The 57671-nt window shown below is 70.4% G+C and carries 50 protein-coding genes (2 of these 50 running past the window's edge); 21 read left to right on the top strand and 29 right to left on the bottom strand.

Going from position 1 to position 57671, the window contains the following annotated elements; all coding sequences use genetic code 11:
* The 4 genes in view from tal to pgl are tightly spaced (at most 1 nt apart) and all read left to right on the top strand, a layout consistent with a single transcriptional unit that may run on beyond the window.
* A protein-coding gene (gene tal / locus AB0L75_RS12510; RefSeq protein WP_365179347.1) for a transaldolase crosses the window boundary here: on the top strand, positions 1-125 show its end. It extends 994 nt beyond the left edge of the window; 125 of the gene's 1119 nt are visible here — the last part of the coding sequence; the start codon falls outside the window, past its left edge; the stop codon is at positions 123-125.
* Position 126: 1 nt separating this feature from the next.
* Positions 127-1665 carry a glucose-6-phosphate dehydrogenase gene (gene zwf, locus AB0L75_RS12505; protein ID WP_365179344.1) on the top strand — a complete coding sequence of 513 codons (1539 nt, stop codon included), beginning with the start codon at positions 127-129 and terminating at the stop codon, positions 1663-1665.
* Entirely contained in the window at positions 1662-2720 is a 1059-nt protein-coding gene (opcA, locus tag AB0L75_RS12500) for a glucose-6-phosphate dehydrogenase assembly protein OpcA (RefSeq protein ID WP_365179341.1), read from the top strand. Before zwf ends, opcA begins: the two co-directional genes overlap by 4 nt.
* Positions 2717-3499 carry a 6-phosphogluconolactonase gene (gene pgl, locus AB0L75_RS12495; protein ID WP_365179338.1) on the top strand — a complete coding sequence of 261 codons (783 nt, stop codon included), beginning with the start codon at positions 2717-2719 and terminating at the stop codon, positions 3497-3499. The genes opcA and pgl overlap by 4 nt, the downstream gene beginning before the upstream one ends.
* 55 nt (positions 3500-3554) lie before the next feature.
* On the opposite strand, the gene AB0L75_RS12490 is transcribed toward pgl, so the two are convergent.
* From AB0L75_RS12490 to AB0L75_RS12470, 5 genes are all read right to left on the bottom strand, one after another.
* Positions 3555-4394, bottom strand: coding sequence for a carbohydrate ABC transporter permease (locus AB0L75_RS12490; protein ID WP_365179335.1), 840 nt, complete (start codon positions 4392-4394; stop codon positions 3555-3557).
* Between the two features lie 10 nt (positions 4395-4404).
* Entirely contained in the window at positions 4405-5760 is a 1356-nt protein-coding gene (locus AB0L75_RS12485; protein WP_365179332.1) for an ABC transporter permease subunit, read from the bottom strand.
* 8 nt (positions 5761-5768) lie between these two features.
* A complete protein-coding gene (locus AB0L75_RS12480) occupies positions 5769-7094 on the bottom strand; it encodes an ABC transporter substrate-binding protein (RefSeq protein ID WP_365179329.1) in 1326 nt (441 codons plus the stop codon).
* A 39-nt stretch (positions 7095-7133) separates the two neighbouring features.
* Positions 7134-8744, bottom strand: a complete 1611-nt coding sequence (locus AB0L75_RS12475; protein ID WP_365179327.1) for a glycoside hydrolase family 13 protein — start codon at positions 8742-8744, stop codon at positions 7134-7136.
* A gap of 135 nt (positions 8745-8879) precedes the next feature.
* Complete coding sequence (locus tag AB0L75_RS12470; RefSeq protein ID WP_365179324.1) at positions 8880-10151, bottom strand: ABC transporter substrate-binding protein; 1272 nt, start codon at positions 10149-10151, stop codon at positions 8880-8882.
* Between the two features lie 115 nt (positions 10152-10266).
* Here AB0L75_RS12470 and AB0L75_RS12465 point away from each other — a divergent pair, with 115 nt between their 5' ends.
* Genes AB0L75_RS12465 through AB0L75_RS12455 form a run of 3 tightly spaced genes read left to right on the top strand, consistent with a single transcriptional unit; the run spans position 10267 to position 13804 of the window.
* Positions 10267-10773: a PadR family transcriptional regulator gene (locus AB0L75_RS12465; protein ID WP_365179321.1), complete on the top strand. Its 507-nt coding sequence runs from the start codon at positions 10267-10269 to the stop codon at positions 10771-10773.
* Positions 10770-11519 (top strand): ABC transporter ATP-binding protein, encoded by a 750-nt coding sequence (locus tag AB0L75_RS12460; RefSeq protein ID WP_365179318.1) that lies wholly within the window; start codon positions 10770-10772, stop codon positions 11517-11519. The genes AB0L75_RS12465 and AB0L75_RS12460 overlap by 4 nt, the downstream gene beginning before the upstream one ends.
* 2 nt (positions 11520-11521) lie before the next feature.
* Positions 11522-13804 carry an FtsX-like permease family protein gene (locus AB0L75_RS12455; RefSeq protein ID WP_365179315.1) on the top strand — a complete coding sequence of 761 codons (2283 nt, stop codon included), beginning with the start codon at positions 11522-11524 and terminating at the stop codon, positions 13802-13804.
* A gap of 25 nt (positions 13805-13829) precedes the next feature.
* Here the strand turns inward: AB0L75_RS12455 and AB0L75_RS12450 are convergent, their stop codons facing one another.
* The 14 genes from AB0L75_RS12450 to AB0L75_RS12385 form a co-directional block, all read right to left on the bottom strand.
* Positions 13830-14615 carry a hypothetical protein gene (locus AB0L75_RS12450; protein ID WP_365179312.1) on the bottom strand — a complete coding sequence of 262 codons (786 nt, stop codon included), beginning with the start codon at positions 14613-14615 and terminating at the stop codon, positions 13830-13832.
* A gap of 105 nt (positions 14616-14720) precedes the next feature.
* The gene (gene pgi / locus AB0L75_RS12445) at positions 14721-16373 is read right to left on the bottom strand and encodes a glucose-6-phosphate isomerase (RefSeq protein ID WP_365179309.1); all 1653 of its coding nucleotides are present in this window, start codon (positions 16371-16373) and stop codon (positions 14721-14723) included.
* Between the two features lie 52 nt (positions 16374-16425).
* Positions 16426-17619 carry an MFS transporter gene (locus tag AB0L75_RS12440; protein ID WP_365179814.1) on the bottom strand — a complete coding sequence of 398 codons (1194 nt, stop codon included), beginning with the start codon at positions 17617-17619 and terminating at the stop codon, positions 16426-16428.
* A 195-nt stretch (positions 17620-17814) separates the two neighbouring features.
* Positions 17815-18150 carry an RNA polymerase-binding protein RbpA gene (locus AB0L75_RS12435; RefSeq protein ID WP_003976875.1) on the bottom strand — a complete coding sequence of 112 codons (336 nt, stop codon included), beginning with the start codon at positions 18148-18150 and terminating at the stop codon, positions 17815-17817.
* A gap of 216 nt (positions 18151-18366) precedes the next feature.
* On the bottom strand, positions 18367-18603 hold the full coding sequence (secG, locus tag AB0L75_RS12430) for a preprotein translocase subunit SecG (protein ID WP_365179306.1): 237 nt from the start codon (positions 18601-18603) through the stop codon (positions 18367-18369).
* Between the two features lie 108 nt (positions 18604-18711).
* The gene (gene tpiA / locus AB0L75_RS12425) at positions 18712-19488 is read right to left on the bottom strand and encodes a triose-phosphate isomerase (RefSeq protein WP_365179303.1); all 777 of its coding nucleotides are present in this window, start codon (positions 19486-19488) and stop codon (positions 18712-18714) included.
* A gap of 5 nt (positions 19489-19493) precedes the next feature.
* The gene (locus AB0L75_RS12420; RefSeq protein WP_365179301.1) at positions 19494-20705 is read right to left on the bottom strand and encodes a phosphoglycerate kinase; all 1212 of its coding nucleotides are present in this window, start codon (positions 20703-20705) and stop codon (positions 19494-19496) included.
* A gap of 135 nt (positions 20706-20840) precedes the next feature.
* A complete protein-coding gene (gene gap / locus AB0L75_RS12415) occupies positions 20841-21848 on the bottom strand; it encodes a type I glyceraldehyde-3-phosphate dehydrogenase (protein WP_365179298.1) in 1008 nt (335 codons plus the stop codon).
* A 343-nt stretch (positions 21849-22191) separates the two neighbouring features.
* Entirely contained in the window at positions 22192-25146 is a 2955-nt protein-coding gene (locus tag AB0L75_RS12410) for a M14 family zinc carboxypeptidase (RefSeq protein WP_365179295.1), read from the bottom strand.
* 174 nt (positions 25147-25320) lie between these two features.
* Positions 25321-26310, bottom strand: coding sequence for a DNA-binding protein WhiA (gene whiA, locus AB0L75_RS12405; protein WP_067125808.1), 990 nt, complete (start codon positions 26308-26310; stop codon positions 25321-25323).
* On the bottom strand, positions 26301-27368 hold the full coding sequence (gene yvcK, locus AB0L75_RS12400) for a uridine diphosphate-N-acetylglucosamine-binding protein YvcK (protein WP_365179292.1): 1068 nt from the start codon (positions 27366-27368) through the stop codon (positions 26301-26303). The genes whiA and yvcK overlap by 10 nt, the downstream gene beginning before the upstream one ends.
* Positions 27365-28366, bottom strand: coding sequence for an RNase adapter RapZ (rapZ, locus tag AB0L75_RS12395; protein ID WP_365179289.1), 1002 nt, complete (start codon positions 28364-28366; stop codon positions 27365-27367). The genes yvcK and rapZ overlap by 4 nt, the downstream gene beginning before the upstream one ends.
* Positions 28363-30459 carry an excinuclease ABC subunit UvrC gene (gene uvrC / locus AB0L75_RS12390; RefSeq protein WP_365179287.1) on the bottom strand — a complete coding sequence of 699 codons (2097 nt, stop codon included), beginning with the start codon at positions 30457-30459 and terminating at the stop codon, positions 28363-28365. Before uvrC ends, rapZ begins: the two co-directional genes overlap by 4 nt.
* A 10-nt stretch (positions 30460-30469) precedes the next feature.
* Positions 30470-30901, bottom strand: a complete 432-nt coding sequence (locus AB0L75_RS12385) for a hypothetical protein (RefSeq protein WP_365179284.1) — start codon at positions 30899-30901, stop codon at positions 30470-30472.
* Positions 30902-31183: 282 nt separating this feature from the next.
* Here AB0L75_RS12385 and AB0L75_RS12380 point away from each other — a divergent pair, with 282 nt between their 5' ends.
* A complete protein-coding gene (locus tag AB0L75_RS12380; RefSeq protein ID WP_365179282.1) occupies positions 31184-32131 on the top strand; it encodes a hypothetical protein in 948 nt (315 codons plus the stop codon).
* A gap of 271 nt (positions 32132-32402) precedes the next feature.
* On the opposite strand, the gene AB0L75_RS12375 is transcribed toward AB0L75_RS12380, so the two are convergent.
* On the bottom strand, positions 32403-32825 hold the full coding sequence (locus AB0L75_RS12375; RefSeq protein ID WP_365179279.1) for a Rieske 2Fe-2S domain-containing protein: 423 nt from the start codon (positions 32823-32825) through the stop codon (positions 32403-32405).
* 252 nt (positions 32826-33077) lie between these two features.
* Between AB0L75_RS12375 and AB0L75_RS12370 the strand changes: the two genes are divergently transcribed.
* Both AB0L75_RS12370 and AB0L75_RS12365 read left to right on the top strand, forming a co-directional pair.
* Positions 33078-34208, top strand: a complete 1131-nt coding sequence (locus AB0L75_RS12370) for a LacI family DNA-binding transcriptional regulator (RefSeq protein WP_365179276.1) — start codon at positions 33078-33080, stop codon at positions 34206-34208.
* Positions 34205-35116, top strand: a complete 912-nt coding sequence (locus AB0L75_RS12365; RefSeq protein WP_365179273.1) for a carbohydrate kinase — start codon at positions 34205-34207, stop codon at positions 35114-35116. Before AB0L75_RS12370 ends, AB0L75_RS12365 begins: the two co-directional genes overlap by 4 nt.
* Positions 35117-35290: 174 nt before the next feature.
* Here the strand turns inward: AB0L75_RS12365 and uvrA are convergent, their stop codons facing one another.
* The gene (gene uvrA, locus AB0L75_RS12360) at positions 35291-38317 is read right to left on the bottom strand and encodes an excinuclease ABC subunit UvrA (protein ID WP_365179270.1); all 3027 of its coding nucleotides are present in this window, start codon (positions 38315-38317) and stop codon (positions 35291-35293) included.
* A gap of 224 nt (positions 38318-38541) precedes the next feature.
* Between uvrA and AB0L75_RS12355 the strand changes: the two genes are divergently transcribed.
* The 5 genes from AB0L75_RS12355 (at position 38542) to AB0L75_RS12335 (ending at position 42829) form a co-directional block, all read left to right on the top strand.
* On the top strand, positions 38542-39228 hold the full coding sequence (locus tag AB0L75_RS12355; protein WP_365179267.1) for a maleylpyruvate isomerase family mycothiol-dependent enzyme: 687 nt from the start codon (positions 38542-38544) through the stop codon (positions 39226-39228).
* Between the two features lie 45 nt (positions 39229-39273).
* On the top strand, positions 39274-39930 hold the full coding sequence (locus tag AB0L75_RS12350; RefSeq protein WP_365179264.1) for an MBL fold metallo-hydrolase: 657 nt from the start codon (positions 39274-39276) through the stop codon (positions 39928-39930).
* Between the two features lie 327 nt (positions 39931-40257).
* Positions 40258-41142: an ABC transporter substrate-binding protein gene (locus AB0L75_RS12345; RefSeq protein ID WP_365179261.1), complete on the top strand. Its 885-nt coding sequence runs from the start codon at positions 40258-40260 to the stop codon at positions 41140-41142.
* The gene (locus tag AB0L75_RS12340; protein WP_365179258.1) at positions 41139-42074 is read left to right on the top strand and encodes an amino acid ABC transporter permease; all 936 of its coding nucleotides are present in this window, start codon (positions 41139-41141) and stop codon (positions 42072-42074) included. Before AB0L75_RS12345 ends, AB0L75_RS12340 begins: the two co-directional genes overlap by 4 nt.
* Positions 42071-42829: an amino acid ABC transporter ATP-binding protein gene (locus AB0L75_RS12335; RefSeq protein ID WP_365179255.1), complete on the top strand. Its 759-nt coding sequence runs from the start codon at positions 42071-42073 to the stop codon at positions 42827-42829. The genes AB0L75_RS12340 and AB0L75_RS12335 overlap by 4 nt, the downstream gene beginning before the upstream one ends.
* 27 nt (positions 42830-42856) lie before the next feature.
* Here AB0L75_RS12335 and aroQ read toward each other — a convergent pair whose 3' ends face one another.
* Positions 42857-43330, bottom strand: a complete 474-nt coding sequence (gene aroQ, locus AB0L75_RS12330; protein ID WP_365179252.1) for a type II 3-dehydroquinate dehydratase — start codon at positions 43328-43330, stop codon at positions 42857-42859.
* Positions 43331-43541: 211 nt separating this feature from the next.
* Here aroQ and AB0L75_RS12325 point away from each other — a divergent pair, with 211 nt between their 5' ends.
* Entirely contained in the window at positions 43542-44813 is a 1272-nt protein-coding gene (locus AB0L75_RS12325; RefSeq protein ID WP_365179249.1) for an MFS transporter, read from the top strand.
* Positions 44814-44841: 28 nt separating this feature from the next.
* On the opposite strand, the gene AB0L75_RS12320 is transcribed toward AB0L75_RS12325, so the two are convergent.
* From AB0L75_RS12320 to AB0L75_RS12295, 6 genes are all read right to left on the bottom strand, one after another.
* The gene (locus AB0L75_RS12320; protein WP_365179246.1) at positions 44842-45942 is read right to left on the bottom strand and encodes an ionic transporter y4hA; all 1101 of its coding nucleotides are present in this window, start codon (positions 45940-45942) and stop codon (positions 44842-44844) included.
* Positions 45943-46024: 82 nt separating this feature from the next.
* Positions 46025-47026, bottom strand: coding sequence for a TerC family protein (locus AB0L75_RS12315; RefSeq protein ID WP_365179243.1), 1002 nt, complete (start codon positions 47024-47026; stop codon positions 46025-46027).
* 222 nt (positions 47027-47248) lie between these two features.
* Positions 47249-49300, bottom strand: coding sequence for a TerD family protein (locus AB0L75_RS12310; protein ID WP_365179240.1), 2052 nt, complete (start codon positions 49298-49300; stop codon positions 47249-47251).
* A 57-nt stretch (positions 49301-49357) separates the two neighbouring features.
* Complete coding sequence (locus AB0L75_RS12305) at positions 49358-49936, bottom strand: TerD family protein (protein WP_365179237.1); 579 nt, start codon at positions 49934-49936, stop codon at positions 49358-49360.
* Positions 49937-50091: 155 nt separating this feature from the next.
* A complete protein-coding gene (gene uvrB, locus AB0L75_RS12300) occupies positions 50092-52230 on the bottom strand; it encodes an excinuclease ABC subunit UvrB (protein WP_365179235.1) in 2139 nt (712 codons plus the stop codon).
* Positions 52231-52270: 40 nt separating this feature from the next.
* A complete protein-coding gene (locus AB0L75_RS12295) occupies positions 52271-53149 on the bottom strand; it encodes an MHYT domain-containing protein (protein ID WP_365179232.1) in 879 nt (292 codons plus the stop codon).
* Between the two features lie 282 nt (positions 53150-53431).
* On the opposite strand from AB0L75_RS12295, the gene AB0L75_RS12290 reads away from it, so the two are divergent.
* Entirely contained in the window at positions 53432-54301 is an 870-nt protein-coding gene (locus AB0L75_RS12290) for a glycerophosphodiester phosphodiesterase family protein (RefSeq protein ID WP_365179230.1), read from the top strand.
* A gap of 41 nt (positions 54302-54342) precedes the next feature.
* A complete protein-coding gene (locus tag AB0L75_RS12285; RefSeq protein WP_365179227.1) occupies positions 54343-54897 on the top strand; it encodes a methylated-DNA--[protein]-cysteine S-methyltransferase in 555 nt (184 codons plus the stop codon).
* 39 nt (positions 54898-54936) lie between these two features.
* Here the strand turns inward: AB0L75_RS12285 and AB0L75_RS12280 are convergent, their stop codons facing one another.
* Entirely contained in the window at positions 54937-55068 is a 132-nt protein-coding gene (locus AB0L75_RS12280; RefSeq protein WP_365179224.1) for a hypothetical protein, read from the bottom strand.
* 97 nt (positions 55069-55165) lie between these two features.
* On the opposite strand from AB0L75_RS12280, the gene AB0L75_RS12275 reads away from it, so the two are divergent.
* From AB0L75_RS12275 to corA, 3 genes are all read left to right on the top strand, one after another.
* On the top strand, positions 55166-56074 hold the full coding sequence (locus tag AB0L75_RS12275) for a pseudouridine-5'-phosphate glycosidase (protein WP_365179221.1): 909 nt from the start codon (positions 55166-55168) through the stop codon (positions 56072-56074).
* On the top strand, positions 56071-56994 hold the full coding sequence (locus AB0L75_RS12270) for a PfkB family carbohydrate kinase (protein ID WP_365179218.1): 924 nt from the start codon (positions 56071-56073) through the stop codon (positions 56992-56994). Before AB0L75_RS12275 ends, AB0L75_RS12270 begins: the two co-directional genes overlap by 4 nt.
* Before the next feature lie 245 nt (positions 56995-57239).
* Positions 57240-57671 carry the beginning of a magnesium/cobalt transporter CorA gene (corA, locus tag AB0L75_RS12265; RefSeq protein WP_365179215.1) on the top strand. It continues 696 nt past the right edge of the window, so only the first 432 of its 1128 coding nucleotides appear in the window; its start codon is at positions 57240-57242; the stop codon falls past the right edge of the window.

The raw sequence follows: 57671 nt of genomic DNA, 5'->3' as shown, positions 1-57671 counted from the left end.
TCTCGTACGACGACGTGGTGCAGGTGCTGGAGGACGAGGGCGTCGAGAAGTTCGAGGCGTCCTGGAACGACCTGCTGAAGTCCACCCAGGCGGAGCTCGAGCGCCTCGCCCCTTCGGAGGGCTGACTTGTCACCCCTTTCCGGTTCCGGAGCGAACCCGCTTCGTGACCCGGCCGACCGACGGCTCCCGCGTATCGCGGGGCCGTCGGGTCTGGTCATCTTCGGTGTCACGGGCGACCTGTCCCGCAAGAAGCTGATGCCCGCGGTGTACGACCTCGCCAACCGGGGTCTGCTGCCGCCGGGCTTCTCGCTGGTGGGCTTCGCCCGCCGCGAGTGGGCGCACGAGGACTTCGCGCAGGAGGTCCACGACGCCGTCAAGGCGCACGCCCGGACGCCGTTCCGCGAGGAGGTCTGGCAGCAGCTCATCCAGGGGATGCGCTTCGTCCAGGGCACCTTCGACGACGACGACGCGTTCGAGCGGCTGCGCTCCACCATCGAGGAGCTGGACAAGCAGCAGGGCACGGGCGGCAACTTCGCCTTCTACCTGTCGGTGCCGCCGCGCTCCTTCCCGGTCGTCATCCAGCAGCTGAAGAAGCACGGGCTGGCCGACCAGTCGGGCGGTTCCTGGCGGCGCGCCGTCATCGAGAAGCCGTTCGGGCACGACCTGAAGTCGGCCGAGGAACTGAACAAGGTCGTGCACGAGGTGTTCGAACCGGACCAGGTGTTCCGGATCGACCACTACCTCGGCAAGGAGACCGTCCAGAACATCCTGGCGCTGCGCTTCGCCAACACGATGTTCGAGCCGATCTGGAACCGGTCCTTCGTGGACCACGTACAGATCACCATGGCCGAGGACATCGGCATCGGCGGCCGGGCCGGCTACTACGACGGCATCGGCGCCGCCCGTGACGTCATCCAGAACCACCTGCTCCAGCTCATGGCCCTCACGGCCATGGAGGAGCCCGCCTCCTTCGACGCGGACGCGCTGGCCGCCGAGAAGGAGAAGGTGCTCGGCGCCGTCCGGCTGCCGAAGGACCTGGGCAGGTCGACCGTGCGCGGTCAGTACGCGGGCGGCTGGCAGGGCGGCGAGAAGGTCATCGGCTACCTCGAAGAGGACGGCATCGACCCGAAGTCGAAGACCGACACGTACGCGGCGATCAAGCTGGAGATCGACAACCGCCGCTGGGCGGGCGTCCCCTTCTATCTGCGCACCGGCAAGCGCCTCGGCCGTCGCGTGACGGAGATCGCCGTCGTCTTCCAGCGGGCCCCGCACTCCCCCTTCGACCACACGGCTACGGAGGAGCTGGGCCAGAACGCGATCGTCATCCGCGTCCAGCCCGACGAGGGCATCACGGTCCGCTTCGGCTCCAAGGTGCCGGGCACCTCGATGGAGATCCGGGACGTCTCCATGGACTTCGCCTACGGCGAGTCCTTCACGGAGTCCAGCCCGGAGGCGTACGAGCGCCTCATCCTGGACGTGCTGCTCGGCGACGCCAACCTGTTCCCGCGCACGGAGGAGGTCGAGCTGTCCTGGAAGATCCTCGACCCGATCGAGGAGTACTGGGACAAGCACGGCAGGCCCGCGCAGTACGGGTCGGGCACCTGGGGCCCCGCCGAGGCGGACGAGATGCTCGCACGAGACGGACGGAGCTGGCGCCGGCCATGAAGATAGACCTGACCGACACCACCGCCGGAGAGATCAACAAGGCGCTCGTGCAGGGCCGCCGCGCCATCGGCACGCCCGCCGTCGGCATGGTCCTCACCCTCGTCATCGTCACCGACGAGGAGAACGCCTATGACGCGCTGAAGGCCGCCAGCGACGCGTCGCGCGAGCACCCTTCGCGCACGCTGGTGGTCATCAAGCGGGTCTCCCGCTCCCCGCGCGACCGTACGACGTCCCGCCTGGACGCCGAGGTGCGGGTGGGCGCGGACGCGGGCACCGGCGAGACGGTCGTGCTGCGGCTGTACGGCGAGGTCCTCGACCACGCCGACTCGGTCGTGCTGCCGCTGCTGCTGCCGGACGCGCCCGTCGTCGTGTGGTGGCCGGTGAACGCCCCGCTGGACCCGGCGAAGGACCCGCTGGGCGCGCTCGCCCAGCGCCGGGTCACCGACACCTATGCCGCCGAGCAGCCGGTGCGGGAGCTGTCCGCCCGCGCCGACGCCTACACGCCCGGCGACACCGACCTGTCCTGGACCCGGATCACGCCGTGGCGTTCGATGCTCGCGGCCGCCCTGGACCAGGTCGTGTGCGAGGTGCAGACCGTCGAGGTGGAGGGCGAGGAGTTCAACCCGAGCTGTGAGCTGCTCGCGATGTGGCTCGCGGACCGGCTGGACGTCCCCGTCCGGCGCTCGCTGTCGCCCGGTCCCGGTCTCACAGCCGTCCGGATGGACACGAGCTGCGGCCCGATCGTGCTGGACCGCGCGGACGGTTCGCTGGCCACGCTGTCCATCGAGGGCCAGCCGGCCCGCGCGGTGGCGCTGAAGCGGCGGGAGACCGCCGAGCTGATCGCGGAGGAGCTGCGCCGGCTCGACCCGGACGACACCTACGCGTCGGCGCTGCGCTATGGCGTGGAGCGGCTGGCCACGGCCCCGGAGCAGGCTGCCGAGGAGGCGGCCGGGCCGGAGCCCGTGGCGGAGTCGGAGGCGGTCAAGGCTCCCGCCAAGAAGGCGGCGGCCAAGACCGCGAAGAAGGCACCGGCGAGGAAGGCGGCGGCGAAGTGAGCACTCCGCAGCTGGTCGTCCACCACGACAAGGAGCTGATGGCGCAGGCCGCCGCGGCCCGCCTGATCACGAAGATCGTGGACGCGCAGACCTCCCGGGGCACCGCGTCCGTGGTCCTCACCGGCGGCCGCAACGGCAACGGCCTGCTGGCCGCGCTGGCGGCGGCGCCCGCACGGGACGCCATCGACTGGGCCCGCCTCGACCTGTGGTGGGGCGACGAGCGCTACCTCCCCGAGGGTGACCCGGAGCGCAATGTCACGCAGGCCCGCGCGGCCCTGCTGGACTCCGTACCGCTGGATCCGGAGCGCGTGCACGCCATGCCCGCCTCCGACGGCCCGTACGGCAAGGACGTCGACGCGGCCGCCGAGGCGTACGCGGCGGAGCTGGCGAAGGCGGCCTGGCCGGAGAACCACGGCTCGGTGCCCACCTTCGACGTGCTCATGCTGGGCGTGGGCCCGGACACCCATGTGGCCTCGCTCTTCCCGGAGCTGCCGGCCGTGCGGGAGACCGAGCGCACGGTGGTCGGCGTGCACGGCGCGCCCAAGCCGCCGCCGACCCGGATCAGTCTGACCCTGCCGGCGATCCGGTCGGCGCGCGAGGTGTGGCTGCTCGCGGCCGGCGCGGACAAGGCGGAGGCCGCGGCCATCGCCCTGTCGGGCGCGGGTGAGATCCAGGCGCCGGCGGCGGGGGCGTACGGCCGTTCCCGCACGCTGTGGCTCCTGGACTCGGCGGCGGCTTCGCAGCTGCCGAGGTCGCTGTATCCGCCGGCGTCGCCGTGACGCCCGGCTGGGCGTAGAGCACACAGGCGGCGGGGACTTCGGTCCCCGCCGCCTCTCATTTCACCGACCCCGCCATGACTCCCTGCACAAAGTGCCGCTGGAAGGCGAAGAACACCACGACCGGCACGATCAGGGACAGGAACGCGCCCGGCGCCAGCACGTCGATGTTGCTGCCGAACTGCCGGATCTGGGACTGGAGTTCCACGGTGAGCGGCTGGGAGGAGCTGTCGGCGAAGAGCAGGGCGACGAGCATGTCGTTCCACACCCACAGGAACTGGAAGATCGCGAGCGAGGCGATCGCGGGGCGCCCGACCGGCAGGACCAGCCGGGTGAAGATGCGCCACTCGCTGCCGCCGTCCATCCGCGCCGCCTCCAGCATCTCCTTCGGCATCTCCGCGAAGTAGTTGCGCAGCAGGAACACGGCGAACGGCAGGCCGTAGGCCACATGGAAGAGGACGACGCCGGGGATCGTGCCGAACAGGCCCAGCGCGCCGAAGAGTTTGGCCACGGGCAGCAGCCCGATCTGGACCGGCACCACCAACAGGGCCACCACCAGCAGGAAGATTGGTTCCCGGAGCGGGAAGTCCAGCCAGGCGAAGGCGTATCCGGCGAGGGCGGCGATGACCACGACGAGGGTCGTCGCCGGTACCGAGATCAGTACCGTGTTCCAGAAGGCCTGGGTCATGCCGGAGTTCTTCAGCAGCGCCGAGTAGTTGTCGAAGGACAGCTGGCCGGGGGCGGCCAGGGCCGTCCACCAGCCGCCCTTCGCGGTGTCCTGCGCCGAGCGCAGGGAGGAGAGGAACAGGCCCGCCAGCGGGGTCAGCCAGACCAGGCCGATCACCACCAGGAACGCCTGCACCAGGCCGTTGCCCAGGCCCCGCCTGATCGCGTTCATCGCTGACTCCTCATCGTTGACTCTGCCGGAAGCGGCGGACGTTGAACACCATCGCGGGGATCACCAGGAGGAGGAGCAGGACGCCGAGGGCGCTGCCGAGGCCCTGGTTGTTGCCGCCGCCGAAGGAGACCAGCCACATCTGGGTGGCCAGCACCGTGGCGTCCTCCTGCACGGGTCCGGGCGCGATGATGTAGACGAGGTCGAAGACCTTCATCACATTGATCACGAGGGTCACGAAGACCACGGTGAGCACGGGGGCGAGCAGCGGCACGGTGATCCTGCGGAAGATCTGCCACTCGTTCGCCCCGTCCATCCGGGCCGCCTCCAGCGCGTCCCGGGGCAGGGCGGACAGTCCGGCGCCGATCAGGACCATCGCGAAGCCGGTCCAGATCCACAGGTACGCGCCGATGATCGCCGGGGTGACGAGTGTCGGGCCGAGCCAGGAGACGCCCTGGTAGGGCGGGGCGAAGTTCGATGCCGGGAGTCTCACCGTGTACGAGCCCGCGCGCAGCCCGGAGAAGGTGAAGGAGCCGTCGGCGGAGGTCGTCGTGCTCGCGACCGTGCCGCCGTCCCGTACCGCATCGACCCTCATACCGGGCAGTCCGCTCTCCTTCGGGTCGACCTTGCCCTGCCTGCCGCCCCCGCCGGGGGTGAAGTCCAGGTAGACGACGCCGCGCAGCTCGCCGGGCGCGGCTTTGCGACCGGCCGCCGGGTAGGCGGGCGCGGCGTTCTTGGGCAGGTCCTTGGGCAGCACGCCGACCATCGGGAGCGTCACCGACTGGCCCGTCGAGGCGGTCGTACCGTACGAGCCGTCCCGGTCCTGGGTCAGCAGTCCCGCGCGGCCGCGGGCCGTCGGATACGTCGACGTGCCCTTGAAGGCGTCGTGGACGGAGACCACGGCCGCGTTCAGCACTCCCTTGGACGGGTCCTGGTCGTAGGCGAGCCGGAAGATGATGCCGGCGGCGAGGAAGGACACCGCCATCGGCATGAAGAGCAGCAGCTTGAACGCCGTCGCCCAGCGGACCTTCTCCACCAGGACGGCCAGGATCAGGCCGAGACCGGTGAGCAGGGCCGGGGCCACGACCACCCAGATGGTGGTGTTGCGGATGGCCTTCAGGGTCGCCGGGTCACGGAACATCTCGGCGTAGTTGCCGCCGCCGACGAACCGGGTGCCGGAGGCGTCGAAGAAGCTGCGGCCGACGGAGAACAGCACCGGGTAGACGACGAGCGCGCCGAGCAGGAGCAGCGCGGGGAAGACGAAGAGCAGGGCGATCAGCCGGGCGCGCCGCCGGCCGCGGCGCTCGCGCGCCGGGCCGGTGGCGGACCGCGGGGCCGCCTGCTGTTTCACGACTGTGGTGGCGGTCATGGTCAGTCTCAGTCCTGGTAGGCCTTCGCGGCTGCGGACTCCAGCTGCGCCGCGGTGCCCTTCGGGTCCGACGGGTCGCGCAGGAAGTCCTGGAGCAGCTTCCACTCGCCGGCGCCCTTGGTGCCGCCGAAGGCCGCCGGGGCCTGGTCGGACATGTCAAAGCGGACCGAATCCCCGGCGCCGACCAGGGACTTGGCGGTGGCGCGGGTGACGTCGTCGGCGTACGAGGCGAGGTCGAGCTTCTTGTTCGGGGACAGGAAGCCGCCCGCCTTGGCCCAGACGGCCGCGGCCTCGGGGGTGGCCAGGTACTCCAGCAGTTTCATGCCGGCCTTGGCGTTCTTGCCGGCCTTGAGCACGACCGCCGCGTCTCCGCCGCTGACCACCGGTGCGGTGCCGCCGTCGACCGCCGGGAACGGGAAGAAGTTCGCGTCCTTGCCGATGGCCTTGCCGAACTGGTCGTGGGCGACACCGGCCACGAAGTCGCCCTCGTAGACCATGCCGGCCTCGGGCTTGGGCCCGAACACCTTCTCCACCGAGCCGGGGAAGTCGGTGTTCAGGGCCTCCTTCTGGCCGCCCGCGATGAGCTGCTTGTCCTTGAAGAGCTTGCCGAGGGTGGTGAGCGCCCTGACGACGCTCGGGTCGGTCCACTTCAGCTTGTGGGCGGCGAGGGCGTCGTACTTCTCGGGTCCGGCCTGGGAGAGGTAGACGTTCTCGAACCAGTCGGTGAGGGTCCAGCCGTCCTCACCGGCGACGGCGAAGGCGGCGAGCCCGGAGTCGGAGACGGTGTGCCCGGCCTTCAGCATCTCGTCGTACGTCTTCGGCGGCTTGACCCCGGCCTGGGTGAGCGCGCCGGGGCTGTACCAGACGGTGGACTTGTGGGCGGCCTTGAAGTACAGGCCGTACAGGGTGCCGCCGACGCTGCCGTACTTCTTCCAGACGGGCGCGTAGTCGGCGGTGACGGTCTGCTGGGCGGTCGGCGAGAGCGGCTTGAGCCAGCCCTGCTTCGCGAACTGGTCGAGGACGCCGACCTGCGGGACCATCACGACGTCGGGCGCGTTGCCGCCCTCGATCTTGCTGCCGACGACGGTGGAGACGTTGTCGCCGGTGGACACGAACTGAGTCTTGGCGCCGGTCTTCGCGGTGAAGGCGTCCAGCACCTTCTGGAAGTTCTTCTGTTCGCTGCCGGACCAGACGCCGGCCACGGTGACGGTCTGGCCGCTGAGCGCCTTGTCACCGCCGCCGGCCGAGACCGGTCCGCCGCCGCAGGCGGTGGCGCCGAGCGCGAGGGCGAGGGCGGTACAGCTCGTGAGCAGGGTCGTGCGTCGTCGCATCATCGTTGACGGGCCTTTCGATCGAGCGGAGTTGACGGGGGATCAGAGGTCGGTCAGCCACCAGGCCGCCGTGGAGCCGGGCAGCACCCCGGGCGGGACGGGGCCGCTGGAGAGCAGCGGGGTGCCGGAGGCGGGCGCGGGCGTGGGGGCCGTACCGAAGTTGACGGCGCAGACCAGGCCGTCGCCGCGGGTGAAGGCGAGGACACCGGGCGGGGTGTCCAGCCAGCGGAGCGTTCCCTCGCCCAACTGGGGCAGCGAGGCGCGCAGTTGGAGGCCGTCGCGGTACAGGTGCCAGAAGGAGCGGGTGTCGGCGAGGGCGCGGTCGGTGGCGTACTCGGCGAAGTACTCCGGCTGCGGCAGCCACGGCTTGGCGGACTCGGCGCCGGAGGTGAAGCCGAACGGGGAGGCCTGCCCGGACCAGGGCAGCGGCACCCGGCAGCCGTCGCGGATCCGGGCGCGGCTGCCGGTGCGGCGGAATATCGGGTCCGTGAGGACGTCGTCGGGCAGGTCGACGACCTCGGGCAGCCCCAGTTCCTCGCCCTGGTAGATGTACGCGGCGCCGGGCAGCGCCAGCATCAGCAGCGCGGCGGCGCGGGCGCGGGCGGCGCCGAGGCCGCTGCTCTCGGTGGCGGGTTCGCCGTAGCGGGTGACGGTGCGGACCTGGTCGTGGTTGTTGAGGACCCAGGTGACCGTGGAGCCGGTGCCGGCGATGTCCTGCATGGCCTCGGAGATGACCTTGCGGAAGGCGTCGGCGTCCCAGGAGGCGCCGAGCAGGTCGAAGAAGAAGGCCTGGTGGAGTTCGTCCGGACGGACGTACAGGGCGTGCTCGCGGGCGGTGGGGACGGAGACCTCGCCGACGAGGAGGCGTTCACGGCCGTCGCGGGCGGTGTACTCCTCGCACACCGCGCGCCACCAGCGCCACACCTCGTGCACCTCGGGCTGGTTCCAGGCGAGCGGGTTGACCGAGTCGCGGGTGCGGGCGTCGGCCTCCGGGTCGTCCGAGTCGGGCAGTCCGGGGTGCTTGTACAGGCCGGCCGCCACATCGATGCGGAAGCCGTCGACGCCCCGGTCGAGCCAGAAGCGCAGCACCCGGTCGAACTCGGCGGCGACCTCGGGGTCGCGCCAGTTCCAGTCGGGCTGCTCGGGCGTGAACATGTGCAGGTACCACTGGCCGTCGCCGACCCTGGTCCAGGCCGGGCCGCCGAACATGGCGTGCCAGTTGTTGGGCGGCTCGGCGCCGTCCGGGCCGCGGCCGTCGGCGAAGTGGAAGCGGGCGCGGGCCGGGCTGCCGGGCGCGCTGTCGAGGGCCTCGCGGAACCACGGGTGCTCGCTGGAGCAGTGGTTGGGCACGATGTCGAGCAGCACCTTGATGCCGAGCCGCCGGGCGGCCGCCATCAGCAGGTCGAACTCGGCGAGGTCGCCGAAGAGCGGGTCGACTCCGCAGTAGTCGGCGACGTCGTAGCCGTGGTCGTGCTGCGGCGAGGGGTAGAACGGGCTCAGCCAGATGCCGTCGACGCCGAGCTTCTTCAGATACGGCAGCCCCGCCCGGACACCGGCCAGATCGCCGATGCCGTCGCCGGTGCTGTCCAGGAAGCTGCGCACATAGACCTGGTAGATCACCGCGTCGCGCCACCAGTGGTACTTACTCAACATGCATGCATGTTAGGTAGGTGTATCGCAGAGGTGTCAATGAAAAGAACAGTGGCTACCGGTGAGTTGGGGTATCAAATATAGACATACAGGGGCACTGAGGTGCCAGATGAGATGTCCGCGTTACCTAACAAGTAACTAGCGGCTGGAGACGGCCGCCAGCTCCCGGGCCAGTCGGCGCACCGCCGCCTCGGGCGTCTCGCGCCCGGTCAGCGCGTCCTGCACGACCGCCTGCACCACCAGGCTGACCTGGTCGTAGCGCGGGCTCTTGGGGCGCGGGGCGGCGGTGAGCACGGCGGTGCGCAGCGTCGGAAGGTAGGGGAACCGCCGTACCAGCGCGGGATCTTCGTAGAGCGCGGCGCGTACGGGCGGCAGGGCGCCCCGGATGAGCACCTGGCGCTGAACGGGGGCGCTGGTGAGGTAGGCGATCAGGCGCGCGGCCGAATCGGGGTGCCGGGCATGGGAGTTGACGGCGAGGTCGGAGCCGCCGAGCACACTGGTCCCCGGCCCGTCGGGCCCGGGCAGCGGTACGGCGCCGATCTTGCCGGCGACCCTGGAGCCCTTGGCGGAGGCGACGGCGTAGGCGTAGGGCCAGTTGCGCAGGAAGAGCAGCCTGCCGTCCTGGAAGGCCTGCTTGGACTCCTCTTCCTTGTACGTCAGCGCGGCCCTGGGTATCCAGCCCTCGCGGACGCCCCGGGCGAGGAAGCCGATGCCCTCGCGGGCGGCCGCCGAGTCGACGGTGACCCGGGCACCCTCGTCGCCGAGGATCGTGCCGCCCGCCGAGTAGACGGCCTCGGCGGCGTTCACGGTGAGCCCCTCGTAGGGCAGGAACTGGCCGGCATAACCGCCGAGTCCGTATTTCGGCGCGATGGTCTTCGCGTCGTGCTCCAGCTCGGCCCAGGTCCGCGGCGGCGGCACGCCCTCCTTGGCGAGGATGTCCTTGCGATACAGGAGAAGTCCGGCATTCGTCACATACGGGACCGCGTACAGCCGTCCGTCGTAGGTGGCCGTGTCCACGACCGGCGGCAGAAAGCTCTTCAGCGGGAAGCGGCCCTGGGGCAGCGGACGGATCCAGCCCGCCGCCGCGAACTCCGAGGTCCAGTTGACGTCGATGTTGAGGACGTCGAAGCGGCCCCGGTCGCCGCCGCGCAGGTCCGTGGTCATCTGCGCATGGGTCTCGTCGGCGGAGTCCGGCAGCTCGACCAGGGTGACCTTCTCGCCGGGGTGCGTGCGGTTCCAGCCCTGGAGCAGCGGGCCGAGATAGCCGGTGAGATCGCCGGCGGTGGCCAGGGTGAGCGGGCCGCGGCCGTCGCCCGCGCCCTCGTCGGCCCGGGCGCCGGAGGCGATGTACCCGGCCATGATCACGGCGAGTACGAGGAGGCCCCTACCGGCGGCACGTATCCACCGCATAGGTTCCTCCTTGCACACTGGCACCTTCGCCCGGCATCAGGGGCCATGTATACCTGTTAGGTATGCGGGATACTAGGGCCTGGAGCACATTCCGCAGACTAGGAGGACAGCACGAGTGCGCCTTGCCCTCCTGGCACTCCTGGCCCGCGGCCCGGCCCATGGCTACGAGCTGAAGCAGGACCTTGAGCTACTGCTCGGCTCCGCGTACCCTCAGCCGAACGTCGGCCAGATCTACGTCACCCTCGGCCGCCTCGAGAAGTCGGGACTGATCGAGGGCGAGGACGTCGAGCAGTCCAGCCGGCCCAACAAGAAGGTCTACCACCTCACCGACGCCGGGCGGGAGGCGCTGCACGCCTGGTTCGAGGAGACCGAGGACGAGCCGCGGGTACGGGACGAGTTCTTCATGAAGCTCGCCCTCGCCCCGCAGACCGGTCTCGCCGACCAGATCGCCCTCATCAACAAGCAGCGGCGCCAGTACCTCAACACCATGCGCAATCTGTCGAAACTGGCCGCGGCCGAGAACCGGGACAACCGCATCGCCCAGCTGCTCATCGAAGGCGCGATGCTGCATCTGCAGGCCGACCTCGACTGGCTGGAGCGGTGCCAGGAGGAACTGGAATGACCGAGGACGCCACCGCTGTGCTGCGCGCCGAGGGCCTGGTGAAGACCCACCACGGCGAGGGCGCGCCCGCGCATGCCGTGCGCGGGGTCGACCTCGCCGTGGCGCGGGGCGAGTTCGTGGCGATCACCGGTCCGTCCGGCGCCGGAAAATCGACTCTGCTGCATCTGCTCGGCGGGCTGCAGCGGCCGGACGAGGGCAGCATCTGGCTCGACGGGCGGTGCACGGACTCCTTCAGCGAGGCACGCTGGGCGGTGGAGCGCCGCAGGGCCATCGGGATCGTGTTCCAGTTCTTCAACCTGGTGTCGAACCTGTCCGTCGCCGACAACGTCGAGCTGCCCGCCCTGCTCGCCGGCGTCCCGCCGAAGAAGGCCCGTACCGAACGCGAGGCACTCCTCGCCGAGCTGGGGCTGGAGGGCAAGGAGCGCAGCATGCCCGGTGAGCTGTCCGGCGGCGAGCAGCAGCGGGTCGCGCTCGCCCGGGCCCTGGTCAACCATCCCCCGCTGCTGCTGGCCGACGAGCCCGCCGGAAGCCTGGACAGCAAGGGCACGCGTGAGGTGATGCGGCTGCTGTCCCGCTTCCACGCACGCGGCCAGAGCATCGTGCTGGTCACCCATGACGCCCGGCTGGCGAGCGCCGCCGACCGCGTGATCAGCTTCTTCGACGGCCGAATAGCCGACGATGCCGCGCTGGACGGTGCGCCGCCGCGCCGCCCCGGCATCTCCGGTGTGCTGGAGCTGAAGGACTGACCGTGCGGGCAACCCTGCGCTGGGCGCACTCCGATCTGCGCACGCATCGCGGCGAGGCGCTGTTCCTCGTGCTGGCCACCGCCGGGATCGTCGCCTCGCTGCTGCTGGCCACCGCCCTGTTCGGGTACGCGACCAACCCCTGGCAGCGGGTCTTCGCCCAGGCCCGCGGGGCGCATGTGTGGATCCACACCGTGCCGTCCGCCGACCCGCGCGGGCTGGCCCGGCTGGACGGCGTCGCATCGGTGGCCGGTCCCTACCGCACCGAGTCCGCCACCGTCGCCGTACGCGGCACCCGTGCCGCCGTGGAGCTGCGCGGCACCCCCCGTCCGCCCTCCGTGGACCGGCCGCTGCTCACCGCCGGGCACTGGCTGGATCCGGCCGAACCGGACGGCGTGGTGCTGGAGAGCAGCCTGGCCCGGGCCCTGCTGGCCGAGCCCGGGGACACCCTCACCCTGCCCGGCACCGCCCGCACCCTGACCGTCGAGGGCATCGCGGACAGCGCCGAACCCCACTACAGCCCGGGCGAGCAGCCCGGCCTGGTCTGGGCGCTGCCCTCCGCCGTACGCGCTCCCGGCGGCCAGGTGATCGGGCTGCGGCTGGACGACCCGGCCGACACGGACTACGCGGTGCAGCGCGCCGTCACCGTGCTCGGCGCGGGCGCGGTCGGCGAGGTCTCCACCTGGCAGCAGGCGCGCTCCGCGGCCCAGGGCGACAACCGGCTGCTGGGGCAGGTGCTCGGTCTGTTCGGACTCGGCGCCCTGATCGCCGCGGGGTTCGCCGTGCACGGGGCGATCGCCACCCGTATCCGCGGCCATCTGCGGGACCTGTCGGTACTGAAGGCGATCGGTTTCACGCCGGGCCAGGTCGTGCGGATCTACCTGCTGCAGCACCTGGCGTACGCGCTGCTCGGCTCGGTGGCCGCCGCGGCGCTCACCGAGGCCCTGGGCCACAGGATCCCCGGTCGGCTCGGCGATGCCGTGGGTGTGTGGCAGGGGCTGCCGGGGCACACCGTGGCGCTGTTCGCGGTGCCCTTGGGCGCGGTGCTGTTCATCGGCTTGACCACGGGTCTCGCGGCCTGGCGGGCCGGGCGGGTGCCGCCGGTCCCGGTGCCGCGCCCGGCCGCACCGGCCGGCGGACGGCTGACCGGCCCGGCCCGGCGGGCGCTCGGCATGCGGCTGCCGGCCCCACTGGTCCTCGGCGTCCACAAGGCGTTCGCGGGACGCGGCCGGTCGCTGGCCACCGTGGCCCGGCTGACGCTGCCGCTGCTGCTGATCGTGGTGGCGCTCAGCGCCTGGACCACGATCGACCGCTTCCACAGCCAGCCGGAACGCATGGGCCTGCCGACAGCCCTCACGGTCCGCTCCGACGGCGCCCTGGACGCCTCCGCCGTACGCACCGCGCTGACCGGCGACCACCGGGTGGCCGCCGCCTATCCCGGGGTCGAGGTCGCCGCGCTGGTCCCCGGCCAGACCGGCACCATCGCACTGCGCGGCCTCGGCACCCGGGCCGAGCCCTACCCCTACGCCCTCGCGGCGGGCCGCGCCGCAAGCGGACCGGACGAGGCGGTGGCCGGCCAGGGCCTGCTGGATCTGCTGCACGCCGAGGTCGGCGACTGGGTGCGCATGACGGTGGGCGACCGGCCGCAGATCCTGCACATCGTGGGCCGCAGCATCGAGCCGCAGAACGCCGGCCGGGTCGTGACCACCTCCCTGGACACCCTCCGCGCCAACGACCCGGGGCTGACCAGCGCCTTCTACGAACTGCGCCTGCACCCCGGTGCCGACCCCCAGCAGGTGGCCGGCGCACTGACCCGGGCCGGCCGCGGCCACCTCGACGTGCACACGGTGACGAACCCGGCCGACGGCCTGTCCCCGCTGCGCGCGGTCGTCGCCGGGCTGATCGCCGTACTGGCCCTGATCGGGCTGGTGGAGCTGCTCACCGCCATCGGCGGCAGTGTCCGCGAGGGCGAGCGGGACGTGCTGGCGCTGCGGGCGATCGGCATGTCCCCGCGGCAGATCACCGCGATCACCGTCACGGCGACGAGCTGTACGGCCCTGGCCGCGGCGCTCGCCGCCACGGCACTGGGTCTGCCGCTGGCCCGCCGGCTGATCGACGCCCAGGGCGGCTCCAGCGGCATCGGCGCCGGCATCGCCCAGTGGCCGTCACCGGCGCTGCTGCTGTCGGTCGGCCTGGCCGCGGTCCTGGGTGCCGCGCTGCTGTCCGCGCTGCCCGCGGGCCGCGCCGCCCGCAGACGGCTCGCGGACACGCTCAGCGCGGTCGCCTGAGCCCGGGGAGAGCCTCCCCGCGGGCTCAACGGCCGTACGGCGAGCGGAAGTTACCCAGGCCCTGCGCGGGATGCAGCGCCGGGTGCTCGGTCAGCCGGATGCCGTATCCCCGCTTGAGTCTGGCCATCTCGTACAGCGCGATGGCGGTGACCGTCACCGGCGCGCCGAGGATGAACACGATGCCGAGCCCCAGCCCGAGGCCGTGCAGATCGCCGGTGAACAGGTCGGGCAGGGCCATCAGCCAGCTGGTGACCATGGCGAGCAGCGGCGGCAGACTGCGGTGGACGGCCGCCGTGCCGAAGAAGTTCCCGGTGACCCGCAGGGCACCGGCGCCGACGAACCAGACCATCCACAGCGTGAACAGCCCCATCGGGATGATCAGCATCGAGCCGCCGAGGCTGCTGTTGTGCTGCAGCAGCAGAACGGTCGCGACGACCGAGGCAACGAAGGTGAGCAGCAGTCCGAGGGCTCTCAGCAGCGCCGGGCGCAGGGTGCGCAGGCTGCCGGTGCGCCGCCAGATCCACAGCATCACCCCGACCGTCAGCGGGGCGATCAGCAGCAGCACACCGCAGGCGATCAGCAGGTTCTCCAGCATCTCCTTGAGGGCGAAGCCGCCCTCGACGAAGGTGTAGACACCGACGGCGGCGACCGTCCCGGCGGCGACCCGGATCCGCTTGAGTTCCTCCACGGACGGGTCGAGCGGCTCGGGTATCCAGGCGGGATGGAACACCGCCCAGGCCGCGTGATGGGCCTTCAGATAGTTCCGGCCGCGCGGCACGCCCGGCGTGCCGTTCCCCCGTGAACCGGCCATTGCGCACTCCCCCGAGTTGCGATGTTCATGATCATCGGGAGTGTACGGGACACCGGATGACCTGCGTCGCCCGGCGTCCCGCGCCGCCCCCGTCCGGGCCGGCAGTCAGCTCCGGCCGCGCAGCCTGCGGTACTTGGCGACCAGCGCCTTGCTCGAGGCGTCCAGTCCCGGCACCTCCGCCCCCTCGGTCAGGGCGGGCTCCACGCGCTTGGCGAGCACCTTGCCGAGTTCGACGCCCCACTGGTCGAAGGAGTCGATGTTCCACACCGCGCCCTGCACGAACACCTTGTGTTCGTAGAGGGCGATCAGCTGGCCGAGGACGGAGGGGGTGAGTTCCTTCGCGAGGATGGTCGTCGTCGGCCGGTTGCCCTGGAAGGTCTTGTGCGCGACCAGCTCTTCCGGCACACCCTCGGCGCGGACCTCCTCGGCGGTCTTGCCGAAGGCGAGGGCCTGGGTCTGGGCGAAGAAGTTCGCCATCAACAGGTCGTGCTGCGCCTTCAGTTCACGGCTCAGCTCGGCCACCGGCTCGGCGAAGCCGATGAAGTCCGCCGGGATCAGCTTGGTGCCCTGGTGGATCAACTGGTAGTAGGCGTGCTGGCCGTTGGTGCCCGGCGTGCCCCAGACCACCGGCCCGGTCTGCCAGTCGACCTGCCCGCCGTCCCGCGCCACGTACTTGCCGTTGGACTCCATGTCCAGCTGCTGGAGGTAGGCGGTGAACCTCGACAGATAGTGGCTGTACGGCAGGACGGCGTGCGACTGGGCGTCGTGGAAATTGCCGTACCAGATACCCAGCAGACCGAGAAGCAAAGGCGCGTTGGCCTCGGCCGGGGCGGTGCGGAAGTGGTCGTCGACCAGCCGGAAGCCGTCGAGCATCTCACGGAAGCGGTCGGCGCCGATCGCGATCATCAGCGACAGCCCGATCGCCGAGTCGTACGAGTACCGGCCGCCGACCCAGTCCCAGAACTCGAACATGTTGTCCGGGTCGATGCCGAACTCGGCGACCTTCTCGGCGTTGGTCGACAGGGCGACGAAGTGCCTGGCCACCGCGGCCTCGTCACCGAGCGCGGCCAGCAGCCAGGTGCGGGCGGAGGTGGCGTTGGTGATCGTCTCGATGGTGGTGAAGGTCTTGGAGGCGATGATGAACAGCGTCTCGGCCGGGTCCAGGTCGCGGGTGGCCTCGTGCAGGTCGGCGCCGTCCACGTTGGAGACGAAGCGGACCGTCAGGTCGCGGTCGGTGAAGCTCCGCAGCACCTCGTAGGCCATCGCGGGGCCGAGGTCGGAGCCGCCGATGCCGACGTTGATCACGTTCTTGATGCGCCGGCCGGTGTGACCGGTCCAGACGCCGGACCGGACGCGGCCCGCGAAGTCCGCCATCTTGTCGAGCACGGCGTGGACCTTCGGCACCACGTTCTCGCCGTCGACCTCGATCACCGCGTCGCGCGGGGCGCGCAGCGCGGTGTGCAGCACCGCCCGGTTCTCGGTGACGTTGACCTTCTCGCCGCGGAACATGGCGTCCCTGAGCCCGAACACGTCCGTGGCGGCGGCCAGCTCGCGCAGCAGCCGCAGCGTCTCATCGGTGACCAGGTGCTTCGAGTAGTCGAGATACAGATCGCCGACCTGGAGCGTGTACCCCTCACCGCGCCCGGGATCGGCGGCGAACAGCTCCCTGAGACGGGTGTCGGCCAGCTCCTCCCGGTGCTTGGCGAGAGCGGTCCATTCGGGCGTCTGGTTGAGCCTGGTACGGCCGTCTGCGTTCATTTCCGACTTCCGCCTTCTTTCGTCCCTGTCCCAGCTGTTCCAACCTAATTGATCAGCGCGCGGCACGAGCCGTCGTCATGGCGTCGTCCGGCGCAACAACAGGTACGTCCGGCTTGCGGGCCGGTATCAGGGCGGTGACGGCGAAGAAGAAGAGGACGGCGGCGAACAGGGCCGGGCCGTTCAGCCCGTACGTCCGGGCCGCCACTCCGCCGAGGAGCGCGCCGAGCGGGGCGCCGGACGTCGAGGCCGTGCGGAACGCGGAGGCGATACGCCCCACCATGGCCTCGGGGCTGCGCTGCTGCATCAGGGTGACCTGGTTGACGTTCCAGACTATGTTCATGGCGCCGAGCAGCAGCATGCCGGTGACGAGCGCGGCCAGGTGCCGGACGGATCCGATGAGCAGCAGTGACGCCGTCTGCACGCTGCCGGCGACCAGCAGGGCCCGCACCCGCCCGGTGCGGCGCGCGAGGCGCTGCGCGAGGAATCCGCCCGTGATGCTGCCGACCGAGAATGCCGTCATCGCGGCCGCGTATCCGGCGTTGCCCACGTCCAGCCAGCGCGTCACGTGCAACGCAAGGGTGGCGATCAGGGCGCCCATCCCGATGTTGCACAGCAGCGTGGCCAGGCAGGTCGCCCGCAGTGCCCGGTCGCCCCACAGAGCGCGCAGGCCCGCGCCGATCTCCGTCCTGAGGGTGCTGCCCGTGGGCCGGGGTGCGCGCTCCGGCGGCCGTATCCGCAGGGACGCGACCAGGGCGGCGGCCACCAGGAACGTGCTCGCGTCGGCCGCGAAGGGCATGAACGCGCCCGCCGTCAGCAGCAGCGGCACGAGCGGAGCGGCGAGCAGCCCGCCGGCGATCTGCTGTCCGGTCAGCAGCCGGGCGTTGGCCCCGCCCAGGGCCTTGCGGTCCACCAGCGAGGGCAGCAGGGCCGTGGAGGCGTTGTCGAAGAGTGTCTGGAGCGTGGTCAGCGCGAAGGCGAGGGCGAGCAGCAGCGGGATCGAGGCGTGGCCCAGCCCCACGACCAGGGCGAACGCGGCCACGAGCAGGCCGCGCACCGTGTCCACGGCCCACATCGCCCGGCGCTGGTCGACCCGGTCGGCAACGGCCCCGCCCAGGAGCCCGAAGAGCAGCCAGGGGACATAGCCGCAGGCGGTCACCGAGGCGATGACCAGTGGTTCGTCACTGAGCCGCACGGCGAGCAGGGGCAGCGCGGAATTGCGTAACGCGTCCCCGAACCGGGAGACCACGGCGGCCGTCCACAGCCGTCCGAATCCCCCGCGCCACGCAGGCGCAGGCCCGCTCTTTCCCTCGACCGCAGCCACAGCTCCCCCCTCACGATGTCCAGGTACACACACCGTAGAGGTCACCACTGACAATCGGCCGGGCCCGCGGGCGGATACGGCTCCGGCCAGGCACCTTCGGGCGCCCGGCCGGTGTAAGTCCTAGATCTCGCCCCGCAGTTTCGCGAGCGCCTCGGCGAGGATCGCCTCGCCGTCCGCGTCGCTGCGCCGCTCCCGCACATACGCGAGATGCGTCTTGTACGGTTCGGTGCGCGGCGGATCCGGCGGGTTGTCCCGGTCCTGACCGGCGGGGAAGCCGCAGCGCGGGCAGTCCCAGGTCTCGGGTACCTGCGCGTCGCTGGCGAAGCTGGGCTGCGTCTCATGCCCGTTGGAGCACCAGAAGGAGATGCGCAGACGCGGCGCGGACTCGCCGCGCTCGGCCTCGCCCATCGGCCCCGCCCCGACCCGGCTTCCTCGGATCGCGTTGCCACTTGCCACGGTCGTAACTCCCTGCGTGATGGTGCCGCGAAGCGAGTCGGCGTTTCGCTCCGCTGCGAGCGCCTCAGTCTACGTAAGGCCCAACGCGCGTCCAGTGATTGGAGTTACAACCCCCTCACCCAGACGCAAGCCCCATGATAGGCCGCGCTCAGGAGCGCGTACCGAACATGGGGCCTTACGTACCGAATATGCGTGATGTGTGCGCTGCGCGGAATATCAGCTGTTCGACTTCATCAGGATGCCGAGGACGATGATGCACGCGAACCACCCCAGGCCGATCACGATGGTGATCCGGTCGAGGTTGCGCTCGGCGACCGAGGAGCCGCCGACGGAGGACTGCATGCCGCCACCGAACATGTCGGAGAGGCCGCCGCCCTTCCCCTTGTGCATCAGCACCAGCAGCATCAGCAGCAGGCTGAAGACGATCAGGGCGATCGAGAACCCCAAAACCACGGCTGGACCAACTTCCTCGGATTCGGATGGACGACGGGGGCACGGCACCTCGGCTGTGCCCCCGCAAGGGTACGACGTATCGTCGCTACCGCCTACTCACAGCTCGTCCTACTGATCGCGGAAACGCACGATCTTGACGAATTCGTCGGCGTCCAGCGAGGCGCCGCCGACCAGGGCGCCGTCGATGTCGGCCTGGGCCATGATCTCGGCGACGTTGCCCGACTTCACGGAGCCGCCGTACTGGATGCGGACCTTGCCGGCCACGTCCTGCGAGTACAGCTCGGCGATCCTGGCACGGATGGCGGCGCAGACCTCCTGGGCGTCCTCGGAGCCGCAGACCTTGCCGGTGCCGATGGCCCACACGGGCTCGTAGGCGATCACGATGGTCTCGGCCTGATCGGCCGGGAGGTCCTTCAGGCCGCCCTCGAGCTGGGCGAGGGTGTGGGTGACGTGGTTGCCCGCCTCGCGGACGTCCAGCTCCTCGCCGATGCACAGGATCGGGGTGAGGCCGTGCTTGTAGGCGGCCTTGACCTTGGCGTTGACCAGCTCGTCGGTCTCGGCGTGGTACTGGCGGCGCTCCGAGTGGCCGATGACCACGTAGGTGCACTTCAGCTTGGCCAGCATCGGGCCCGAGATCTCGCCGGTGTAGGCACCGGAGTCGTGCTGCGAGATGTCCTGGGCACCGTACTTGATCTTGAGTTTGTCGCCGTCCACCAGGGTCTGCACCGAGCGCAGGTCGGTGAAGGGCGGCAGGACGGCGACCTCGACGGCGTCGTAGTCCTTGTCGGCCAGGGCGAAGGCGAGCTTCTGGACGTGCGCGATGGCCTCGAGGTGGTTGAGGTTCATCTTCCAGTTGCCCGCCATCAGCGGCGTGCGCGTGCTCATTGAGGTCAGTCCTCCAGTGCGGCGAGGCCGGGGAGCGTCTTGCCCTCGAGGTATTCGAGGGAGGCGCCGCCACCGGTCGAGATGTGGCCGAATGTGTTCTCGTCGAAGCCGAGCGTGCGCACGGCCGCGGCGGAGTCACCGCCGCCGACGACGGTGAAGCCGTCCGAGTCGACGAGTGCCTGGGCGACGGCCCGGGTGCCTCCGGCGTAGTCGGGGTGCTCGAAGACGCCCATGGGACCGTTCCAGAAGACGGTCGCGGCGTCGGCGAGCTTCGAGGCGTACAGCTCTCGGGTCTTGGGGCCGATGTCCAGGCCCTCCTGGTCGGCGGGGATCTTGTCCGCGTCGACCACGGTGTAGTCGGCCGGCGCCTTGGTCTTCAGGTCCGGGAACTCCCGGGAGACCAGGACGTCGACGGGGAGCACCAGCTCCACGCCGGTCTTCGCGGCGCGCTCCATGTACTCGGTGACGACCGGAACCTGGTCCTCCTGCAGGAGGGAGATGCCGACCTCGTAGCCCTTGGCCTTGAGGAAGGTGTAGGCCATGCCGCCGCCGATGAGCAGGCGGTCGGCCTTGCCGAGCAGTTCGTCGATGACGGCGAGCTTGTCGGAGACCTTGGCGCCGCCGAGCGCGACGACGTAGGGGCGCTTGACGTCCTCGGTGAGCTTCTTCAGGACGCCGACCTCGGTGGCGATGAGGCAGCCGGCGTAGTTCGGCAGCTTGTTCGGCAGGTCGTACACGGAGGCGTGCTTGCGGTGGACGGCGCCGAAGCCGTCACCGACGTAGACGTCCGCGAGGGCCGCGAGCCGGTCGGCGAACTCGCCGCGCTCGGCGTCGTCCTTGGAGGTCTCGCCCGGGTTGAAGCGCAGGTTCTCGATGACCGCGACCTGGCCGGGCTCCAGGCCGTCCACGGCGTCGTGGGCGGCCGGGCCGATGGTGTCCTGGGCGAAGGCGACCGGGGCGCCGAGGAGTTCACCGAGGCGCTCGGCGGCGGGCAGCAGCGAGAAGGCGGGGTCCGGGGCGCCCTTGGGGCGGCCCAGGTGCGAGGCGACGACCACCTTGGCGCCGGCGTCCACCAGGGCCTTGATGGTGGGCAGGACGGCGCGGATGCGGCCGTCGTCGGTGATCGTCCCGTCGGCCAGCGGCACGTTGAGGTCGGCGCGGACGAAGACCCGCTTGCCGCTCACGCCGTCGGCGAGAAGTTCGTCGATCGTCTTCATTGAGTGGACTCCTGAGGAGGGCTCGTGGTGCACCTGATCGTAAAAGGCCGTGGTCAGTACGCGGCACAGGGCCCGGGCAGCGCGCCTGTGCGCTGCCCGAGCCCTGTTCTCACCGCGTGGTCCTGCTGTTTGCGATCAGAGCTGGCCGCCGACGAAGACCGTGAGGTCCACGAGGCGGTTGGAGTAGCCCCACTCGTTGTCGTACCAGCCGATGATCTTCACGTTCTTGCCCTCCTGGACCATGGTCAGGGAGGAGTCGAAGGTGCAGGACGCCGGGGCGTTGACGATGTCGGAGGAGACGATCGGGTCCTCGGTGTAGTCCAGGAGGCCCTTCAGCTCGCCCTCGGCGGCCTTCTGGAAGGCGGCGTTGACCTCTTCCTTGGTGACCTCGCGGCCGAGCTCGACGACCAGGTCGGTGACCGAGCCGGTCGGGACCGGGACGCGCATGGCGATGCCGTCCAGCTTGCCCTTGAGCTGCGGGAGGACCAGCGCGGTGGCCTTGGCGGCACCGGTCGTGGTCGGGATGATGTTCTCGGCGGCGGCACGGGCGCGGCGCAGGTCCTTGTGCGGGAAGTCCAGGATGCGCTGGTCGTTCGTGTACGCGTGCACCGTGGTCATCAGACCCTTGACGATGCCGAAGTTCTCGTCGAGGACCTTCGCCATCGGCGCCACACAGTTGGTGGTGCAGGAGGCGTTGGAGATGACGTGGTGGTTCGCCGGCTCGTACTTGTCCTGGTTGACGCCCATCACGATGGTGATGTCCTCGTCCTTGGCCGGGGCCGAGATGAGGACCTTCTTCGCGCCACCGGCGATGTGCTTCGCGGCGTCTTCCTTCTTGGTGAAGATGCCGGTCGACTCGATGACGATGTCGACGCCCAGCTCGCCCCAGGGGATGTCGGCCGGGTTCCGCTCGGAGAGCACCTTGATGGTGTGGCCGTCCACGGTGATGGTGTCGGCGGTGTGGGAGACCTCCTGCTTGAGGCGACCCAGGATCGTGTCGTACTTGAGCAGGTGCGCCGTGGTGGCGGTGTCACCCAGGTCGTTGACAGCCACAACCTCGATGTCCGCACCCTGCTCCAGCAGCGCGCGGAAGTAGTTACGACCGATACGGCCGAAGCCGTTGATGCCTACGCGGATCGTCACGAACCGATCTCCTCGTTGGTACGCCGGCCATGCGGTGCCGGCGAGCTCTGTTTGGGATGTCCCCGACCACCCACGACCCTACCTCCCTGCGGGCCCCGGGGTGACATCGAGATGGCCCATACACGGGCAGGCGTTCCGTACCCGCCAGTAGGGGTACGGACCGTCCCGGATCGGCAGTGGATTCACCCGTATTTGGTACGGAATGCCGGGTGGTTTTTACGTCGTCTTCACTCGTTCGTGAGCGGGTCGGCTCACTTGATCAGGGCCCCTTCGACGCACCGTTGAGAGGGCTCCCGCTCACCTGTTGGAACAAGGCGAGCGGGATCTGTCAACGTGGCGCCCCTCACCCGCCGAGCGAAGCGAACGACTTCCTCAGCAGGGCAGCCCGATCGGCCGCCGACGGCACCTGCTCCAGACCGAAACCGAGCAGCACGGTGTCGTGCGTGGCGACCGCTCCGTACGTCTGGAACAGCGTCCCGGAGCGCGCCCAGTCCTTCAGCACCGCCGGGCTGCCCGCGGGCGGTCCGGGCACGTGCCAGGCACCGAGGGACGACTCGAATCCCTCGGTCTCCTTCACCGTGCCGCCGACGACGAGCGAGGCGTCGTCCACGAGGACGCCGTGTCCGCCGGTGCCCGGGTCGGTGATGTAGCTGATGGACACCTCGACGGACTTCCCGGCGTAGCCGCTCAGATCGAACGTGGCCTGCCGCCAGCCGCCGGAGCTGCCGGTGAGGCTGTTCCAGGAGCCGCTCGTGCCGGTCGCGGTGCAGGCGTGGTCCGCGAGCGTCAGATAGTGCTTCAGCCACGGGTGCTCGGCGATCAGGAACCCTTCCCCGCAGTCCGCCGGTACGGCACTCTTCGTGGCCCCTCCGGCCTCCGGCAGGGTCGTCCAGTCGTCGGCACCGACGGTGTGCGCCTCGATCACCGCGTGGTCGTAGCCCGGTTCGGTGTCCCACAGCAGCCGCGTGCTCAGGGCCGGCTTGTCGGCGGCGCTGACACCGGTGAGGTCGATGGTGCGGGTAAGACGCTTGTAGGCGTCGTCGGTGTGCACGGCGGCGGCCATGTACGAGCCGGAGTACGGCCCGTACGGATTGACGGTCCCGCCGAACCGGCCCGCACCCGCGCTCTTGAACTGCGGGTACGTGGCGGCCGACAGCGCGTCGGAGGTGACACCGTAGGTGCCGGCCTGGTCCAGCGGGTTGCCGGAGGCGTCACCGAGGGCGCCGGTGTAGCCGTCGAGGGCACCGGAGCCGGTGAACCCGGTGGCGCCCTTGGTCGACGTACGGCTGTAGGCGCCCAGGTAGTACTGGCTGAAGTCGTCCGAGAGGGTGCCGCCGCCGAGGTCGACGCTGCCGCCGGCCAGCTCGCCGGCCTCGATCAGCCTGCCGCCCTCGTTGAGGTAGGCGCGCAGCTGGAGCTGGGTGGCGTTGCCGGGGCCGTTCGTGCCGGAGTAGTGCACGACGGTCCGGAAGTGCTTCAGCACGCCGAGCGCGTCCGGGGCGCCCTGGGTGGCGACGTCCCACACGATCGCCTTGTGCCCGGCCGCCTTCAGCGCGTCCACGTACTTCTGCGCCTGCGTGGCCGCCGCGCCCTCCTCGGCGACGACGAGCGTGTCGGCCTTGGGCCGCTCGGCGACGGTGTAGGTGAAGTGCGAGCTGGAGACCTTCCTGCCGTTCTCCGTCTCGCCGGTGAACCACACCTCGACCTTGTCGCCCGGTCCGCCGTCCTGGACCTTGGCCCGGTACTCGTCGAAGTACAGGTCGTCCTTCCCGCCGTAGGTCTCGCCGCCCTTCCAGTGCCGGAGCGCCTGGTCGAGGACGTGGCCGCCGTTGACGCGGTACTTCAGCTCCTTGTCGCGGATCGCCTTGCGGACGACGACGGAGACCTCCTGGTCAGCGCCCCGGGAGTACGACGTGGGGAACGCGGCCGGGGTGAAGTCGGCGGCGCTCAGCCCGACCGAGGAGACCGGCCTGTCCGGGTGTACGGCGGTCTCGGCGACGGAGAGCGCGAACGGGATGTTCTTGGCGAACTCCTGCTGGATCAGCTTCTCGTCGTCGGGGAAGCTGAAGACCGACGGGCAGTCCTCGGGCTTCCAGGCGTCGTTCGGGTCGATGTTCGACGCGGTCTGGCAGGTCGACATCTCGGGAGTGAACATGGCGATACCGTTGACGTTCGAGGCGTGCCCGTCCGCCTCGCCGTTGGTGGTGTACAGCTCCGAGGAGAGCTGCGAATGGTAGCCGGGGATCGCCGGGTTGTCGGGGGTCCCGGCGAGCGCCTTGTAGAGGACGTCGTCCGGAGTCGGGGTGGCGACCTGCCAGCCGACGCCGTAGAGGAGGAGTTCGGCGGCGGAGTGGTAGTTGACGGCGTACCGGAACCCGATGCGCTTCTCGAAGCCGTCGAGCGCCTTGGTCTCGGGCTCGGACTCGGGGCTCGCGCCGCGGTAGGTCTCGCTGGTGGGGTTCGGGGACGAACCCTCGTCGTCGTAGCCCCACTTGTAGGGGAAGTTGCGGTTGAGGTCGACGCCGTCACCCGCGCCGATGACGCCGTCGCCGTTGACGTCCCGCAGGTTCTTGCGCCACAGGCGGGTCGTCGAGTCCTTGAACGTGTAGTCGTAGCCGTCGGGGTTGGCCGAGATCACGAACCACAGTTCCGTCGAGTCGACGATCTTCCGGATGCGTCTGTCGGTACGGTAGTTGTCCAGGTAGTAGTGCATCAGACGCCGGGTCATCTCCGGCGTGATCCACTCGCGCGCGTGCTGGTTGGACAGGTACAGCACGGCCGGCTTGGAGCCGTCGTCCGGTCTCTTCGCGTTCTTGGTCAGTCTGAGCGCGAGGATGTCCTGGCCGTTGACCGTCTTGCCGATCGATTCGACCTTGGTGAGGTCGGGGTTGGCCTGCGCGGTGTCGAGAATCTCCTGTTTCAGCCCGCCGGCGCCACTGTACGGACGGAACACTCCCTGGGACGCCTTCTCGGCGCGCGCCTGCGCCCTGGCCGGGACGGTGTGCTCGGTGAGGTCGACGCCCTGTGTGCGCAGCTTCGCGGCCTGCTGGTCGGTGAGGTAGACCTCGACCTGGGACTTTCCGTGTCCGCTGACCTGCTCGCCGAGTTCGTCACCGTCCTGTCCGGCCTTGAGGAGCAGGGGTATCTGCGCCTTGGTGACGTCGGCACGGAAGACCTTGACCTGGTCCGGGTCGGACTTCGCCGGGCTTCCGCTCTGTGCCTGGGCTACGGGTGCGAGGCTCGCTCCGCCGAACAGAAGCGCGCCGACAGCGAGGATCGATCTCGCTCTGTGTCTCATGAACCCCCCTAGCGGTGGTCCGCCACAGCGGCGAACAGGTTGCCAGGCTCATGTCAGTCCATGATCGAGTCAAGAGCGCCTGACAGCCACGCAAATGAGGATGCGTCAGGTGCGCGAAAGCCGGTGCCGAAGCCCCAACTGGGCCACGGCACCGGCCTGTTGACGGACGGGCGGTCAGCCGGCCAGGTTGTCCGCCAGCTCCTCCGAGAGGTTGGCCTCCGTGCCCGGGATGCCCAGGTCGGCGGCGCGCTTGTCGGCCATCGCCAGCAGCCGGCGGATACGGCCCGCGACCGCGTCCTTGGTCAGCGGCGGATCGGCGAGCGCGCCCAGCTCCTCCAGCGAGGCCTGCTTGTGCTCCATGCGCAGTCGGCCGGCGGCCGCGAGGTGCTCGGGCACCTCCTCGCCGAGGATCTCCAGGGCCCGCTGCACGCGGGCACCCGCGGCCACGGCGGCACGGGCCGAACGGCGCAGGTTGGCGTCGTCGAAGTTGGCGAGCCGGTTGGCCGTCGCCCGCACCTCGCGGCGCATCCGGCGCTCCTCCCAGGCCAGCACGGACTCGTGGGCGCCGAGCCGGGTCAGCAGCGCGCCGATCGCGTCGCCGTCCCGGACCACCACGCGGTCCACGCCGCGCACCTCACGGGCCTTCGCGGCGATCGACAGCCGGCGGGCGGCGCCGACCAGCGCGAGCGCGGCCTCCGGCCCCGGGCAGGTCACCTCCAGGGAGGAGGAACGGCCCGGCTCGGTCAGCGAGCCGTGCGCCAGGAAGGCCCCGCGCCAGGCGGCCTCCGCATCGCAGGTGGCCCCGGAGACCACCTGCGGGGGCAGCCCCCGGATCGGGCGGCCCCGGCCGTCCACGAGGCCCGTCTGGCGGGCCAGCTGGTCACCGCCCGCGACGACCCGTACGACATAACGCGAGCCGCGGCGCAGCCCGCCGGGCGCCATCACGATCAGCTCGGAGCTGTGCCCGAAGATCTCCAGGATGTCCCGCTTGAGCCGGCGGGCCGCCATCGCGGTGTCCAGCTCCGCCTCGATCACGATGCGCCCGCTCACCAGGTGAAGGCCGCCGGCGAACCGCAGAATGGCGGAGACCTCCGCCTTCCTGCAGCAGGTCCGGGTGACGGGGAGCCGGGAGATCTCGTCCTTCACCGCTGCCGTCATCGCCATGGGCCGATCCTTCCATGCATCCGAAAAATACGGTCGTACGCGGCGGCCAGCAGCTCCGGATCATGCCGGGGTGATCCATCGGTCCGGGCCACAGGCGCCAGCTCGATCGCGGCTCCCAGCCGTTTGGCGGCCTCGGTGAGCGAGTCGCGGTCGGGCACGGCGGCCTCGTCGGCCAGCACCACGTCCAGGGCGAGTTTAGGGGCGTGTCGCCCCAAAACCTCCAAATGACGCTGCGGGGAGAAGCCCTCGGTTTCTCCCGGCTGCGGGGCGAGGTTCAGGGACAGCACCTTGCGCGCCTTGGTCTCCGTCAGGGCGTCCAGCAGCTCGGGTACGAGCAGATGCGGAATCACCGAGGAGAACCAGGAGCCGGGGCCGAGCACCACCCAGTCCGCGTCCAGGACCGCCGCCACGGCCTCCGGGACCGCCGGCGGGTCGTTCGGCACGAGATGCACCGACTGCACCTCGCCGGGCGTGAGCGCGACCGTCGCCTGCCCGCGCACCGTGTCCACGTCCTCCGGGCGCTCCGGGTCGTGCCCCTTGACCAGGGCCTGCAGCTCCAGCGGTACGGCGGACATGGGCAGCACCCGGCCGTGCGCGCCGAGCAGCTTGCCGACCAGGTCCAGGGCCTGCACATGGTCGCCGAGCTGCTCCCACAGGGCGACGATCAGCAGATTGCCGACCGCGTGCTCGTGCAGATCGCCCTCGGACTGGAAGCGGTGCTGGATGACCCGGGCCCAGGTCTGGCCCCACTCGTCGTCGCCGCACAGCGCGGCCAGCGCCTTGCGCAGATCGCCGGGCGGCAGCACGCCCAGCTCGTCACGGAGCCGGCCGCTGGAACCGCCGTCGTCGGCCACGGTGACAACGGCGGTGAGGTCCCCGGTGATCCGGCGCAGCGCGGCGAGTGAGGCCGACAGGCCCATGCCGCCGCCGAGCGCGACCACCTTGGGCTGCGCGCCGCGCCGGCGGGGCCGGGCGCCGCGGGCCTCGGCCGGGCGGCCGGCGCGCGCCTCGGGCACCATCCGGCGCAGCCGGCTCAGCCGCGGTGTACGTTCCGTCATTCCCGTCCCATGTCCCGGTGCACGACCACCGTCTCCACACCCTCGGCCGCGAGGCGCGCGGCGAGCTTCTCCGACATCGCGACCGAGCGATGCTTGCCACCGGTACAGCCGATGGCGATGGTCACATACCGCTTGCCCTCGCGCCGGTAGCCGGCCGCGATCAGCCGTAGCAGTTCGGCGTACCGGTCGAGGAACTCCTTCGCGCCCGGCTGGTTGAACACATAGGCCGAGACCTCCTCGTTGAGACCGGTGAACGGGCGCAGCTCCGGGACCCAGTGCGGGTTGGGCAGGAACCGCATGTCGGCGACCAGGTCGGCGTCGACCGGCAGGCCGTACTTGAAGCCGAAGGACATCACCGTGGCCCGCAGCTCGGGCTCCTCCTCGCCGGCGAACTGGGCGTCCATCTTGGCGCGCAGCTCGTGCACGTTGAGGCTGGAGGTGTCGATCACCAGGTCGGCGTCGCCGCGCAGCTCGCGCAGCAGCTCGCGCTCGGCGGCGATGCCGTCGACGATGCGGCCGTCGCCCTGCAGGGGGTGCGGACGGCGCACCGACTCGAAGCGGCGCACCAGGGCGTCGTCGGAGGACTCCAGGAAGACGATCCGGCGTGTGACGCCCCGGCTGTCGAGGTCGGCGAGGGACTCGCGCAGATTGTCGAAGAAGCGCCGCCCGCGCACGTCCACGACGACCGCGATCCGCGCCACGTTGCCCTGTGAGCGGGCGCCCAGCTCCACCATGGTGGGGATGAGGGCGGGCGGGAGGTTGTCCACGACGAACCAGCCGAGGTCCTCCAGACACTTGGCCGCCGTGGACCGTCCCGCTCCGGACATACCGGAGATGATCACCAGCTCGGGGATGGCCGCCTCCGGGCCCGAGGCCGGCGTACCGTCCGTGCTCACCTGTGCTCCGTTTTCCTGGGCCGGGGGCTGTGGCTCATCCTGCCCCGCTTCCTTGTGGGCCCGATCTCGCTGTTCTGTGGGCTGTGCTTCGTGCTCGGTCATGTCTCCTGCCCCCGTCGTTCGTCCGGGAAGCCCGCGGTTACGGGCTCCCCCGAGGAACCCGCCGCCGTCTCGGGTTCCTCCTCCTCAATGATCTCTCCAGTCGCCGTGTTCACGGCGGGTGCGGCCGGAGCCGCCTGGGCGAGGGCCACGGCGATCGTCTCGGCCGTCTTCCGGCCTATCCCGGGCACCTCCTGGATCTGTTCGATTGTGGCGGACCGCAGCTTCTTCACCGAGCCGAAATGCTTGATGAGCGCCTGTTTGCGGGTCTCGCCGAGGCCGGGGACATCGTCCAGGGGGCCGGCCCGGAAGCGCTTGGCGCGCTTGGTGCGCTGGTAGGTGATCGCGAACCGGTGGGCCTCGTCCCGCACGCGCTGGAGCAGATACAGGCCCTCACTGGTGCGGGGCAGGACCACCGGGTCGTCCTCGCCGGGCACCCAGACCTCTTCCAGCCGCTTGGCCAGGCCACAGACGGCGATGTCGTCGATGCCCAGTTCGTCCAGGGCGCGCCGGGCCGCGGCGACCTGGGGCTGCCCGCCGTCGACGACGACCAGCTGCGGCGGGTAGGCGAACTTCCTGGGACGGCCGTCGTCGTCCTTGAGGGAGTCGGTGATCGTGTCCGCGCCGGTGAGCGTGCCGTCTGTGCCGGTGAGGGTGTCCTCGGTACCGGAGCCGTCGGCCCACTCCCCCGTCTTCTCCTTCTCGGCGAGATAGCGCCTGAAGCGACGGGTGATCACCTCGTGCATGGAGCGGACGTCGTCCTGGCCCACGAAGCCCTTGATCTGGAAGCGGCGGTACTCGCTCTTGCGCTGCAGGCCGTCCTCGAAGACGACCATGGAGGCGACCACGTCGTCCCCCTGGAGATGCGAGATGTCGTAGCACTCGATCCGCAGCGGGGCGCTGTCCAGGTCGAGGGCCTCGGCGATCTCCTCCAGGGCGCGCGAGCGCGTGGTCAGGTCGGAGGCGCGCTTGGTCTTGTGCAGCGCGAGGGCCTGCTGGGCGTTGCGCTGCACGGTCTCCATGAGCGCCCTCTTGTCGCCGCGCTGCGGGATGCGCAGCGAGACGTTCGCCCCGCGGCGGCCGGTCAGCCACTCCTGGACCGGCAGGGCGGGCTCGGGCAGCGCCGGGACCAGCACCTCCTTGGGGACCGCGTCCCCGGTCTCCTCTCCGTAGAGCTGCTGCAGGGCGTGCTCGACCAGGGCGCCGGTGGTGATCTCCTCGACCTTGTCGGTCACCCAGCCGCGCTGGCCGCGCACCCGGCCGCCGCGCACATGGAAGATCTGCACGGCCGCCTCCAGCTCGTCCTCCGCGACGGCGATGAGGTCGGCGTCGGTCGCGTCGGCGAGCACGACGGCGTTCTTCTCCATGGCCTTCTTCAGGGCCTCGATGTCGTCGCGCAGCCGGCCGGCCCGCTCGTACTCCATCTCCTCGGCCGCCTCCATCATCTGCTTCTCCAGACGGCGGAGGTAGGCGCCGGTGCGGCCGGCCATGAAGTCGCAGAACTCGTCGGCCAGCTCCCGGTGGTCCTCGGGGCCGATCCGGCCGACGCAGGGGGCGGAGCACTTGCCGATGTAGCCGAGCAGGCAGGGACGGCCGGTACGGGCGGCGTTCTTGAACACTCCGGCCGAGCAGGTACGCACCGGGAACACACGCAGCAGCAGGTCGACGGTGTCCCGGATGGCCCACGCGTGCCCGTACGGCCCGAAGTAGCGCACGCCCTTCTTCTTGTGACCGCGCATCACCTGTACGCGCGGGAACTCCTCGTTCATCGTCACGGCGAGGTACGGGTAGCTCTTGTCGTCGCGGTACTTGACGTTGAACCGGGGGTCGTACTCCTTGATCCAGGAGTACTCCAGCTGGAGTGCCTCGACCTCTGTGGACACCACGGTCCACTCCACGGACGCGGCGGTGGTCACCATCGTCCGGGTGCGCGGGTGCAGGTTCGCCAGGTCCTGGAAGTAGTTCGCCAGGCGCTGGCGCAGGCTCTTCGCCTTTCCGACGTAGATCACTCGGCGGTGCTCGTCACGGAACCTGTACACCCCCGGAGAGTCCGGGATCTCACCCGGCCTGGGGCGGTAGCTGGAGGGGTCGGCCATGTCTCACACCCTACTGGCGAGCACCGACACCGCGTCGGGCCTGTGGACAACCCCCACCCCCGTGCCGCTCACCCGTCCCCGCACCCTCCGTGTCCGCCGGCGGCAGACCCGTACCGATCATGTGCCGGACGATCCGGAACGCCTCGCCGAGCGGCGCGGTCTCCTCGTCCGGGCAGGTGTCGCACTGCCCGTTCGCGAGCCGGAAGCCCCCACTCCACTGGCGGGATCCCGCCGAGGCGGCGTGCGCGCCCGGATCGTCCTCTTCGTCGAGAACCATCACCAGCGCGCGGTCGGTGTCGCTCACCACGCTCAGCAGGCGTCCGGCGGAGCTGGTCGGCCAGGTGCCGGGACGGCCCTCGGCGATCCGCCGCCGCAGGGTGGCGACCGCCTCCCCGGCCGTCACCGTCGCGCGCTCACCGGCGAAGGTCCAGGTCTCCGACACACGCCGATCTTCCCATCGGGTGGCGCGGGCGGGCGTGACGCTCGTGCCGGAAGGCTCGGACACTCCGTCGCGACCCGGTCGGCTTCGGTCGTGGCGGGTTCGAGGTGTTGTCGGGGCCTGGTCAACACGCTTCAATGCGGGGGAACTCGGGGCCGTGCACGCACACATACGGGGGCGGCGTGCACAGTGACGGGCGTTCACAGCGTCCACGGGGGTGGCCCCGTACACCAGCGCAGACGGTCTGACCAACCGTAGCGACACCTCATAGAAAGGCGCCCCGGCATGCGGCATGCCACAGAGCACGCGCACCTCCCCACCGCGGAACTGGACACGGCCCTGCGGGGCGGCCCCTTCCATGTGGCGCTGCGCGCCGCGATCGCCGCACGCGGGCTGCCGCTCCAGCGCGTCCAGCACCATCTGTCCCGGCATGGGGTCAAGGTGGGTGTCACCAGCCTGAGTTACTGGCAGCAGGGCGCCCGCCGCCCGCAGCGCCCCGAGTCGCTGAGGGCCGTACGGGCGCTGGAGGAGATCCTCCAGTTGCCGGACGAGTCGCTGATCCGGCTGCTCGCCGAGGTCGACGGGCACACGGCGGCCGGCCGCCCCGCGGGGCGCTCCTACCGCTCCCTGATCGAAGCCTCGGACGTGCTGGACCGGCTCCGGGCCGAGCTGGGCTGGTCCCTCGACGGCGGGCTGCACACCCTGGGCCACCACGAGTGCGTCCGCATCGGCGCCCGCCGCGAGCTGGCCGCCCGCGAGGCCCACCACATCGTGCGTGCCCACCGCGACGGGGTCGACCGCTTCGTCGCCGTGCACCACGGCGACCCCGGCTGCCGCCCGCACGCCATCAGAGTGCGGGCGCTGGAGAACTGCCGCACGGGACGCGTCCGCTGGGACCAGGAGACGGGCGCGCTGGTGGCGGAGCTGCTCTTCGGCACCCGGCTGCGCTCCGGGGACACCTTCCTCTTCCGGTACGGCATCGAGGACGGTACGGCCGGACCCTCCCGTGAGTACCTCCACCGCTTCGGCTTCGCCGGCGGCCAGTACGCGCTCCAGGTGCGCTTCGACGCGTCCGCGCTACCGGCCCGCTGTCACCGCTTCACCCAGCACTCGGCGGCGGCCCCTCGCAACGGCCGGCAGGAACTATCGGTCACCGGCCCACACCACTGCGTCCACGTGGTCGAGCCGCGGATACGTCCGGGCATCGTCGGCATCGCATGGGAGTGGGACTGAAGCCACCCCGGCGGCAGGCCTGTTGACCCGGCCCGGGCCCGGATCCATCGCCCGGGCGGCTCGGCGGTGCGGGTGGCAGGGGCGGCTCGGCGGTGCGGTGCAGGGTCGCTGTTTCGCAGCGGGCCACGACGGCTGTGCGGCCCTGCGGGTGGGCGCGTGCGGGCGGGTCGGAGGCGTGCCGCTTCACAGTGGCGATGGTGCGACCGTGGGAGGCGGTTGCGCGGTCGACCGTGCGGGGGACGGTTGCGCGGCCGGGGTGTCGGCGGGACTGTCAGGCGCCCGGGCCGGCGATGATCCTGCCGTTCGTGGTCTTCACCGGCAGCTCGGCCAAGGGCTCGGTGGCCGGCGCCTGGACCACCTTGCCCGTCACGGCGTCGAACTGGCTGCCGTGGCAGGGGCAGATCAGGGTGGTGCCCTGCAGCTTGTTGATGGGGCACCCCGCGTGCGTGCAGATCGTGCTGTAGGCCTTCAGCGTGCCGCTTCCGTCACGGCTGACGACCACGTTGTGGTCCCGGTAGAGCTTGGCAGCGCCCTTCGAGACCTTGCTCTCGGCGCCGAGGTCGACCGGCGCCGTCGGGGCGGCCGCGCTGCCCTGGCCCGGCGCCGAGCACGCGGCCAGGCCGAGCCCGGCGACGGGGGCCACTGCGGCCCCTCGAAGGACGGTACGACGGCTCGCGGAGGGTCGGGCAGGCATCTGGAACTCCACTGCTCAAGGGATGTGCGGGGCGACGATACCCGGGCAGAAGGGTCGGCCCTGGAGCGGGGTGGCGACTACGGGGAGCGGGCGCCGGGGCGGCAGTCAGGGCGAGGCGCTGGGCACCGGCTGGCGCAGGTGGAGGGCAGGCGGGTGACGTAAACGCTTACGCAAGCGTTTACGCGAGGGTCGTCGATGGGGTACCGTCCCGGCCGGAAAGCCGTGCTCACTCGGTTCCGGGAGGGAGATGCGATGCCCACGATGGCCGATGTCGCGCGGAGCGCCGGGGTCTCCGTGGCGACCGTCTCCCATGTCCTGAACGGCACGCGACCGGTGCTGCCCCACACCCGCCAGGCCGTGCTGGACGCCATCGACGCCCTCGGCTACACCCCCAACACCCTGGCCCGCTCCCTAGTGACCTCCCGCACCCGCTCCATCGGGCTCGCGGTGTCGGCGATCAGCAACCCGTACTTCACGGAGATCCTCCAGGGCGTCGAGGCCGCTGCCCTGGAAGCGGGCTACAGCCTGCTCATCGCGGATCCTCATGACGACCCGGGGCACGAACGCAAGGTCGTACAGCTCCTCCATGAGCGCCGGGTGGACGGCATGATCGTCGCTCCTTCCTCGCATCCACAGAATCTGGTCGGCTATCTGCGCCGCCATGCCGTACCGACCGTGTTCCTGGACCGGGTGATCGACGCCGTCGTGACGGACGGCAAGGCGATCGCCGGTGGAGCCGGCACCGCCCCCGGCGAGGCCGCGCCCTGGTACGACCAGGTCTGTGCCGAGAGCGCCGAACCGACCGCCCGTCTCGTCACCCACCTCGCCGGGCTGGGACACCGCCGGATCGGCCTGGTCGCCGGCCTGCCCGGGCTGAGCACCACCAGTGAGCGCGTGTCCGGCTACCGGGACGGTCTCACGGCCGCCGGCCTGGCGCACGACGAACGGCTCCTGGTGTCCGGGAACTCCGAGTCCACGGGTGCCGAGCAGGCCACGGCCGCCCTGTTCGCCCTGCCCGATCCGCCCACGGCACTCGTCACCGCCAACAACGCGATGACCATCGGTGCCCTGCGCAGCCTGCGTCGGCAGGGCCTGTCCGTGCCGGACGACATCGCCCTGTGCTGCTTCGACGACTTCGCCTGGGCCGATCTGTTCTCACCCCGGCTCACCGCGATCGCCCAGCCCAGCAGGGAGTTGGGCGCGCAGGCCGTCCAGGTGCTCCTGCACCGGCTTGACGAGCCGCGCCGGCCGACCCGGACGGTGCGGCTGCCGTGCGCGTTCGTCCATCGCACGTCCTGCGGATGCCCGGAGGAGCCGGACGGGTCCGAGGAACCCGCGGACATCGCATCATCCACACTGTCGGAGAAGGGAACAACCTCGTGATCGTCGTCGCCGGTGAGGCACTGATCGACCTGGTACCGCAGGGCTCCGGCGCCCTCGCGGACCTGAAGCCGGCGCTCGGCGGCGGCCCGTACAACACCGCCGTGGCCCTCGGTCGGCTCGGCTCCCGCACCGCCTTCTGCTCCCGGACGTCGCACGACGCGTTCGGCGAGGCCCTGCTCGACGGGCTGCGGCGGGCGGGGGTGGATGTGTCCGGTGTGCAGCGCGGGACGGAGCCGACGACCCTGGCCGTGGCCACGATCGACGGCAGCGGCTCGGCGGCCTACTCCTTCTATGTCGAAGGCACCGCCGACCGACTGTTCGCCGCCCCCGCCGCGCTGCCCGCCGGCACGCGCGCGGTGTCCTTCGGCACCTGCTCGCTCGTCCTGGAGCCGGGGGCGAGCGCCTATGAAGAGCTGATGCGCGCGGCCGCCCAGCAGGGGCTGTTCACCGCACTCGACCCCAACATCCGGGCGGGGCTGATCCCGGACGCGGACGCCTACCGAGCGCGTTTCAAGAGCTGGCTGCCCTCGGTGACGCTGCTGAAGCTCTCCGCGGAGGACGCCGAGTGGCTGGGCGGCACCCCGGGCGAGTGGCTGGCCGCGGGACCGGCGGCCGTCGTGGTGACCCGGGGCGGGGACGGTCTGAGCGTGTTCACGCGGGACGGCGCGGAGTACTCCGTACCGGGTGAGAAGGTCGCCGTGGTGGACACCATCGGCGCCGGTGACACGGTGAACGCGGCCTTGCTGCATGGGCTTTCCGCTCTGGACGCGCTGTCCGCGGATGCGCTTGCCGCCCTCGGGACGGAGGGCTGGACGCGGCTGCTGCGCTTCGCGGCACGCGCGGCGGCGATCACCTGCTCACGGGCGGGGGCCGAGCCGCCGTACGCCGCCGAGCTGGGCGGCCTGTGAGCGGTCCCTTTCCTGCCCGCTTCCTCTCCGCTCTGCTGCCTCTCTGCTGTTGTCAAGGTGCGGCCGGACCTGCGACACGGGGACCCGTCGGACCTCGGGGCCGGGGTGGCTGATAGTGGAACGAGCGGCGCCCCGCGGGGAGTTCCCGCGGGGCGCCGCTTTTTTGGTGGTATGTCAGGCCTTGCGTGCCCGTGTCGTCTTCTTCGCGGGCGTCGCCTTCTTGGTGGCCGCGGCGGCCTTCTTGGTCGCCGTGTTGTTGGCCCTGGCTGTGACGGTCTTCTTCGCCGCCGTCTTCGCCGCGGCCGTCTTCCTGACCGTGGTGGCACGCGGAGCCTTCACCGGCTCCGCGTCGCTGATGCGGTCGGCGCCGAGGATCTCGCGCAGGAACTTTCCGGTGTGGCTGGCCGGAACCCCGGCGACCTCCTCGGGCGTACCCTCGGCGACCACGAGGCCACCGCCGGCACCGCCCTCCGGACCCATGTCCACGACCCAGTCGGCGGTCTTGATCACGTCGAGGTTGTGCTCGATGACGATGACCGTGTTGCCCTTGTCGACCAGGCCACCGAGGACCTTCAGCAGCTTGCTGATGTCTTCGAAGTGCAGACCGGTGGTCGGCTCGTCCAGGACGTAGACCGTGCGCCCGGTGGACCGCTTCTGCAGTTCGCTGGCCAGCTTCACGCGCTGGGCCTCACCGCCGGAGAGAGTGGTGGCGGACTGGCCGAGGCGGACGTAGCCGAGGCCGACGTCCTTCAGCGTCCTCAGATGCCGGGAGATGGAGGGGACGGCCTCGAAGAAGTCGGTGGCCTCCTCGATCGGCATGTTCAGCACATCGGCGATGGACTTGCCCTTGTAGTGGACCTCCAGGGTCTCCCGGTTGTATCGGGCGCCGTGGCAGACCTCGCACGGGACGTAGACGTCCGGGAGGAAGTTCATCTCGATCTTGATCGTGCCGTCGCCCGCGCAGTTCTCGCAGCGGCCGCCCTTGACGTTGAAGGAGAAGCGACCGGGCAGGTAGCCGCGGACCTTGGCCTCGGTGGTCTCGGCGAAGAGCTTGCGGATGTGGTCGAAGACACCGGTGTACGTCGCAGGGTTGGACCGCGGGGTGCGGCCGATCGGCGACTGGTCGACGTGCACGACCTTGTCGACCAGGTCGTCGCCGTCCACGCGCGTGTGCCGTCCGGGGACGTTCCTCGCGCCGTTCAGCTCGCGGGCCAGGTGCGTGTAGAGGATGTCGTTGACCAGCGTCGACTTGCCGGATCCGGACACGCCCGTGACGGCCGTGAACACGCCCAGCGGGAAGGACACGTCAATGTCCTGGAGGTTGTTCTCTCGGGCGCCGTGCACGGTGAGATGCCGGGACAGGTCGCGCGGACGGCGGATGTCGGGGACCGGGATCGCCTTGCGACCCGAGAGGTACGCGCCGGTCTGCGACTCGGTGTTGGCGAGCAGCTCCTTGAGGGAGCCGCTGTGCACGACCTTGCCGCCGTGCTCACCGGCGCCGGGGCCGATGTCCACGACCCAGTCGGCGACCTTGATGGTGTCCTCGTCGTGCTCCACGACGATGAGGGTGTTGCCCATGTCGCGCAGCCGGACCAGGGTCTCGATGAGCCGGTGGTTGTCCCGCTGATGCAGACCGATGGACGGCTCGTCCAGGACGTAGAGCACGCCTACGAGACCGGAGCCGATCTGGGTGGCCAGGCGGATGCGCTGGGCCTCGCCGCCGGAGAGCGTGCCGGCCGCGCGGTTCAGCGAGAGGTAGTCCAGGCCGACGTCGACCAGGAAGCGCAGCCGTTCGTTGACCTCCTTCAGGACCCGCTCGGCGATCTTCTTGTCCCGGGCGTTCAGCTGCAGCCGGCCCAGGAAGTCCGCACAGTCGCTGATCGACATCGCGGAGACCTCGGCGATCGACTTCTCCATGATCGTGACCGCGAGGACGATCGGCTTCAGGCGCGTGCCCTCACAGGTGGGGCAGGGCACCTCGCGCATATAGCCCTCGAAGCGCTCGCGGCTGGCGTCGCTCTCGGCCTCGCTGTGCCGGCGCTTCACGAACGGAACCGCGCCCTCGAAGGGCGTGGTGTACACGCGCTCTCGGCCGTAGCGGTTGCGGTACCGGACCTCGATCTGGGTTTTGTGGCCGTGGAGCAGGGCCTTCTTCGCACGCTGCGGCAGGCCCGCGAACGGGATGTCCGTGCGGAAGCCGAGGGCGTCGGCGAGGGCGCCGACCAGGCGGCCGAAGTAGTCCTTGGTGTGTCCGTGCGACCAGGGGTGGATGGCGCCCTCGTCCAGGGACTTGTCCTCGTCCGGGACGATCAGCTCCGGATCGACCTCCATGCGCGTGCCGATGCCCGTGCACTCGGGGCAGGCGCCGAAGGGCGAGTTGAAGGAGAAGGAACGGGGCTCCAGCTCCTCGAAGGACAGGTCGTCGTACGGGCAGTACAGGTGCTCGGAGTACATGCGCTCGCGCTCGGGGTCGTCCTCGGGGAGGTCGACGAAGTCGAGCACGATCATGCCGCCGGACAGGCCGAGCGCGGTCTCCACGGAGTCGGTGAGGCGGCGCTTGGCGGAGTCCTTGACCGTGAGGCGGTCGACGACCACCTCGATGGTGTGCTTCTCCTGCTTCTTCAGCGTGGGCGGGTCGGAGAGCTGGATGGTCTCGCCGTCCACCCGCGCACGGGAGTAGCCCTTGGTCTGGAGGTCGGCGAAGAGGTCGACGAACTCGCCCTTGCGCTCGCGCACCAGCGGGGAGAGCACCTGGAAGCGGCTCCCCTCCGGCAGCTCCAGGACCTTGTCCACGATGGCCTGGGGCGACTGGCGCGAGATCGGGCGGCCGCACTCGGGGCAGTGCGGCTTGCCGATGCGTGCGAAGAGCAGACGCAGATAGTCGTAGACCTCGGTGATGGTGCCGACCGTCGAGCGCGGGTTGCGCGAGGTCGACTTCTGGTCGATGGAGACCGCTGGGGACAGGCCCTCGATGAAGTCGACGTCCGGCTTGTCCATCTGGCCGAGGAACTGCCGGGCGTACGAGGAGAGCGACTCCACGTAGCGGCGCTGGCCCTCCGCGAAGATCGTGTCGAAGGCCAGGGAGGACTTGCCCGACCCGGACAGGCCCGTGAAGACGATGAGCGAGTCACGAGGCAGGTCGAGCGAGACATTCTTCAGGTTGTGCTCGCGCGCGCCACGGACGATGAGACGGTCGGCCACGCCGGTCCGCACCTTTCTTGAGAGAAGTGACAGGGGCGGGGCCCCCGTGCTTCTTCAGACTAGGGGGAGCCACTGACAACGCCGGTCGGATTGCCCGGTTGCATAACAACCTCCGGCCATCCAGCATGCCCGACGCCGCTCTCGACGATATAGCACGTGCTTTCGATTTGCGGACGGGCTTCACCACCTTCACTCAAAGGTGTGGCGGGACTAATGTCAGGCTCATGATTGATCACGCTCATGACCTGGCATGTGTACGTGACGCGACCGAGCGGCTCCTCACCGCGGTCGCCAAACTGGACAACGCGGCGCTCGCCGAGCCGTCACGGCTCCCGGGCTGGACCCGCGGACACGTCCTCGCCCATGTCGCCCGCAACGCGGACGCGCTCGTGAACGTCCTCGAGGGCCGCCCCATGTACGCGAGCGCCGAGGCACGGGATGCCGACATCGAGCGGGACGCCCCGCGCCCCCTCGACGCCCAGCTCGCCGACCTGCGCGAGAGCACGGCCCGTTTCCAGGCGTCGGGGGATGCGCCGGCGGACTGGACGCGCACGGTGGAGCTGCGCAACGGGGTCACCGACTCCGCGTCCCGGGTGCCGTTCCGCCGCTGGGCGGAGGTCGACCTGCACCATGTGGATCTCGGCATCGGGTACGAGCTGGAGGATCTTCCGGCGGAGTTCATGGAGCGGGAGATCGGCTTCCTGGCGGACCGCTTCGCCGGGCACAAGGACGTGCCCTCGACCGGCCTGGCCGCCGAGGGCGGCGCGACCTGGACCACGGGCGGCGGCGCGGAGGGCACACCGGTCACGGTCGAGGGGACGGCCGCCGACCTGCTGGGCTGGCTCGCCGGGCGGCGCGAGGGCTCCGGTCTGACCGTGCAGGGCGCGCTGCCGAAACTGCCTCCCTTGTAGGCCGTCGACGGTCCGCGGGCCCCTCCCCGCTATAGGCTGATCACCATGACGTACACCGGAGAGGTCAGGGTCGGCGGACCGGCGGATGTGCACGAGCTGAAAGACCTGATGATCACGAAGATCGCGGTCGGCCCGATGGAGAACAACGCCTATCTGCTGCGCTGCCGGGCCACCGACGAGCAGCTGCTGATCGACGCCGCCAGCGAGGCGGAGACGCTCCTCGGCATGATCGGTGACGACGGCATCGCGTCCGTCGTCACCACGCATCAGCACGGCGACCACTGGCAGGCGCTCGCCGAGGTCGTCGCGGCCACGGGCGCGCGTACGTACGCCGGCCGGGAGGACGCCCCTGGCATCCCGGTGCCCACCGACGTCCTGGTGAACGACGGCGACGTCATCAGGGTGGGGCATGTGGAACTCACCGCACGGCATCTCGTCGGGCACACCCCGGGTTCGATCGCACTGGTCTACGACGACCCGCACGGCCATCCGCACGTCTTCACCGGCGACTGCCTCTTCCCGGGCGGCGTCGGCAACACGCGCAAGGACCCGAAGGCCTTCGCCAGCCTGATCCACGACGTGGAGACGAAGATCTTTGCCGTGCTGCCCGACGAGACCTGGGTGTATCCCGGGCACGGCAACGACACGACGCTGGGAGCGGAGCGACCGCAGCTGCCGGAGTGGCACGCACGCGGGTGGTGAGCGCGGGCGCATTGCCACGGCGCGGGCGCGTTCTCACCGCACAGGCGCAGTCTCCACGCGCGCGCCCCGTGTGCACGTTTCACACGCGCCGGGGGCGTGCGCACGCTTCCGGCACGCCCTGTCACGCAGTCAACTGGTAGCAGCCCCGCAGAGGATGACGGCTCCTGTGCGGTAGGGCCGCCGGTCCCAACCCCGCCCTCGGCCGGCGGCCCTGGCCAAACGGCTGCCCCCGCGCGCCGTTCACAGGACCGCAACACCCGTTCCCACTATGCGGACAGTTGCCGTCATGACCTGGACAAACATGGGGTTCGCTGCCAATCTCCCGCCATGTACCTTGCCCCTCGCACCCTGCGTCGTGCGCTGGCCGCCGCCTCCGTAGCCCTGCTCGCCACCGCTGTCGGCTGTGCTCCACAGCCCGACGACACAGCGTCGGCCGCTCCGTCCGGCTCGGCCGCGAAGAGCTGCGCCAAAGGCAAGTTGGCCACCAAGACGTCCGGCAAGCTGACGATCGCGACGGACGAGCCGGCGTACGAGCCCTGGTTCAAGGACGACAAGCCCGCGAACGGCAAGGGCTTCGAGTCGGCGGTCGCCTATGCCGTGGCCCGGCAGCTGGGTTACGCCAAGAACGCGGTCGTATGGCAGAGCGTGCCGTTCAACAAGGCGTTCGCGCCCGGCGTGAAGACCTTCGACTTCGACATCAACCAGGTGTCGATCAGCACCGAGCGCAAGAAGGCCGTCGATTTCTCCTCCGGCTACTACGACGTGCGCCAGGCGGTCATCGCGCTGAAGGGCAGCAAGGCCGCCAAGGCGTCGAGCATCGCGGACCTGAAGGACCTCAAGCTGGGTGCCCAGGTCGGCACCACGAGCCTCGACTACATCACCGACGTGGTGAAGCCGAAGCAGGAGGCCGCCGCCTTCGCGAAGAACGACCAGGCCAAGTCGGCGCTGAAGAACGGGCAGGTGGACGCCATCGTGGTCGACCTGCCGACCGCGTTCTACATCACCTCGGCCGAGGTGACGAACGCGAAGATCGTCGGCCAGTTCGAGAACCAGGGCGGTACGCCGGAGCAGTTCGGGCTGGTGCTGGACAAGGGCAGCGCGCTGGCCTCGTGCGTGAGCGGCGCCGTGGGCGCCCTGCGCAAGGACGGCACGCTGGCGAAGCTCGAGAAGCAGTGGCTCTCCGACGCCGTCGACGCCCCGGTGCTCAAGTGACGGTCACCAAGGGCGGGTCGGCCCGGGAGGGAGCCGACGACAAGGACGACACGACCGGCGGCGCCGCCGACGGCGTCACCGGTGACGGCTACGCACCGTCCGAACGGCGGCTGGAGCGCGAGCGCTACAAACGCGCGCGTACCCGCCGCGCCACAGCCGTCGCGGCGCTCTCGACCCTGGTCACGGCTGTCGTGCTTTACCTTGTCGTGGTCAACGCGCCGGGCTGGCCGCGCACCAAGGAGACGTTTTTCAGTGCGCAGTACGCGCGCGAGGCACTGCCGAAGGTCCTCGAAGGGCTGTGGCTGAACGTCCGCCTGCTCGCGGTCTGCGGGGTCGCCGTCCTGGTCCTGGGCATGCTCATAGCGATCGCGCGCACCCTGCGCGGCCCGGTGTTCTTCCCGCTGCGTGTGCTGGCGGCGGCCTACACCGACTTCTTCCGCGGCCTCCCGCTGATCATCAACCTGATGATCGTGGTCCTGGGCGTCCCGGCGCTGCGGCTGCAGGGCGTGACGGTCGATCCGGTGCTCCTGGGCGGTACGGCGCTGACGCTGACGTACTCGGCGTACGTGGCCGAGGTGTTCCGGGCCGGGATCGAGTCGATCCACCCCTCGCAGCATGCCGCGGCCCGCTCACTGGGCCTGACCAACCGCCAGGCCCTGCGCCACGTCGTCCTCCCCCAGGCGGTACGACGTCAGGTGCCGCCGCTGCTCAACGACCTGGTGTCGCTGCAGAAGGACACCGGTCTGGTGTCGATCGGCGGCGCGGTGGACGCCGTGCGGGCCGCCGACATCATCGTGGGCCGCAGTCTGAACTACACGCCGTACATCGTCGCGGGACTGGTGTTCGTGGCGCTGACCATTCCGATGACCCGCTTCACGGACTGGGTGACGGCCCGGATGGACCGGCAGCGGGCCCAGGGAGGATCGCTATGAGCGACGCAGGCGCGCCCGTCCTGCGCATGGAGTCCGTCCGCAAGACCTTCGGCGGCTCCGTCGTGCTGCGGGACGTCGATCTGGAGGTCGCGCCGCACACGGTGACCGCGCTGATCGGTACCTCCGGCTCGGGCAAGTCCACGCTGCTGCGCTGCGCCAATCTCCTGGAGGAGATCGACGACGGCGCGATCTGGCTGGAGGGCGAGGAGATCACCGATCCCCGTGTCGACCAGGACGCGGTGCGCCGCCGGATCGGCGTGGTCTTCCAGGCGTACAACCTCTTCCCGCACATGAGCGTGCTGGACAACATCACGCTGGCGCCGCGCCGGGTGCACGGCGTCTCCCGTGCGGAGGCCGAGGAATGGGCCAGGGGGCTGCTGGAGCGCCTCGGACTGGGTGCCAAGTGGGATGCCTACCCCGACCGGCTCAGCGGCGGCCAGCAGCAGCGTGTGGCGATCGTACGGGCGCTTGCCGTGCGGCCCCGGCTGTTGCTCCTGGACGAGATCACGGCGGCGCTGGACCCCGAACTCGTGGGCGAGGTGCTGGACGTGGTCCGGGACCTGAAGGACGACGGTATGACCATGGTGCTGGCGACGCACGAGATGGGCTTCGCGCGGGACGTCGCCGACCAGGTTTGTTTTCTGGATGGTGGAGTCGTCCTGGAGCGCGGCACCCCCGAGCAGGTCTTCGGGGACCCGCAGCAGGAGCGCACACGGCGCTTCCTGCGGCGGATCGTGGAGGCGGGCCGGTTGTAACCCCGCATCGAGGCGGGCCGGTTGCAGCTACGCGTCGGCCTGGGCCGCGCTCAGCAGGGCGGCCACGCGCTCCAGGCCGAACACATAGCCCTGCACTCCGCATCCGGCAATGACGCCGTCCGCGCGCAGCGAGACATAGGAGTGGTGCCGGAACGACTCGCGCCGGTGGATGTTGGAGATGTGCACCTCCAGCACGGGCATACCGTCACAGGTGTTGAGTGCGTCCAGAATCGCGACCGACGTGTGGGAGTAGGCACCGGGGTTGATGACGATCCCGCAGTGGTTCAGGCGCGCCTCGTGGATCCAGTCGACCAGTTCGCCCTCGTGGTTGGACTGCCGGAAGTCCACCGTGCCGCCGTGCGCGGCCGCGGCCTTGGCACACAGCGCCTCGACGTCGGCCAGTGTGTCGCTGCCGTAGATCTCGGGCTGGCGCTGGCCGAGCAGGTTCAGGTTGGGCCCGTTGAGGATCATGATCGGGGCATTGGCCAGGGTGCGGGGCACGGTTCCTCCGGTCCGTTCGGAGCGGTACGTCGACGACCGCTGCTCGCACCCGGTCTATCACGGTGGCCCGCGCGCAGAACGGGCCTTGCGCGCCGGTGACCTCGGCGCACGCCACCGTCACTCGATCACCTCCGCGCGCCCCCCGTAACCGCCGATCACGGTGGGTAGTTGACGCGGCATGCAGCCTGTACGTGCCGTGAACGCCCCCTCGATGCCAAGACTCGCCGCCGCTTCCATGGTGGGAACCGCGATCGAGTTCTATGACTTCTTCGTCTACGGGACGGCGGCGGCCCTGGTCCTCGGGCCGCTGTTCTTCCCGACGTTCTCACCGGTCGCCGGGACACTCGCCGCGTTCGGGACGTTCGGGGTGGGGTTCATCGCCCGGCCGCTCGGCTCGGTGCTGTTCGGGCATCTCGGCGACCGCCGCGGACGGCGTCCGGTGCTCGTCGCCTCGCTGCTGGTCACCGGTGCATCGACCGTCGCGGTGGGCTGTGTGCCGTCATACGGGTCGATCGGCATCGCCGCGCCCGTACTGCTGCTCGTCCTGCGCTTCCTGCAGGGTCTGGGGCTCGGCGGTGAGTGGGGCGGGGCGGTCCTGCTGACCGCCGAGCACGCACCGGCCGCGCGGCGCGCGCTGTGGTCGAGCTTCCCCCAGGTGGGTCCCGCGTTCGGCTTCGTGCTCGCCAATGGGGTGATGCTCGCCCTGTCGGCGTTGCTGTCCGACGCGGAGTTCGCCGCGTGGGGGTGGCGGGTGCCGTTCTGGGCGGCCGGAGCGCTGGCGCTGGCCGGGCTGTGGCTGCGCTCGTCGCTCGCCGAGAGTCCTCGGTTCCTGGAAATCGACGACCACGCGCGCGTGCCGCTCGTCGAGGTCGTACGGCATCACGGGCGCATGGTGCTGCTGACGGCCGGCGGACTGGCCGTCGGGTATGCGGTGTTCTATGCCGTGACGACGTGGGCGCTGGCGTATGCGACGGAGCGGCTCGGGGTGAGCCGGACGGTGATGCTGACCTGTGTCATGGCCGCGGTGGTCGTGAACGCGTCCCTCACGCCCCTGGTGGCGCTGCTCGGTGACCGTTACGGGCGTCGGCCGCTGTGCCTGACGGGGTGCGTGGCCTGCGCCCTGTGGATGCTCCCGATGGTGGCGTTGCTGGCCACCGGTGAGCCGCTGCTGATGTTCCTCGGCATTCTGGGCGCCCTGATCGCCTTCGTCATCATGTTCGGGGTCATCGCCGCCTATCTGCCCGAGCTGTACGAGGCGCGGGTGCGCTGCACGGGCGCCGCGGTGGGCTACAACCTCGGCGGGGTCCTCGGCGGCGCCCTCACCCCGATCGTGGCCACGGCCCTCGCGGAGCACAGCGGGCGTGTGCCGTGGGCCGTGGGTGTGTATCTGACGGGTATCGCGCTGTTCAGCCTGGTGTGCTTCGCGCTGTTGCCGGAGACGCGGCCGGTGCCCGTACCGGCCGTGGAACCGGCGACGGGCTGACCTGTCTGGCAAGGGGCCGGACGTTCGGCTACGGATTGATCGCCAGTTCCAGATAGGCCGCGAAGAGCACCAGATGGACTCCGCCCTGCAGGGGTGTGGCCCGTCCCGGCACCACCGTCAGGGAGCTGACCACGACGGTCAGCGCGAGCAGCAGCATGTGGGTCGAGCCGAGGCCGAGGACGAGCGGTCCGGACAGCCAGATGGAGGCGAGGGCGACGGCCGGAATGGTCAGGCCGATGCTGGCCATGGCCGAGCCGAGTGCGAGGTTGAGGCTGGTCTGCACCCGGTCACGGCGTGCGGAACGCAGTGCGGCGATCGTCTCCGGCAGCAGGACGAGCAGGGCGATGATCACACCGACGACGGCCGGGTGCAGGCCGGCCGCCTCCACTCCCGACTCGATGGTGGGCGACACGCCCTTGGCCAGGCCGACCACGCCGATCAGGGCCAGGCCGAGCAGGCCGAGGCTGATCCAGGCGGTGCGCGCGGACGGCGGTGCGGCGTGATCGTCGGCCGTGATGACCTCGCCCTGCCTGGTGATCGGCAGGAAGTAGTCGCGGTGGCGCACGGTCTGGGTGGCCACGAACAGTCCGTACAGGATCAGTGAGGACAGCGCGGCGAAGGTCAGCTGCACCGAGGAGAACTCGGGTCCGGGCTTGCTGGTGGTGAACGTCGGCAGGACCAGGCTGAGCGTGGCGAGTGTCGCCACGGTCGCCAGGGCGGCGCCGGTGCCCTCGGGGTTGAAGACCGCGGTGCCGTGCCGCAGGGAGGCGACGAGCAGGCAGAGGCCGACGATGCCGTTGCAGGTGATCATCACGGCGGCGAAGACGGTGTCTCTGGCCAGGGTGGAACTCTTGTCACCGCCGTCGACCATGAGGGTGACGATCAGAGCGACCTCGATGATCGTGACGGCGATGGCGAGCACCAGGGAGCCGAAGGGCTCGCCGACTCGGTGGGCGACGACCTCGGCGTGGTGCACCGCCGCCAGGACGGAGCCTGCGAGCACCAGGGTCACCAGCCCGACGACCGCGCCCGGCAGGTCACGGCCCCAGGTGAAGGCCAGGAGGACGACCGCGAGGACGGGCACGAGGATCGTCCATTGCCGGGTGAACGACCGGAGCCGAGTGATCATGCGGCGATGGTCGCAGAGACGTACAGAGTTCGCATTCCATCCTTTTCGGATACCTTGCATCCTTTCCGCCCCGCGGGCTTGCTCAGACGTCGATGCTGTCCTTCCGGACACCTTCGCCACTGGTGTGCGCCGCCTCGACGGCGGCCTGCTTCCTGGTGGCCATCAGGCTGGTGATGGTGGTCACGACCAGGACCGCGCAGATCACGCCGAGCGAGACCGGGATGCTGATCTCGGGGACGTGGACGCCGGACTCGTGCAGGGCGTGCAGCACCAGCTTGACGCCGATGAAGCCGAGGATGACCGACAGACCGTACGAGAGGTGGACCAGCTTCTTCAGCAGGCCGCCGATGAGGAAGTAGAGCTGTCGCAGCCCCATGAGGGCGAAGGCGTTGGCAGTGAAGACGATGTACGGGTCCCGGGTCAGACCGAAGATCGCAGGGATGGAGTCCAGGGCGAACAGGACGTCCGTCGTGCCGATGGCGAGCATCACGACCAGCATCGGGGTCATGACCCGTTTGCCGTTCTGCTGGATCCACAGTTTGGTGCCGTGGTACCGGTCGGCCACGCCGAACCTGCGCTCCGCGGCCTTCAGCAGCTTGTTCTCCTCGTACTCCTCGTCCTCCTCGTCCGCGCGGGCCTCCTGGATGAGCTTCCAGGCGGTCCAGATCAGGAAGGCGCCGAAGAGGTAGAACACCCAGGCGAAGCTGGCGAGGATCGCGGCTCCCGCGGCGATGAAGACGGCCCGCAGGACCAGGGCTATGAGCACACCGACGAGCAGGACACGCTGCTGGTACTGGGTCGGCACCGCGAACTTCGCCATGATCAGGACGAAGACGAAGAGGTTGTCGACGCTCAGCGACTTCTCGGTGATGAATCCGGCGAAGAACTCACCGGCCGGCTGCCCGCCCCCGAAGGCGAGGAGACCAAGGCCGAAGAGCCCGGCCAGGGTGATCCAGACGACGGTCCAGACACCGGCTTCTTTGATCGACACTTCGTGAGGCTTGCGCCCGATGAAGAAATCGACCGCGATCAGGGCGGCCAGACCCACGATGGTCAGGACCCACAGGGTCACGGAAACGTCCACTGCACCTCCGGCATTACGTAACGGCAAACACATCAGCGTCGTCGCTGCCGGAGGTCTCTTCCACCCGTTATGGGCCGGCGCCCCGGGACCGGAACCGGTCCGTACTGACGGGTGCGCCGCAGTCAGGGAGTACTCCCCTCCGCACGGAAGACAGTACCCCAATCACCAAGGAAAGGTAAAGAGAAAAGTAAAATAAAGACCAAACTACCTGGTCGGCGTCCTTTACCTGTGCTTGGGCAGGGTTCTGGCCACCTCGGCGAGGACCTGGTGCACGATCTGGCTGCCGGCCGGCACCAGCGAGGGTTCGTAGGTCCAGGCGTGCCCGACCCAGGGGTCGGAGAAGTGGTCGTCGGGGACCGGCGTGAGACGCATCAGCGAACGCCACAGCGGATCGAGCAAGGGGCCGTAGGCAGCAGCATCCTCGCGGTCCGCCACCAGCAGGAGGTGCACGCCGACACCTGGCCCCTCATCTGCCAGATAGCGCAGTCGGGTCACCGCCCGGTCGTCGAAACCGTGCGGGAAATCGTTGACGATCAGCAGCTGACGCGCTGTGTCGACATCAGCCGGCAGCGACTCGGGCGCGCCTGCGCGCAACGCCATCTGCACCAGGTCGACCCGACGGGTGAGCCGCTCCAGCAGCTCCGTCACCCCCGCCGCACCGGTCGCGGGAGGCCCGGCGAGCACGCCGGTCCGCATGAGCGGGCCGAACGCCGTGGCCCCGGCGCCGGCCGGGTCGATGACCTGCAGGGCGAAGTCCCCCGGCGGATGCACGGCGAGCAGCCGCACCGCGAGCGCCACGGCCGCCTCCAGGGCCAGGTGCCGTAGTTCGGCGGTGTCCGGGAGGCCGTCGGCTGCCGGTGCACCGCTGTCGAGCCACAAGCCGCGTTCGAGCGGAAGCCGGACCAGCAGGGGGATGTGCAGCGGCGCGCTCTCCGGTAGTCGGAGATCACCGAGGCGCAGAGCCATCGGCGGTTCGGCAGGGACGCGGTAGCCGTGCCAGACAGGGTTGTCCCAGCGGGCGTATGCCGGTGGAAGGGCGGGCTCGACCACCTCGGACTCGGCGGTGAGCTGGGCGAGGTCGCGGTCGAGGGCCGCACGCGCCTGGTCCACCAGCTGCGTCCGGCGGGCGTGGGCCGCCTCGCGGGCGGCGTCCCCCGCGCTGCCGAGCCGGTTGCGGGGGTCGGTCAGGGTCTCGTCGAGTTCCTTCTCCAGGCGGGAGTCGGCGAAGTCGACGGCGCTGCGGTACGCGGCCGTCGTGCGAGCCAGGTCCTCGAACATGCCCCAGACCTGGTTGTACAGCCGCTCCTCCATGGACCAACCCACGGCGTCGCCTGCGACGGGCGGTGCGGGACGGTCGTCGGCGGCCGCAGCCGCCGGTGGCGGTGTGCCCTGCGGGCGGCGGCCAGGGTGCGTGTAATCGATCCGGCCACCGGGGTCGGGCGGGACGGCGCCGGACGCTTGGGCGTCGTACGGGTTCTGCGCGTCGTACGAGGGTGCCGGCTCCGGCCGCTGCGGGGCATACGACGGCGTCCGACCCGCTGTCCCGGACGCGGGGGTGTCCTGCGGCTCGGGCACGGAAGTGTCGTACGGCAGGGACGCCCTGGAGTCGCGCGCCGTGGCAGCGGACGCGTCGTACGCGACGGCCGCTGAGGTGTCGTGCGGTGCACGAGCCGCGCTCTCGTCCGGTGACGGCAGGGACGGCGGTGTCGGCAGTACGCGGGACGGGCCCTGGGCCGAAGCCTCATGGATGGCGGCCGCGAGGTCGGCTGCCTCGCGCAGTCCCCGGTCGGCGAGGAGCGCGGTGAGCCCGGCCGCATAGCCCTGGCCCATCGCCCGCACCTTCCAGGCACCCTGCCTGCGGTACAGCTCCAGGGCGAGCACGGCCGTCTCGCTGTCCAGGCCGGTGACGGTGTAGCAGGCGAGTTCGGTGCCGTCGAGGCCCTCGACCGTGGTGTGCGGGGCGGCGACGGCACCGAACCTGAGCGGTCCTTCGGCCCCTGCGGGCAGGGCCAGGAAGACGTCGACGCGATGTACGGCCTCGGGCACGGCGCCCAGGTCGACCGCCAGCCGGTGTTCGGTGGCGGGCTGCCGGGGCACCTCGACGCCGAGCAGGGCGGGGGCGGCGGGATGAGCCACCCACTGGGGGCCGTTCACCGCGCCGTTCTCGTCGCCGAACGTGGCTCCGGCCAGGACCGGCACCCCCGCAGAGATCCGGATCACCAGCCGGATCTGGGACAGCGGGTGGTTCTGCCCCCGCACCAGCTCGGCTGTCATCGCCGTCGCCCCCTGTTTCGTTCTGTCGTGCTCACCCCGCCCGTCGAGGCGGCGGTTTTACAGGTGCTGCTGGATCGCCGGCATCAGGTCCTGGAACGTGCGGCCGTTGGCCGGGGTGCCCAGGGCGGTCATCGCCCAGCCCGAGCCCTCGCGGTGCACCTTCGCCATGATCTGGGCGGTGTAGTCGCCGCCGCCGTCCAGCGTGTAGCGGGCGAGTTCCTGGCCGTTGGTCTCGTCCACGAGGCGGCAGAACGCGTTCTGCACCTCCTGGAAGGTCTGGCCCGTGAAGGAGTTCACGGTGAAGACGATCTGGTCGACGTGGACCGGAACGCGCTGCAGGTCCACGAGGATCGCCTCGTCGTCACCGCCCTGACCGACACCGCCCACGAGATTGTCGCCCGTGTGCCGAACGGAGCCGTCGTCGCTCACCAGGTGGCGGAAGAAGACGACGTCGATCGGCTGCTTGTCGGCGAAGAGGACGGCCGAGGCGTCCAGGTCGATCTCGCGGGTGCGGGAGCCGAACAGACCGCGCCGCTTCGCCGCCTGCCAGCCCAGCCCCATACGGACCGCAGTCAGGGTGGCCCCGTCCTTCTTCTCCAGGCTGATGGCCTGACCCTTGCTCAAGTTGACGGACACCGCTGAATTCCCCTCTCGATGGTCCCCTGTTGCCGCGCATTGCGCGGTTGTTCAGAACCCTACGCAGGGGCACTGACAGTGCCGAACCCCGGCCCGCGCTTTGTGTCGGTGTTGCAACACTTGGCGCATACGCCGAGGTCCGGCGGGGTGGGGGCTCAGGCGAGGCCGGCTTCCCGCATCTGGCGCAGTTCCTTCTTCATCTCCGAGACCTCGTCGCGCAGCCGGGCCGCGATCTCGAACTGCAGCTCCGCGGCGGCGGCGCGCATGCGCTCGGTCATCTCCTCGATCTGTTCGGCGAGTTCGGCTGCCGGGCGGTCCGTGGGCACCGCCTTGCCCTTGGCGGCCTTGCCGCCCTTCGCGCCCTTGGCCGCCTTGTCGCCCAGCGAGGGGACGGGGGCCTTGGCACCCTTGCCGTCCTTGGACTTGCGGTAGCCGGAGCCGAGGAGCTGCTCGGTGTCGACCTCCTCGCGGGCGATCTGCGCGACGATGTCGTTGATCTTCTTGCGCAGCGGCTGCGGGTCGATGCCGTTGGCCGTGTTGTAGGCGACCTGCTTCTCCCGGCGGCGGTTGGTCTCCTCGATGGCTCTCTCCATCGCCGGGGTGATCTTGTCGGCGTACATGTGGACCTGGCCGGAGACGTTGCGCGCCGCGCGGCCGATGGTCTGGATCAGCGAGGTGCCAGAGCGCAGAAAGCCTTCCTTGTCGGCGTCCAGGATCGCCACCAGGGACACCTCGGGAAGGTCGAGGCCCTCACGCAGGAGGTTGATGCCGACCAGGACGTCGTACTCACCGGAGCGCAGCTCGCGCAGCAGCTCGACGCGGCGCAGGGTGTCGACGTCGCTGTGCAGATAGCGCACCTGGATGCCGAGTTCCAGGAAGTAGTCGGTGAGGTCCTCGGCCATCTTCTTGGTGAGCGTGGTGACGAGGACGCGCTCGTCCTTCTCGGTGCGCTTGCGGATCTCGTGCACCAGGTCGTCGATCTGACCCTCGGTGGGCTTGACCACGACCTCCGGGTCGATCAGGCCGGTCGGGCGGATGATCTGCTCGACGACGCCGTCCGAGCGCGACAGCTCATAGGTGCCCGGGGTGGCCGACAGATAGACGGTCTGGCCGATGCGCTCCTGGAACTCCTCCCACTTCAGCGGGCGGTTGTCCAGGGCAGAAGGCAGGCGAAAGCCATGCTCCACCAGGGTGCGCTTGCGGGAGGCGTCGCCCTCGTACATGGCGCCGATCTGCGGGACGGTGACGTGCGACTCGTCGATGACGAGCAGGAAGTCGTCCGGGAAGTAGTCCAGCAGGGTGTTGGGCGGGGAGCCGGGCAGGCGGCCGTCGAAGTGCATCGAGTAGTTCTCCACGCCGGAGCAGGAGCCGATCTGGCGGAGCATCTCGATGTCGTACGTGGTGCGCATCCTCAGGCGCTGGGCCTCCAGGAGCTTGCCCTGCTTCTCCAGCTCGGCCAGGCGCTCCCCCAGCTCCTTCTCGATGTCGTTGACGGCCCGCTCCAAGCGCTCGGGGCCGGCGACGTAGTGGGAGGCCGGGAAGACGTACAGCTGCTGGTCGTCGCTGACGATCTCGCCCGTGAGCGGGTGCAGGGTGGACAGCGCCTCGATCTCGTCGCCGAACATCTCGATGCGGACGGCCAGCTCCTCGTAGACCGGGAAGATCTCGATGGTGTCGCCGCGGACCCGGAAGGTGCCGCGGGTGAAGGCCATGTCGTTGCGCGTGTACTGGATGTCGACGAAGCGGCGCAGCAGATCGTCCCGGTCGATCTCGTCGCCGACCCGGAGGGGGACCATCCGGTCCACGTACTCCTGCGGAGTGCCGAGGCCGTAGATGCAGGACACCGAGGCGACCACGACGACGTCACGACGGGTGAGCAGCGAGTTCGTCGCCGAGTGGCGCAGCCGCTCGACCTCCTCGTTGATCGAGGAGTCCTTCTCGATGTAGGTGTCCGACTGCGGGACGTAGGCCTCGGGCTGGTAGTAGTCGTAGTACGAGACGAAGTATTCGACCGCGTTGTTCGGCAGCAGCTCGCGGAACTCGTTGGCCAGCTGGGCGGCCAGCGTCTTGTTCGGCGCCATCACGAGGGTGGGGCGCTGGAGCTTCTCGATCATCCACGCCGTGGTGGCGGACTTGCCGGTGCCGGTCGCGCCCAGCAGGACGACGTTCTTCTCACCGGCCTCGATGCGCTTGGCCAGGTCGGCGATGGCCGTCGGCTGGTCGCCGCTGGGCTGGTAGGGACTGACGACCTCGAAGGGCGCCACCGTGCGTTCGATGTGGGAAACGGGCCGCATGTCATCCACCGTACGACCCCCCACTGACAACGGGGCCCGATCAGCGGTTCTGCGGGGTCCGGGACGCGTGGTGCTCGGCCCTGCGCACCGGTCGGCGTGCCTCGTGGAGAGCGGGACGGCGGTCCTGGTGCGAGGCGACGGCGGCGGCCGGGACGCCCGGTTTGTGTTCGACGGGCATCGGGACGGGGCGGCCCATGACCATCATCGGGTCGAAGACCACGACGATGCCCGCGAGGAGCAGGAAGGCGAGCGGGCCGATCAGCATGGGTGCGAGCACCGACGGCTCCGGCGCGCCTCCGGCGGCGTGGGACATGCCGTCGAGGTGGACACCCAGCGCCGCCATGCCCATGTAATGCATACCGCTGACCGCGAGCCCCATGACGAGGCTCGCGCCCACGCTCCACAGGAAGCCCCGGACGCGTCCGGCGGCCCACAGGGCGGCGGTGGCGGCCACGACCGCTATGACCACGGAGGCGGCGACGGTCAACGTGTTGTAGGTGAAATGCCCGTGGAAGTGCACGCCGGCCATGCCGAGGTAGTGCATCGAGGCGACGCCCAGACCGGTGATCGTGCCGCCGGTGAACAGGGCGGCGCCGGTCGCGCCCCGGTAGCCGACGATGAAGATCCCGACACCGACCATGAGGATGGCCAGGCCGAGGCTCGCATAGGTGATCGACTTGTCGTAGTGGATCGGCGCCTCCTTGATGGCGAAGCCCATCATGGCGACGAAGTGCATGGTCCAGATGCCGGAGCCGATCGCGGCGGCGCCGAGCGCCAGCCAGGCGGGCCGCCAGGAGTGCGTGACCAGCAGGGACCGCGTGGTGCAGCGCAGGCCGAGGGCGCCACCCAGGCAGGCCATCAGATAGGCCACCAACGGGGTGACGGCCCCGTAGCTGAATCCGTCGACCGTGCCTTGCATGCGCGGCTGCCCTTCCGCCCTCGTGCGTCCCGGAATCCTCGATGTGTTCCCCCGGCCCAGGACCGCTCGAGCGGTCAGGGTTGTCGCAGAGAGTATGACCCCCACTGGAATGGTCGAACGATTTTCCGGCAAAGAAACACGGCCTTGCCGCAGTTGTGGGGCACCGGTGAGAGGACTGGTCACATCTCCATCCGGTCTGTGTCCATCGTGCGCGCGGGGTGTCGTTGACCGTCTGCTGTCAGTCTGGTTGCTGTCCGTATTCGCTCGACGCGAGGAGTCTGCATGCACGCGCGCGTAGCTGCCACCACGGCCGCCGCGGTCCTGGGGACGGCGACCCTGCTGAGCCCCACCTCCGCCGCCCGGGCCGGTGACGTCGGCACGACCACGGTGATCGCCCACCGGGGTGCCTCCGCCTACGCTCCCGAGAACACGCTGGCCTCGATCGACAAGGCCGCGCAGCTGGGCTTCTCCTGGGTCGAGAACGACGTCCAGCGCACCAAGGACGGCGAGCTGGTCGTCATCCACGACGACAGCCTGCAGCGCACCACGAACGTCGAGCAGGTCTTCCCCGGCCGGGCGCCGTGGAAGGTGAAGGACTTCACCGCGGCCGAGATCGCCCGGCTGGACGCGGGCAGCTGGTACTCCCCCGCGTACGCGGGCACGCGCGTGCCGACGTTGAGGGATTACATGTGCCGCATCGAGCACAACCACGAGAAGCTGCTCCTGGAGATCAAGAATCCTGAACTGTATCCGGGCATCGAGCAGCAGACCCTGAAGCTTCTCGGCAACGAGGGCTGGCTGGACCGGAAGCACCTGAAGCGGCTGATCGTGCAGAGCTTCAGCATCGACAGCATCCGGACGGTGCACGAGCTGAGGCCCGCGATCACCACCGCCTACCTCGGGTCGCCCACCCCGGCGCAGCTGCATCAGTACGCGAGCTTCACCGATCTGATCAACCCGTCGTACGGATCGCTGTCCAACGGGTACGTCGCGGCGGTGCACTCCTTCGACGGGCCGCACGACAAGCCGCTCGGAGTGTTCGCCTGGACGGTGAACGACGCGGCCACCGCCCGCCGGGTCGCCGGGTACGGCGTCGACGGGATGATCACCAACAAGCCGGATGTGGTGCGGGCGGCACTGGGTTCCGACTGATCGTGGCGGGCGCTGTCAGTGGCGGGTCGTACGGTGGGCGCATGGACAGCCATGGGCAGGATGAGCAGCAGGTCGTGTGGGCCGTGGTGAGCACGGACATCGGGCCGCTGATGCTGGCCGCGACCCGGGAGGGCCTGGTCAACGTGGTGTTCCACGCCACGGACGCGGTGCGCGACCGCGCCTTGGAGCGGCTGGCGGCCCGGCTGGGCGGTACTCCCGCGGAGGATCCGGACTCGCCGCTGCTGGCGGAGGCAATACACCAACTGCGGGCGTACTTCGCGGGCGAGCGGCACGATTTCGACCTGCCGCTGGACTGGTCGCTGATCTCCGGTTTCAACCGGCAGGTGCTGCGCGAGCTGGCGACCGGCGTGCCGTACGGCTCGGTGGTGGGGTACGGCGATCTCGCCGGGCGGGTCGGGCAGCCCGGCGGGGCGCAGGCGGTCGGCGCGGCGATGGGGGCCAATCCGCTGCCGGTGGTCGTGCCGTGCCATCGGGTGGTGGAGAGCGACGGCGGCATCGGCGGCTTCGGGGGCGGGCTGGAGACCAAGCGCAAGCTGCTCGCCCTGGAGGGTGTGCTGCCCGAGCCGCTGTTCTGACCGGGCCCGGCCTGGCTTGCCGTCTGTGACCGGGTCTGGCTACTCGGCGTAGACGAACTCGGCAATCCTGACAGGTTCCGGACCGACCGCCTCCTGGGAGAAGCCGGCCGCGGCGGGCGGACAGGCCGCCCGCACGGCGACGTGGCCGAGGCGCATGCTGTTTCTCGCCACGCGGCCCCCGCTGGCGCCGTCCCCCACAGGCCGCGAGTGTTTAGCGGCCGCCGGGGCCCGCCAGAGATGAGGGAAGGCGACGGACAGGAGGCGGTGCGTGGTGCTGGTGGTGTCGGAAGAGGTCCGGGAAGCGATCGACGCACGGCGGCCGGTGGTGGCCCTGGAGTCCACGATCATCGCCCATGGTCTGCCCCGTCCGCGCAACCTGCAGGTGGCGCTGGAGCTGGAGGACGCCGTGCGGCGGGAGGGCGCCGTACCGGCGACCATCGCCGTGCTCGACGGCCGCCCCCGGGTCGGCCTCGACAAGGAGCAACTGGAGCGGGTCGCGAACGAGGACGGCATCCGCAAGCTGGGCCACCGCGATCTGCCGCTCGCCATGGCGGCCGGTGCGAGCGGGGCGACCACGGTGTCGGCGACGGCACAGCTGGCCGCGCTCGCGGGCATCCGGGTCTTCGCCACCGGCGGGCTCGGCGGTGTGCACCGGGAGTGGACGGTGACCCAGGACGAGTCGGCCGACCTGGGTCTGCTGGCACGCACCCGGATCACCGTGGTCTGCGCGGGCGTGAAGTCGATCCTGGACGTGCCGGCGACCCTGCAGCGGCTGGAAACCCTGGGCGTCGCCGTCGCCGGATACGGCACGGACCGGTTCCCCGGCTTCTACCTGTCGGACTCGGGACATCCGGTCGACTGGAGACTGGACAGCCCGGATCAGGTCGCGGACGTCATACGGGCCCAGGACGCGCTCGCCGCACCGGCATCGGCCCTGATCATCGCGAATCCTGTCCCCGAGGCGGAACAGCTCGATCCCGAGCTGCACGCACGTGTACTCGCCGACGCGCTGCGCGTCTGCGCGGAGCAGGGCGTCACCGGGCAGGCGGTGACCCCGTTCCTGCTGGACTACCTGGTCCGGCACACCGACGGCGCCTCGCTGAACGCCAATCTGGCGGCCGTGCGCGGCAACGTACGGCTGGCGGCGCGGATCGCCACGGCGTGGACCAGGGGGTGACCACGGGCGGGAGCGGTGCCCTGCTGGTCGTCGGCGACGTGGTCACGGATGTGGTCGCCCGGCACCAGGGCCCGCTCGCGGACGGCACGGACACGGCCGCCACGATCCGGACGCTGCCGGGCGGCGCGGGTGCGAACGTGGCCTGCTGGGCCGCGCACACGGGCTGTGCGGACGTACGGCTGCTCGGGCGGGTGGGCGCGGACGCGGCCGCGTGGCACGAGCGTGAGCTGGTCGCGGCGGGAGTACGGCCCCGGCTGATCGTCGATCCGACGGCGGCGACCGGGACGGTGATCTGCCTGGTCGACACGGGTGCGGCGGCGGAGCGCACATTCCTCACGGACAGCGGAGCGGCTCTGCGGCTCGAACCCGCGGACTGGTCGGACGGGTTGCTCGACGGCGTGGCCCGGCTGCACCTGTCGGGCTACCTGCTGTTCACGGAGGCGAGCCGGGAGCTGGCCCGCACGGCGCTTACGGCAGCACGCGCGCGCGGCGTGCCGGTCAGCCTGGACCCCGCGTCGGCGGGCTTCCTGGTGCGGCTGGGCGTGGACCGCTTCCTCGCGTTCGCGGAGGGGTTGGACCTGTTGCTGCCCAGCCGGGACGAGGCATGTCTGCTGACCGGGCTGCCGGATCCGGCGGACGCGGCGGCCAAACTGAGCCGTCTCGTCCCGCTGGTCGTGGCCAAGGCGGGCGCGGACGGGGCGCTGGTGGCCCGCTCCGGAAGCACGCCGGTCAGGGTCCCGGCGATGCCGGCGGTTCCTCGGGACACCACGGGCGCCGGAGACGCCTTCACCGGCGCGTTCCTCGCCGCGCTGCTCGCGGGCGCGGACCCGGAAGAAGCGGCGGCGCGGGGCTGCCGGGCGGGCGCGGAGGCCGTACGACGGGTGGGAGGCAGACCACCGCGTCCGGGGAGCAACGGGTAGCCGACGGCCGACACGACACCGTGCGGACGGGCAGCTGAGGCCCTTCCAGTTCAGGACATGGACGAGGACCTTCAACGGCGGGCGGGAACCGACCTGTCCACAACCGGAAATCGATCCGTCCACAGGCAGGAACCAAGCGGAACATCCTGTTCCCACAGGCTTACCCGCGCTTTGCCCTCGGCTGGCAGACTTGCCCGGCAAGGCGCGAAAGCGTTGTGCGAGGAGATCCATGCGAGGAGATCCAGATGTCCATGGCGGGGAATCTGCGGAAGGTCACGGGGTTGAGCAGGGTCGGCGGCCTGCGCAAGGTGGCGCGGCTGGCCAGGCGGCGGCCGCGCGTGGACCTGAGCCATCCCGCCAGGTCACCGCTGGGCTCATCGGTGGTCAACTGTGTGATGTACCAGGACGGTGTACGCGTCCCGCAGTGCACGGACCTGGTGGACGCCGTGCGGATGGTGCGCAAAACCGGCGAGGGGTTCGTCTGGCTGGGGCTGCATGAGCCGACGGACCGTGAGTTCGCGGGCATCGCCGAGCTGTTCGACCTGCATCCGCTGGCGGTGGAGGACGCGGTCGAGGCCCATCAGCGCCCGAAGCTGGAGCACTACGGGGACACACTCTTCGCCGTGTTCAAGACCGTCTGCTACGTGGAGCACGAAAAGCTGACGGCGACCAGCGAG

The organism is Streptomyces sp. NPDC052101 (genome assembly GCF_040680235.1).
Taxonomy (GTDB): domain Bacteria; phylum Actinomycetota; class Actinomycetes; order Streptomycetales; family Streptomycetaceae; genus Streptomyces.
This window is presented reverse-complemented; position numbering and strand designations above follow the sequence as displayed.

Bases quoted from the DNA above. Each gene is read 5' to 3' on its own strand.
- opcA (WP_365179341.1), top strand. From the start codon at position 1,662: ATGAAGATAGACCTGACCGACACCACCGCCGGAGAGATCAACAAGGCG.
- AB0L75_RS12490 (WP_365179335.1), bottom strand. From the start codon at position 4,394: ATGAACGCGATCAGGCGGGGCCTGGGCAACGGCCTGGTGCAGGCGTTC.
- AB0L75_RS12485 (WP_365179332.1), bottom strand. From the start codon at position 5,760: ATGACCGCCACCACAGTCGTGAAACAGCAGGCGGCCCCGCGGTCCGCC.
- AB0L75_RS12480 (WP_365179329.1), bottom strand. From the start codon at position 7,094: ATGATGCGACGACGCACGACCCTGCTCACGAGCTGTACCGCCCTCGCC.
- AB0L75_RS12475 (WP_365179327.1), bottom strand. From the start codon at position 8,744: ATGTTGAGTAAGTACCACTGGTGGCGCGACGCGGTGATCTACCAGGTC.
- AB0L75_RS12470 (WP_365179324.1), bottom strand. From the start codon at position 10,151: ATGCGGTGGATACGTGCCGCCGGTAGGGGCCTCCTCGTACTCGCCGTG.
- AB0L75_RS12460 (WP_365179318.1), top strand. From the start codon at position 10,770: ATGACCGAGGACGCCACCGCTGTGCTGCGCGCCGAGGGCCTGGTGAAG.
- AB0L75_RS12450 (WP_365179312.1), bottom strand. From the start codon at position 14,615: ATGGCCGGTTCACGGGGGAACGGCACGCCGGGCGTGCCGCGCGGCCGG.
- pgi (WP_365179309.1), bottom strand. From the start codon at position 16,373: ATGAACGCAGACGGCCGTACCAGGCTCAACCAGACGCCCGAATGGACC.
- tpiA (WP_365179303.1), bottom strand. From the start codon at position 19,488: ATGAGCACGCGCACGCCGCTGATGGCGGGCAACTGGAAGATGAACCTC.
- AB0L75_RS12420 (WP_365179301.1), bottom strand. From the start codon at position 20,705: ATGAAGACGATCGACGAACTTCTCGCCGACGGCGTGAGCGGCAAGCGG.
- AB0L75_RS12410 (WP_365179295.1), bottom strand. From the start codon at position 25,146: ATGAGACACAGAGCGAGATCGATCCTCGCTGTCGGCGCGCTTCTGTTC.
- whiA (WP_067125808.1), bottom strand. From the start codon at position 26,310: ATGGCGATGACGGCAGCGGTGAAGGACGAGATCTCCCGGCTCCCCGTC.
- yvcK (WP_365179292.1), bottom strand. From the start codon at position 27,368: ATGACGGAACGTACACCGCGGCTGAGCCGGCTGCGCCGGATGGTGCCC.
- rapZ (WP_365179289.1), bottom strand. From the start codon at position 28,366: ATGACCGAGCACGAAGCACAGCCCACAGAACAGCGAGATCGGGCCCAC.
- uvrC (WP_365179287.1), bottom strand. From the start codon at position 30,459: ATGGCCGACCCCTCCAGCTACCGCCCCAGGCCGGGTGAGATCCCGGAC.
- AB0L75_RS12380 (WP_365179282.1), top strand. From the start codon at position 31,184: ATGCGGCATGCCACAGAGCACGCGCACCTCCCCACCGCGGAACTGGAC.
- AB0L75_RS12375 (WP_365179279.1), bottom strand. From the start codon at position 32,825: ATGCCTGCCCGACCCTCCGCGAGCCGTCGTACCGTCCTTCGAGGGGCC.
- AB0L75_RS12370 (WP_365179276.1), top strand. From the start codon at position 33,078: ATGCCCACGATGGCCGATGTCGCGCGGAGCGCCGGGGTCTCCGTGGCG.
- AB0L75_RS12355 (WP_365179267.1), top strand. From the start codon at position 38,542: ATGATTGATCACGCTCATGACCTGGCATGTGTACGTGACGCGACCGAG.
- AB0L75_RS12350 (WP_365179264.1), top strand. From the start codon at position 39,274: ATGACGTACACCGGAGAGGTCAGGGTCGGCGGACCGGCGGATGTGCAC.
- AB0L75_RS12345 (WP_365179261.1), top strand. From the start codon at position 40,258: ATGTACCTTGCCCCTCGCACCCTGCGTCGTGCGCTGGCCGCCGCCTCC.
- AB0L75_RS12335 (WP_365179255.1), top strand. From the start codon at position 42,071: ATGAGCGACGCAGGCGCGCCCGTCCTGCGCATGGAGTCCGTCCGCAAG.
- AB0L75_RS12325 (WP_365179249.1), top strand. From the start codon at position 43,542: ATGCCAAGACTCGCCGCCGCTTCCATGGTGGGAACCGCGATCGAGTTC.
- AB0L75_RS12320 (WP_365179246.1), bottom strand. From the start codon at position 45,942: ATGATCACTCGGCTCCGGTCGTTCACCCGGCAATGGACGATCCTCGTG.
- AB0L75_RS12310 (WP_365179240.1), bottom strand. From the start codon at position 49,300: ATGACAGCCGAGCTGGTGCGGGGGCAGAACCACCCGCTGTCCCAGATC.
- uvrB (WP_365179235.1), bottom strand. From the start codon at position 52,230: ATGCGGCCCGTTTCCCACATCGAACGCACGGTGGCGCCCTTCGAGGTC.
- AB0L75_RS12295 (WP_365179232.1), bottom strand. From the start codon at position 53,149: ATGCAAGGCACGGTCGACGGATTCAGCTACGGGGCCGTCACCCCGTTG.
- AB0L75_RS12290 (WP_365179230.1), top strand. From the start codon at position 53,432: ATGCACGCGCGCGTAGCTGCCACCACGGCCGCCGCGGTCCTGGGGACG.
- AB0L75_RS12285 (WP_365179227.1), top strand. From the start codon at position 54,343: ATGGACAGCCATGGGCAGGATGAGCAGCAGGTCGTGTGGGCCGTGGTG.